The 57,671-nt window shown below is 73.5% G+C and carries 45 protein-coding genes, 1 tRNA gene and 2 pseudogenes (2 of these 48 only partly in view); 23 read left to right on the forward strand and 25 right to left on the reverse strand.

Annotated elements, in window-relative coordinates; genetic code table 11:
• Nucleotides 1-345, forward strand: partial view of a thiamine pyrophosphate-binding protein gene (locus CP980_RS21595; protein ID WP_150528860.1) — the final stretch only. 1,341 nt of this gene lie to the left of the window's left edge; 345 of the gene's 1,686 nt are visible here — the last part of the coding sequence; the start codon falls outside the window, past its left edge; it ends in the stop codon at nt 343-345.
• Nucleotides 346-376: 31 nt separating this feature from the next.
• Here CP980_RS21595 and CP980_RS21600 read toward each other — a convergent pair whose 3' ends face one another.
• Nucleotides 377-805, reverse strand: coding sequence for an ATP-binding protein (locus CP980_RS21600; protein WP_229907065.1), 429 nt, complete (start codon nt 803-805; stop codon nt 377-379).
• A gap of 151 nt (nt 806-956) precedes the next feature.
• On the opposite strand from CP980_RS21600, the gene CP980_RS21605 reads away from it, so the two are divergent.
• The 4 genes from CP980_RS21605 (at nt 957) to CP980_RS21620 (ending at nt 7,766) form a co-directional block, all read left to right on the forward strand.
• Entirely contained in the window at nt 957-1,718 is a 762-nt protein-coding gene (locus CP980_RS21605; protein ID WP_150528861.1) for a GntR family transcriptional regulator, read from the forward strand.
• A gap of 140 nt (nt 1,719-1,858) precedes the next feature.
• Complete coding sequence (locus tag CP980_RS21610; protein WP_150528862.1) at nt 1,859-5,725, forward strand: ABC transporter ATP-binding protein; 3,867 nt, start codon at nt 1,859-1,861, stop codon at nt 5,723-5,725.
• 121 nt (nt 5,726-5,846) lie between these two features.
• The gene (locus CP980_RS21615) at nt 5,847-6,248 is read left to right on the forward strand and encodes a hypothetical protein (RefSeq protein ID WP_229907066.1); all 402 of its coding nucleotides are present in this window, start codon (nt 5,847-5,849) and stop codon (nt 6,246-6,248) included.
• An 84-nt stretch (nt 6,249-6,332) separates the two neighbouring features.
• The gene (locus CP980_RS21620; protein ID WP_132755058.1) at nt 6,333-7,766 is read left to right on the forward strand and encodes a S28 family serine protease; all 1,434 of its coding nucleotides are present in this window, start codon (nt 6,333-6,335) and stop codon (nt 7,764-7,766) included.
• A 72-nt stretch (nt 7,767-7,838) separates the two neighbouring features.
• Here the strand turns inward: CP980_RS21620 and CP980_RS21625 are convergent, their stop codons facing one another.
• The gene (locus CP980_RS21625) at nt 7,839-9,758 is read right to left on the reverse strand and encodes a glycoside hydrolase family 3 protein (protein ID WP_150528863.1); all 1,920 of its coding nucleotides are present in this window, start codon (nt 9,756-9,758) and stop codon (nt 7,839-7,841) included.
• A 10-nt stretch (nt 9,759-9,768) separates the two neighbouring features.
• Nucleotides 9,769-10,725, reverse strand: a complete 957-nt coding sequence (locus CP980_RS21630; protein ID WP_150528864.1) for a LysR family transcriptional regulator — start codon at nt 10,723-10,725, stop codon at nt 9,769-9,771.
• A 111-nt stretch (nt 10,726-10,836) separates the two neighbouring features.
• Here CP980_RS21630 and CP980_RS21635 point away from each other — a divergent pair, with 111 nt between their 5' ends.
• Nucleotides 10,837-11,799 (forward strand): EamA family transporter, encoded by a 963-nt coding sequence (locus tag CP980_RS21635; protein ID WP_132755064.1) that lies wholly within the window; start codon nt 10,837-10,839, stop codon nt 11,797-11,799.
• Here the strand turns inward: CP980_RS21635 and CP980_RS21640 are convergent.
• Together CP980_RS21640 and CP980_RS21645 are read right to left on the reverse strand one after the other, a co-directional pair.
• Nucleotides 11,750-12,247, reverse strand: a pseudogene (locus CP980_RS21640) (GNAT family N-acetyltransferase); the annotation flags it as partial. The gene CP980_RS21635 and the pseudogene CP980_RS21640 overlap by 50 nt on opposite strands.
• Before the next feature lie 52 nt (nt 12,248-12,299).
• Nucleotides 12,300-12,830, reverse strand: a complete 531-nt coding sequence (locus tag CP980_RS21645) for a DUF937 domain-containing protein (protein WP_150528865.1) — start codon at nt 12,828-12,830, stop codon at nt 12,300-12,302.
• A 287-nt stretch (nt 12,831-13,117) separates the two neighbouring features.
• Here CP980_RS21645 and recD2 point away from each other — a divergent pair, with 287 nt between their 5' ends.
• A complete protein-coding gene (gene recD2 / locus CP980_RS21650; RefSeq protein ID WP_150528866.1) occupies nt 13,118-15,364 on the forward strand; it encodes an SF1B family DNA helicase RecD2 in 2,247 nt (748 codons plus the stop codon).
• 182 nt (nt 15,365-15,546) lie between these two features.
• Nucleotides 15,547-16,836 (forward strand): citrate synthase, encoded by a 1,290-nt coding sequence (locus CP980_RS21655; RefSeq protein WP_030161574.1) that lies wholly within the window; start codon nt 15,547-15,549, stop codon nt 16,834-16,836.
• A 382-nt stretch (nt 16,837-17,218) separates the two neighbouring features.
• Here the strand turns inward: CP980_RS21655 and CP980_RS21660 are convergent, their stop codons facing one another.
• The 5 genes from CP980_RS21660 to CP980_RS21680 all read right to left on the reverse strand — a co-directional run bounded on the left by CP980_RS21660 (nt 17,219) and on the right by CP980_RS21680 (nt 22,461).
• Entirely contained in the window at nt 17,219-19,522 is a 2,304-nt protein-coding gene (locus tag CP980_RS21660; protein ID WP_150528867.1) for a heavy metal translocating P-type ATPase, read from the reverse strand.
• 95 nt (nt 19,523-19,617) lie between these two features.
• A complete protein-coding gene (locus CP980_RS21665) occupies nt 19,618-19,854 on the reverse strand; it encodes a heavy-metal-associated domain-containing protein (protein ID WP_099892230.1) in 237 nt (78 codons plus the stop codon).
• 231 nt (nt 19,855-20,085) lie between these two features.
• Nucleotides 20,086-20,286 carry a helix-turn-helix transcriptional regulator gene (locus CP980_RS21670; RefSeq protein ID WP_030297784.1) on the reverse strand — a complete coding sequence of 67 codons (201 nt, stop codon included), beginning with the start codon at nt 20,284-20,286 and terminating at the stop codon, nt 20,086-20,088.
• Between the two features lie 231 nt (nt 20,287-20,517).
• Nucleotides 20,518-21,528 (reverse strand): Gfo/Idh/MocA family protein, encoded by a 1,011-nt coding sequence (locus tag CP980_RS21675; protein ID WP_132755074.1) that lies wholly within the window; start codon nt 21,526-21,528, stop codon nt 20,518-20,520.
• Between the two features lie 18 nt (nt 21,529-21,546).
• Complete coding sequence (locus CP980_RS21680; RefSeq protein ID WP_150528868.1) at nt 21,547-22,461, reverse strand: sugar phosphate isomerase/epimerase family protein; 915 nt, start codon at nt 22,459-22,461, stop codon at nt 21,547-21,549.
• Nucleotides 22,462-22,541: 80 nt separating this feature from the next.
• Here CP980_RS21680 and iolC point away from each other — a divergent pair, with 80 nt between their 5' ends.
• Genes iolC through CP980_RS21700 form a run of 4 tightly spaced genes read left to right on the forward strand, consistent with a single transcriptional unit; the run spans nt 22,542 to nt 27,714 of the window.
• Entirely contained in the window at nt 22,542-23,453 is a 912-nt protein-coding gene (gene iolC, locus CP980_RS21685) for a 5-dehydro-2-deoxygluconokinase (RefSeq protein ID WP_150530311.1), read from the forward strand.
• 26 nt (nt 23,454-23,479) lie between these two features.
• Entirely contained in the window at nt 23,480-24,337 is an 858-nt protein-coding gene (gene iolB, locus CP980_RS21690; RefSeq protein ID WP_150530312.1) for a 5-deoxy-glucuronate isomerase, read from the forward strand.
• Nucleotides 24,334-26,202 carry a 3D-(3,5/4)-trihydroxycyclohexane-1,2-dione acylhydrolase (decyclizing) gene (gene iolD, locus CP980_RS21695; RefSeq protein WP_132755078.1) on the forward strand — a complete coding sequence of 623 codons (1,869 nt, stop codon included), beginning with the start codon at nt 24,334-24,336 and terminating at the stop codon, nt 26,200-26,202. The genes iolB and iolD overlap by 4 nt, the downstream gene beginning before the upstream one ends.
• A 12-nt stretch (nt 26,203-26,214) precedes the next feature.
• Nucleotides 26,215-27,714 (forward strand): CoA-acylating methylmalonate-semialdehyde dehydrogenase, encoded by a 1,500-nt coding sequence (locus tag CP980_RS21700; RefSeq protein ID WP_099892242.1) that lies wholly within the window; start codon nt 26,215-26,217, stop codon nt 27,712-27,714.
• Nucleotides 27,715-27,810: 96 nt separating this feature from the next.
• On the opposite strand, the gene CP980_RS21705 is transcribed toward CP980_RS21700, so the two are convergent.
• The 7 genes from CP980_RS21705 to CP980_RS21735 all read right to left on the reverse strand — a co-directional run bounded on the left by CP980_RS21705 (nt 27,811) and on the right by CP980_RS21735 (nt 35,030).
• Nucleotides 27,811-28,980, reverse strand: coding sequence for a hypothetical protein (locus CP980_RS21705; RefSeq protein ID WP_150528869.1), 1,170 nt, complete (start codon nt 28,978-28,980; stop codon nt 27,811-27,813).
• Nucleotides 28,981-29,040: 60 nt separating this feature from the next.
• Entirely contained in the window at nt 29,041-30,084 is a 1,044-nt protein-coding gene (locus CP980_RS21710) for a WxL protein peptidoglycan domain-containing protein (RefSeq protein ID WP_150528870.1), read from the reverse strand.
• 105 nt (nt 30,085-30,189) lie between these two features.
• The gene (locus tag CP980_RS21715) at nt 30,190-31,482 is read right to left on the reverse strand and encodes a hypothetical protein (protein WP_132755084.1); all 1,293 of its coding nucleotides are present in this window, start codon (nt 31,480-31,482) and stop codon (nt 30,190-30,192) included.
• Nucleotides 31,483-31,910: 428 nt separating this feature from the next.
• Nucleotides 31,911-33,134: a S8 family peptidase gene (locus tag CP980_RS21720; protein WP_229907067.1), complete on the reverse strand. Its 1,224-nt coding sequence runs from the start codon at nt 33,132-33,134 to the stop codon at nt 31,911-31,913.
• 103 nt (nt 33,135-33,237) lie between these two features.
• Nucleotides 33,238-33,648 (reverse strand): GNAT family N-acetyltransferase, encoded by a 411-nt coding sequence (locus tag CP980_RS21725; RefSeq protein ID WP_123517128.1) that lies wholly within the window; start codon nt 33,646-33,648, stop codon nt 33,238-33,240.
• Nucleotides 33,649-33,728: 80 nt separating this feature from the next.
• Complete coding sequence (locus tag CP980_RS21730; RefSeq protein ID WP_150528872.1) at nt 33,729-34,427, reverse strand: 4'-phosphopantetheinyl transferase family protein; 699 nt, start codon at nt 34,425-34,427, stop codon at nt 33,729-33,731.
• A 78-nt stretch (nt 34,428-34,505) separates the two neighbouring features.
• Complete coding sequence (locus CP980_RS21735; RefSeq protein WP_150528873.1) at nt 34,506-35,030, reverse strand: hypothetical protein; 525 nt, start codon at nt 35,028-35,030, stop codon at nt 34,506-34,508.
• 280 nt (nt 35,031-35,310) lie between these two features.
• Here CP980_RS21735 and CP980_RS21740 point away from each other — a divergent pair, with 280 nt between their 5' ends.
• Nucleotides 35,311-35,787, forward strand: a complete 477-nt coding sequence (locus tag CP980_RS21740; protein WP_132755092.1) for a phospholipase — start codon at nt 35,311-35,313, stop codon at nt 35,785-35,787.
• 297 nt (nt 35,788-36,084) lie between these two features.
• Here the strand turns inward: CP980_RS21740 and CP980_RS21750 are convergent, their stop codons facing one another.
• Both CP980_RS21750 and CP980_RS21755 read right to left on the reverse strand, forming a co-directional pair.
• Nucleotides 36,085-36,831, reverse strand: a complete 747-nt coding sequence (locus CP980_RS21750) for a class I SAM-dependent methyltransferase (protein WP_132755094.1) — start codon at nt 36,829-36,831, stop codon at nt 36,085-36,087.
• A gap of 89 nt (nt 36,832-36,920) precedes the next feature.
• Nucleotides 36,921-36,993: transfer RNA gene (locus tag CP980_RS21755), tRNA-Arg, on the reverse strand.
• Nucleotides 36,994-37,325: 332 nt separating this feature from the next.
• Between CP980_RS21755 and CP980_RS21760 the strand changes: the two genes are divergently transcribed.
• The 9 genes and pseudogenes from CP980_RS21760 (at nt 37,326) to CP980_RS21800 (ending at nt 47,826) form a co-directional block, all read left to right on the forward strand.
• The gene (locus CP980_RS21760; protein ID WP_132755132.1) at nt 37,326-38,939 is read left to right on the forward strand and encodes a GTPase domain-containing protein; all 1,614 of its coding nucleotides are present in this window, start codon (nt 37,326-37,328) and stop codon (nt 38,937-38,939) included.
• Nucleotides 38,940-38,943: 4 nt separating this feature from the next.
• The gene (locus CP980_RS21765; protein ID WP_150528874.1) at nt 38,944-40,845 is read left to right on the forward strand and encodes a GTPase; all 1,902 of its coding nucleotides are present in this window, start codon (nt 38,944-38,946) and stop codon (nt 40,843-40,845) included.
• Between the two features lie 192 nt (nt 40,846-41,037).
• Entirely contained in the window at nt 41,038-41,385 is a 348-nt protein-coding gene (locus tag CP980_RS21770) for a single-stranded DNA-binding protein (protein WP_229907068.1), read from the forward strand.
• 173 nt (nt 41,386-41,558) lie between these two features.
• Nucleotides 41,559-42,761 carry a thioester domain-containing protein gene (locus tag CP980_RS21775; RefSeq protein WP_229907069.1) on the forward strand — a complete coding sequence of 401 codons (1,203 nt, stop codon included), beginning with the start codon at nt 41,559-41,561 and terminating at the stop codon, nt 42,759-42,761.
• Between the two features lie 242 nt (nt 42,762-43,003).
• A complete protein-coding gene (locus CP980_RS21780) occupies nt 43,004-44,437 on the forward strand; it encodes a bifunctional phosphatase PAP2/diacylglycerol kinase family protein (RefSeq protein ID WP_229907070.1) in 1,434 nt (477 codons plus the stop codon).
• Nucleotides 44,438-44,460: 23 nt separating this feature from the next.
• A pseudogene (locus CP980_RS21785) lies at nt 44,461-44,846 on the forward strand (barstar family protein).
• A gap of 135 nt (nt 44,847-44,981) precedes the next feature.
• Nucleotides 44,982-46,646 carry an energy-dependent translational throttle protein EttA gene (ettA, locus tag CP980_RS21790; RefSeq protein ID WP_099892266.1) on the forward strand — a complete coding sequence of 555 codons (1,665 nt, stop codon included), beginning with the start codon at nt 44,982-44,984 and terminating at the stop codon, nt 46,644-46,646.
• A gap of 5 nt (nt 46,647-46,651) precedes the next feature.
• Nucleotides 46,652-47,113 carry an acyl-CoA thioesterase gene (locus CP980_RS21795; RefSeq protein ID WP_099892267.1) on the forward strand — a complete coding sequence of 154 codons (462 nt, stop codon included), beginning with the start codon at nt 46,652-46,654 and terminating at the stop codon, nt 47,111-47,113.
• A complete protein-coding gene (locus CP980_RS21800) occupies nt 47,110-47,826 on the forward strand; it encodes a DUF8010 domain-containing protein (protein WP_150528876.1) in 717 nt (238 codons plus the stop codon). The genes CP980_RS21795 and CP980_RS21800 overlap by 4 nt, the downstream gene beginning before the upstream one ends.
• Before the next feature lie 57 nt (nt 47,827-47,883).
• On the opposite strand, the gene CP980_RS21805 is transcribed toward CP980_RS21800, so the two are convergent.
• Nucleotides 47,884-48,288: a globin gene (locus CP980_RS21805; RefSeq protein ID WP_099892271.1), complete on the reverse strand. Its 405-nt coding sequence runs from the start codon at nt 48,286-48,288 to the stop codon at nt 47,884-47,886.
• A gap of 115 nt (nt 48,289-48,403) precedes the next feature.
• On the opposite strand from CP980_RS21805, the gene CP980_RS21810 reads away from it, so the two are divergent.
• The gene (locus CP980_RS21810; RefSeq protein ID WP_150528877.1) at nt 48,404-49,426 is read left to right on the forward strand and encodes a methyltransferase domain-containing protein; all 1,023 of its coding nucleotides are present in this window, start codon (nt 48,404-48,406) and stop codon (nt 49,424-49,426) included.
• A gap of 20 nt (nt 49,427-49,446) precedes the next feature.
• Here CP980_RS21810 and CP980_RS21815 read toward each other — a convergent pair whose 3' ends face one another.
• The 5 genes from CP980_RS21815 to CP980_RS21835 all read right to left on the reverse strand — a co-directional run.
• Entirely contained in the window at nt 49,447-50,532 is a 1,086-nt protein-coding gene (locus CP980_RS21815) for an FHA domain-containing protein (RefSeq protein WP_167535865.1), read from the reverse strand.
• Between the two features lie 63 nt (nt 50,533-50,595).
• A complete protein-coding gene (locus tag CP980_RS21820; protein WP_150528879.1) occupies nt 50,596-51,921 on the reverse strand; it encodes a vWA domain-containing protein in 1,326 nt (441 codons plus the stop codon).
• Nucleotides 51,922-51,964: 43 nt separating this feature from the next.
• Entirely contained in the window at nt 51,965-53,449 is a 1,485-nt protein-coding gene (locus CP980_RS35950; protein WP_373312894.1) for a PP2C family protein-serine/threonine phosphatase, read from the reverse strand.
• 111 nt (nt 53,450-53,560) lie between these two features.
• Nucleotides 53,561-56,437 (reverse strand): serine/threonine-protein kinase, encoded by a 2,877-nt coding sequence (locus tag CP980_RS21830; RefSeq protein WP_150528880.1) that lies wholly within the window; start codon nt 56,435-56,437, stop codon nt 53,561-53,563.
• Nucleotides 56,434-57,671 carry the 3' portion of a hypothetical protein gene (locus tag CP980_RS21835; RefSeq protein ID WP_150530314.1) on the reverse strand. Its footprint extends 31 nt past the window's final position, so the window shows 1,238 of its 1,269 coding nt (coding positions 32-1,269); its start codon lies beyond the right edge, outside the window — the gene reads right to left on this strand; its stop codon occupies nt 56,434-56,436. Before CP980_RS21835 ends, CP980_RS21830 begins: the two co-directional genes overlap by 4 nt.

Here is a 57,671-nt window from a genome sequence, read left to right on the forward strand (position 1 = left end):
GGCACCCCGGTCCTCGCGGTCTCCGGCGACGGCGGCGCGATGTACTCGATCGCGGACCTGGCGACGGCCAGGCAGCACGACCTGGACGTGACCTGGCTGATCGTGGACGACGGCGGCTACGGCATCCTGCGCGAGTACATGGCGGACTCCTTCGAGGGCCGCACGACGGCCACCGAACTCGCCCGCCCGGACTTCGTCGCCCTGGCCGAATCCTTCGGCGTCCCGGCGTCGACGACGACCCCGGAATCCCTCCGCGAGGACCTGAAGAAGTCCCTCGCCACCCCGGGTCCCACCGTCCTGGTGCTCCCGGCCACCCTGAAGATGTTCGCCCCGACCCACCTCTAGGCAGGCTGCGGCCCCAAGCGACCTGCCCTGTTCACGCCGTGCCGCCGCCCCCGGGAAACTCGGCCCAGACCGCCTTGCCGATTCCGCAGGCGCGCCGCTCCACGCCCCAGCGGGCGGCCACGGCGGCCACGATGACGAGGCCGCGTCCGCCCTCGTCGTCGGGCTGGTGCGCCGCAGGGTCCAACTCCGCCCAAGGGCCGGCGTCGGCGACCTCGATCCGCAGGGCCGTGCCGTCCCACTGCGCTTTCACGCCGATCTCGCGGCCGCGGGGGGCGCGAGCGTGCCGCACGGCGTTGGTGACGAGCTCCGACAGCGCCAGCTCGGCCGCCTCCACGGTCTGTGGGGCGATGCCCCAGGACCGCGCCTGGGCGCGCAGGAAGGCGCGCGCCCAGCCGGGCGTTCGCGGGGTCCGGGGCAGGAGCCAGAAGTTCTCGCGCTGCTGTGAAAGGTGTGGATCCACGGCCGCCTCACATCTCTAGAGATGCCTCGATTGAAGCGGCTGTGGCAGCCGGGGTCAATCCTTCTCTAGAGATGTGTCCGGGGGTGATTCGCGGCGCCCGACCTCTGCCGGATTCCGCACATACGATGTCTAGAGATGATCAGGAGGATCCATGCCGAGTCACAGCTCCGGGCGCCAGCCCAAGTACCAGCGGATCGCCGCAGAGCTGAAGGCGGCCATCCAGGCCGGCACGTACGGGCCCGGCGACCGCCTGCCCGGCGAAAACGACCTGATGGCCGCTCATGGCGTCGCCCGCATGACCGCGCGTCAAGCGCTTGGTGTGCTCCAGACAGAGGGGCTTGCCGAGGCGCGCAAAGGGGCCGTGGTCTTCGTGCGCGAATTTCGGCTGATCCGGCGCCGCGGAATCCAGCGGCTGGCTGCCGAGGTCTGGGGCCGAGGGAGGTCCATCTGGGCCGCCGACACGGAGGACCGTGAGCTCGTCGTCGAGTTCCTCTCGGTGGGTGAGGAGCCCGCTCCCCAGGCGGTCGCCGCAGTCCTCGAACTCGCCGAGGGTGACCGTGTCTGTGCCCGTCGCCGAAGGTTCTTGCTTGACGGCTCGCCCGTCCTGCTGGCGACTTCCTATCTTGACGCCGCCCTCGCCTCGGGCACCGCAATCGCGGAGCCAGACTCCGGCCCCGGTGGCATCTACGCGCGCCTTGCGGACCTCGGCCGCAAGCCGGTGCGGTTCCGTGAGGAGGTCCGCTCCCGGATGCCCACCCCGGAGGAGGCCGACCGACTCGATCTCAAGTCCGGGACTCCGGTCGTCCTGGTCTCCCGTACCGCCTTCACCACCGACGGCCGCGCGGTCGAGGTCAACGAGATGACCCTCGACGCCTCCGCCTACGTTCTGGAGTACGAGTTCGACGCCCAGTAGCGGGAGTGCATGAGCGGTCACCCGGAGGGGTGAAGTGTGCGCGCGGGGGTCCGTACGCCGGTGCGATTGTTGCGGTGGGATGAAATCCGCCGGTCGGGGCGTTGGAGGAGCGGCAGGACTGGACGAACGGGGAGGACCACGTGGCGGCGGCAACGGCGGCAGCGGGCGGGAAACGGGGCTGGGCCAGGCGGCTCACCGCCTATACCTGGCGGTACAAGACCAATGTGCTGCTGGCCCTCGGGTCCTCGCTGGGCGGCATGGCCGTCATGGCCCTCGTACCCCTGGTCACCAAGGTCATCATCGACGACGTCATCGGCGACCACAGCAAGCCCATGGGCGTCTGGGCCGGGCTCCTCATAGGCGCCGCGGTCCTCGTGTACGTCATGACCTACATACGCAGGTACTACGGCGGCCGCCTCGCGCTCGACGTCCAGCACGACCTGCGCACCGACATGTACGACACCATCGCCCGCCTCGACGGGCGCCGCCAGGACGAGCTGTCCACCGGCCAGGTCGTCGGGCGCGCCACCAGCGACCTCCAGCTGATCCAGGGCCTGCTCTTCATGCTGCCCATGACCATCGGGAACTTCCTCCTCTTCGGGATATCCCTCGGGATCATGCTGGCGCTGTCCCCGCAGCTGACCCTCGTCGCGCTGCTCATGGCCCCCGCCCTCTGGTTCATCGCCAAGCGCAGCCGTAAGAAGCTCTTCCCCGCCACCTGGTGGGCCCAGGGCCAGGCCGCCGCCGTCGCCACCGTCGTCGACGGGGCCGTGACCGGCGTCCGCGTCGTCAAGGGCTTCGGCCAGGAGGAGCAGGAGACCGGCAAGCTGCGCGAAGCCGGGCGCAGGCTCTTCGCCGGACGGATGCGGACCATCCGGCTCAACTCCCGCTACACCCCGGCCCTGCAGGCCGTACCCGCCCTCGGGCAGGTCGCCATGCTGGCCCTCGGCGGCTGGATGGCCACCCAGGGGCACATCACCCTGGGTACGTTCGTCGCCTTCTCCACCTACCTCGCGCAGCTCGTCGGACCCGTCCGCATGCTCGCCATGGTCCTCACCGTCGGCCAGCAGGCCCGCGCCGGCGTCGAGCGCGTCTTCGAGCTCATCGACACCGAGCCCGTCATCGAAGAGGGCACGCGGGAACTGCCCGCCGACGCCCCCGCCACCGTCGAGTTCGACGGGGTCGGCTTCGGGTACGACCCCGAGCGGCCCGTCCTCGACGGGTTCTCGCTCTCCATCGCCGAAGGCGAGACCGTCGCCGTCGTCGGGGCCTCCGGCTCCGGCAAGTCCACCGTCTCCCTCCTCCTGCCGCGCTTCTACGACGCCGACCGCGGCACCGTCCGCGTCGGCGGGCACGACGTGCGCGAGCTGACGTACGACTCGCTGCGCTCCGCCATCGGGCTCGTACCGGAGGACTCGTTCCTCTTCTCCGACACCATCCGCGCCAACATCGCCTACGGGCAGCCCGACGCGACCGAGGCGCAGATCGAGGCGGCCGCCCGCGCCGCCCAGGCCGAAGGGTTCATCCAGGCGCTGCCCGCCGGGTACGACACCAAGGTCGGCGAGCAGGGGCTCACCCTCTCCGGCGGCCAGCGCCAGCGCCTCGCGCTCGCCCGCGCCATCCTCACCGACCCCCGGCTGCTGCTCCTCGACGACGCCACCTCGGCGGTCGACGCCCGTGTCGAGCACGAGATCCACGAGGCGCTGCGCACCGTCATGGCCGGCCGCACCACCCTCCTGATCGCCCACCGCCGCTCCACGCTCGCGCTGGCGGACCGGATCGCCGTACTCGACCGCGGGCGGCTCGCCGACATCGGCACGCACGAGGAACTGGAGCGCCGCTCTCCCCTCTACCGGCGCCTGCTCACCGATCCGGACGCGCTCGGCGCCGGTTCGCCGCGCACCCCCGAGGCGCCCGCGATGGCCGAGTTCGAGCGGGACATCGAAGGCAGGCTCGAACGGGACATCGAGCTCGAAGCCGAGATCGACTCCGAGCCGGTCAACGCCAAGCGGCGGGTCGTGGACGGGGTGACCCCCGAACTCTGGCGCCGCCAGGAGGAGCAGGAGGAAGAGGACGCGGAGGAGGCGGAGCCGGCCGCCGGGACCGCCGCCGCGACCGGCGCCGTCGCCGGCATGCTCCCCCCGGCTTCGCCGGGGGGACCCCCGGCCACGCCCGAGCTGCTCGCCCAGGTGGCCGCGCTGCCGCCCGCCGACGACGAGCCCGCCGTGGACGAGGACCGCGCCGCGGCCGCCGAGAAGAGCTACAACCTGCGCCGCCTGCTCAGCGGCTTCTGGGCGCCCCTCGCCGTCAGCCTCGCCCTCGTCGCCGTCGACGCCGGCTCCGGGCTGCTGCTCCCGATCCTGATCCGGCACGGCATCGACAAGGGCGTCGAGCAGGCCGCCCTCGGCGCCGTCTGGGTGGCCGCCGTCCTCGCGCTCGGCGTCGTCCTCGCGCAGTGGGCCGCCCAGTTCGCCGAGACCCGGATGACCGGGCGCACCGGCGAGCGCGTCCTGTACGCCCTGCGCGTCAAGATCTTCGCCCAGCTCCAGCGCCTCGGCCTCGACTACTACGAGCGCGAGCTGACCGGCAAGATCATGACCCGGATGACCACCGACGTGGACGCCCTCTCCAGCTTCCTGCAGACCGGGCTCGTCACCGCCGTCGTCTCCGTCTTCACCTTCTTCGGCATCCTGATCGCCCTGCTCGTCCTCGACGTCGAGCTCGCGCTGATCGTCTTCGCCACCCTCCCCGTGCTGGTCCTCGGCACGGTCGTGTTCCGCCGCAAGTCGGTCGCCGCGTACGAGCTCGCCCGCGACCGGGTCAGCCTGGTCAACGCCGACCTCCAGGAGTCCGTCTCCGGCCTGCGCATCGTCCAGGCCTTCGGCCGCCAGCGGGCCGGCGCCGCCCGGTTCGCGGCGCGCAGCGACTCGTACCGCCAGGCCCGGGTGCGCGGCCAGTGGCTGATATCCGTCTACTTCCCCTTCGTGCAGCTGCTGTCCTCCGGGGCCGCGGCCGCCGTGCTGATCGTCGGCGCGGGCCGGGTCGAGGCGGGGACCCTCACCACCGGCGCGCTGGTGGCGTACCTGCTCTACATCGACCTGTTCTTCGCCCCCGTCCAGCAGCTCTCCCAGGTCTTCGACGGCTACCAGCAGGCCACCGTCTCGCTCGGCCGGATCCAGGGGCTGCTGCGCGAGCCCACCAGCACCCCCCGCCCGGCCGACCCGCGCGCGGTCGGGGAGCTGCGCGGCGAGATCGCCTTCGAGGACGTGCGGTTCGCCTACGGCACGGCCGAGGAGCGCGGGGAGAAGGGTGACGCGCTGGCCGGAATCAGCCTGCGGATACCCGCCGGGCAGACCGTCGCCTTCGTCGGGGAGACCGGCGCCGGCAAGTCCACGCTGGTCAAGCTCGTGGCCCGGTTCTACGATCCGACCTCGGGCCGGGTCACCGCCGACGGCGCCGATCTGCGCGAGCTCGACCTGACGCAGTACCGCCACCGGCTCGGGGTCGTCCCCCAGGAGCCGTACCTCTTCCCGGGGACGGTCCGCGACGCCATCGCGTACGGGCGGCCCGGGGCGGGCGACGCCGAGGTGGAGGCGGCCGCCCGCGCGGTCGGCGCCCACGACATGATCGCCACCCTCGACGGCGGCTACCTGCACGCCGTCGCCGAGCGCGGCCGCAACCTCTCGGCCGGCCAGCGCCAGCTGATCGCGCTGGCCCGTGCCGAACTCGTCGACCCGGACGTACTGCTGCTCGACGAGGCCACCGCCGCGCTCGACCTGGCCACCGAGGCGCAGGTCAACCAGGCCACCGACCGGCTCGCCGGCAAGCGCACCACCCTCGTGGTCGCGCACCGGCTGACCACGGCCGCGCGCGCCGACCGCGTCGTGGTCATGGACCGCGGCCGGGTCGTGGAGGACGGCACCCACGCCGAACTCGTGGCCCGCGGCGGCCGCTACGCCGAACTGTGGCGCACCTTCGTCGGCGAGGACGAACGCGCCGCCGCCTGAGGCCGCCCGCGGGCCCGGCCCCGCCGCCCCGCAGCCCCCCGGATCTTGCTGTGAGCAACCTTCCGGGGGGTCCGCGCGTCGTACGTGCGTACGTGTCGCGTACGACCGATCGGGGGACAGGGTGGAGCACGGACGGAAGGGGCGCGGCCGGGGAGCCGCGCCGGTACGGGTGTTCGTGGCCGGGCTGATGCTGTGCGCGGGCGGGCTGCTCGCGGCGCCGGCGGCGCACGCGGCGACCGGCGGCTGCGCGGGCGCCCTGGTCAGGACGCTGCCGTTGCCGACGGGCGAGGTGCGCGTCTACAAGAGCCGTACGCAGGCCTGCGTGGTGACCGTCGCCCACGATCCGGGCCGGCGCCGGGCGATGGCGGTGAGCCTCCAGCCGCGCGGCGGGGTCCCGGTCCGCGATGCCGGGCAATTCACCCGATATGCCGGACCTGTCACCGTCGGTGCGATCAGCCGCTGCGTGTATGTAAAGGGGAGCATCGAGGCCGGATCCGTCGATTCCGGCTGGATTCTGTGCTGAACGAGCGGCCCAACTAGGTCTGGTCAGCTGCGCGTTGACCCCGCTAGGTTCACGGGCGACCGAAGTGAACTCAGGGGAGGGTGAATGCGCAAGACGCTCGGCTGGCTGCTGTCGCTCGTGATGCTGATCGGCATCACGGGCACAGCCGGCTTCACGGCCCAGGCGGCCACCGCCGCGGGGCCGTCCGCCGCGACGGACATCAAGGACGAGATCCTCGCCATCGCGGGGATGAGTCTGATCGAGGAGAAGGAGTACCCCGGGTACCGCTTCTTCGTACTGAACTACGAGCAGCCGGTCGACCACCGGAACCCGTCGAAGGGCACCTTCAAGCAGCGCTTCACCCTGCTGCACAAGGACGTCTCCCGGCCCACGGTCTTCTACACCTCCGGCTACAACGTCAACACCAGCCCCCGCCGCAGTGAGCCGACGACGATCGTCGACGGCAACCAGGTGTCGCTGGAGTACCGGTTCTTCACGCCCTCCCGGCCCGACCCGGCCAACTGGGCGAACCTGGACATCTGGCAGGCCGCCAGCGACCAGCACCGCCTCTTCACCGCCCTCAAGAAGGTCTACAAGAAGAACTGGCTGGCCACGGGCGGCAGCAAGGGCGGTATGACGGCGACGTACTACGAGCGCTACTACCCGCGCGACATGGACGGCGTCGTCGCGTACGTCGCGCCGAACGACGTCGTCAACAAGGAGGACTCGGCGTACGACCGGTTCTTCGCCAAGGTCGGCACCAAGGAGTGCCGCGACAAGCTGAACGCGGTGCAGCGCGAGGCGCTGGTGCGCCGTGAGCCGCTGGAAGCCAAGTACGCGGCCGCCGCCGCGGAGAACGGCTGGACCTTCACCACCGTCGGCAGCCTGGACAAGGCCTACGAGGCCGTCGTGCTCGACTACGTGTGGGCGTTCTGGCAGTACAGCCTGCTCGCCGACTGCGCCACCATCCCGGCCGCGGCGACCGCGAGCGACCAGGAGATCTGGGACTCGGTCGACACCATCTCCGGCTTCTCGGCCTACGCCGACCAGGGCCTGGAGACGTACACGCCGTACTACTACCAGGCGGGCACGCAGCTCGGCTCGCCCGACATCAAGCAGCCGCACCTGAAGGGCCTGAGCCGCTACGGCTACCAGCCGCCGCGCAACTTCGTGCCCCGTGACATCCCGATGACCTTCCAGCCCGGGGTCATGGCCGACGTCGACAACTGGGTGAGGAACAACGCCAACCAGATGCTGTTCGTGTACGGGCAGAACGACCCGTGGGGTGCCGAACCGTTCCACCTCGGCTACACCGTGCGTGACAGCTACGTGATGATCGCGCCGGGCGCCAACCACGGGGCCAGCGTCTCCAAGCTCCTGGACGGCGAGAAGGCACTGGCCACGCAGAAGATCCTGCAGTGGGCCGGGGTCGCCCCCGCCGCCGCGCTCGCCGACGCGGGCCGGGCGACGCCGCTGGCGAAGCCCGACGCGGTGCTCGACCAGCAGCAGATGGAGCGCGAGCCGCAGCTGCGGCCGTAGCTCCCCGGTAGGGCCCGAGGGGCCACGGGAGAGGTAGTACGGCCGGTACCCGGTTACGCGCACCGGGTAAGGCTAGTCGTACGACAGCCCGTGGCCCAGCGGGTAGCGGCCCGGCACCGGGACCGGGAGCCGGCCCGCGGGCCGTACCGCCCCGGTCACCACCCGGGCCGCCGCCCGCATCTCCACGTCCGTCCAGGTGTACGTCGCCAGCTCCGCCGCGCACGCGGGCAGCCGGGCGGGGTCGTACGGGTTGCGGATCGCCACCAGGACCACCGGCACCCCGGTGGCCAGCAGTTCCTCGACCAGCGTGCGCTGGGGATCGTCCCCCTCGGCGACGTTGTACGTGCACACCAGCACCGCCGCGTTGCCGGGAGCGGCGGCCACCGCCCGGGCGGGCGCCACGGCCGTGGCCCGGCAGCCCAGGGCCGTCAGCTCCCGGGCCAGTACCGCGGTAGGGGGGCCCGTCGTACCGCTGGGGGAGGCGGGGTCGGCCCCGGTGACCAGCACCCGGGGCGCCGCCGCGGGGTCCAGGGGCAGCAGTTTCACGGGATTGGCGAGCAGGGTCGTCGTACCCGCCGCGATCTCGTCCGCGGCCGTCAGGTGCGCAGGGATCCCCACCAGCGCGTCCGTCCGCCCGGCGGCCGTGTGCGCCGCGTCGAACAGCCCCCGGCGGGCCTTCAGTTCCAGGATCCGCAGGACCGATTCCTCGATCCGGGCCCGCGTCAGCTCGCCCGCCTCGACGGCGGCGAGCACGCTGCGGTGGGCCAGGCCCAGGTCCGGCGGGTTCAGCAGCTGGTCGCAGCCCGCCTTCAGGGCCAGGACCGGGACCCGGTCGTCCCCGTACTTCTGGCGTACACCGGCCATGTCGAGCGCGTCGGTGACCACCACCCCCCGAAATCCCAGGCGTTCGCGCAGGATGCCCGTCACGATCGGCCGGGAGAGGGTCGCCGGGTCCCCCGAGGGGTCGAGTGCGGGGAAGACGATGTGCGCCGTCATCACGGCGTCCACGCCCGCCTCCACCGCCGCCCGGAACGGCGGCTCGTCCAGCTCCTCCCACTGCGCCCGGCTGTGCCGCATCACCGGCAGCCCGACGTGGCTGTCGGTCTCGGTGTCCCCGTGCCCGGGGAAGTGCTTGGCGGTGGCGGCCACGCCGGCCCCCTGGTAGCCGCGGACCTGGGCGGCGACCAGGGCGGCGACCGCCTGGGGGTCGGAGCCGAAGGACCGTACCCCGATCACCGGATTGGCAGGGTTGACGTTCACGTCGGCCACCGGGGCGTAGTCCTGCCGGATGCCCATCGCGGCCAGCTCGGCCCCCGCGATGCGTGCGGCGCGGCGGGCCTCGGCGGTGGCCGCGGAATCGGAGCCGGCGTTGGAGCCGGTGTCGGAGCCGGTGGTGGTACCACCCGTACCACCACCCGCGCCGTGCCGTGCCCCCAGCGCCATCGCCCCCGGCAGCAGCGTCGCCGGCTTGCCGATGCGCGCCACGGCGCCGTGCTCCTGGTCGGTGGAGAGCAGCAGCGGGATACCGGAACCGGCGCTCGCCGCCGCACGTTGGAGGGCTGCCGACAGTTCGGCGATCTGCTGCGGGTCGCGGGTGTTGTGCGCCCAGGAGAAGTAGATGATCCCGCCCAGGTGGTAGCGGGAGACCAGCTCCGCGGCGGTGCGCACCCCGAACAGCTTCTCGTTCTGCTCCGCGTCCGCCGGATCCGGATCAGTCGCCGAATGGCCGTACGCGCGCGACACGAAGAGCTGCCCGACCTTCTCCGCCAGGCTCATCCCGGCCACCAGGCGGCGCAGCGCCGCCCGGTCGGGCGCCCGGCCCGGCGGCCGGTCGCCGGGGCGCCCGTCATCGGGCCGGCCCTCCCCGGGGCGCGGCCCCCCGTCCCCGCCGCCCGGGTTGCGGCCCGCGGCGTACGAGGCCACCCCGGCGGCCGAGACGGCGGCCAGGGCGGCCGCGGTGAGCAGTGACCTGCGGGACGCGTGGTACGACACGCGCCGGACCCTACTGCCGGGCCGCGTCCGCGCCGCCGGGGACACTCGGGAGGTCCCCCGGACGGGGTGACACGTACGCCCAGTGCTCCTGCAGGGTCCGTACCGCCTCGGTGATCGCCGGCCGGCGGGCCGCCCCCGTCCGCCACAGGGCGTACAACCTGCGTACGGGGCCCGGCTCCAGCGGTACGGCCACCGCGCCCGGTGGCAGCGCCCCGGTGCCCAGCCGGGGGACGACGGCCACTCCCAGCCCGGCCGCGACCAGCGCGACGATGGTGTGGTTCTCCTCGGCCACGTGCGCGATGTCGGGCACGAACCCGGCGGTGCGCAGCGTCCGCACCAGCCAGTCGTGGCAGACCCGGCCGGGCGGCTGGCAGACCCAGCGCTCGCCGCCGAGGTCCGCCCGGCGGATGACCGCCCGCCGCGTGAACGGGTGGTCCTCGGGTACCACCAGGTCGCAGCGGTCGTCCCCGATGACCGCCTGCTCGACTCCCTCCGGGGCCGGCAGCGGGGCGATGTCCCAGTCGTGGGCCACCGCCAGGTCGGTGACCCCGCGGGCCACCAGGTCCACCGACAGGTGGGGGTCGACCTCGGTCAGGCGCACGTCCAGCGCGGGATGCCGGCGCGCGAGATCGGCGAGCGCCCCCGGCATAAGACCGCGCGCCGCCGAGGCGAAGGCAGCCACCGTCAGCAGCCCGCTCGGCTGCCCGCGCCGCTCCTCCAGGGTGGTCTCGGCGCGCTCCACGATCGCCAGCAACTCCTGGGCCGTCTCGGCGAGGTGCCGGGCCTCCTCGGTGAGCGCGACCCCGCGCCCGCGCCGCTCCAGCAGCGTGGTCCGGGTCTCCCGCTCCAGTTTGGCGATCTGCTGGGACACCGCGGAGGGGGTGTAGCCGAGGGCGGCCGCCGCGCCCGCGACCGAGCCGTGGACGGAGACGGCGTGCAGGGCGCGCAGCCGGGAGAGGTCGAGCATGCGGCCCATCGTAGGCACCGCCGGTCCGCGAGGCACCCGTAAGCGATACTTCATCCATCCCGGAAGACATCCGCGCTGGTGCTACATGGTTGCTGCGCCGATGCTCGAAGCATGCGTCCCGTTCACACCGCACTCGCCGTACTCGTCGCCGCCGTCTGGGGCTTCAACTTCGTCGTCATCGAGATCGGCCTCGGCCACTTCCCGCCGCTGCTCCTGTCCGCCCTGCGGTTCCTGGTCGCGGCCCTGCCCGCCGTGTTCTTCGTCGGGCGGCCCAAGACCGCCTGGAAGTGGATCATCGCGGTCGGAGTGGCCCTCGGCGTCGCCAAGTTCGGCCTCCTGTTCACCGGCATGGCCGCCGGGATGCCGGCCGGCCTGTCCTCGCTCGTGCTCCAGGTGCAGTCCGTCTTCACCGCCGTCCTCGCCTCCCTCGTCCTGCGCGAGCGGCCCGGGCCGGTCCGCGTCGCGGGCATGGCCGTCGCGCTCGCCGGGATCGCGGTCGCCGCCGTGGACGGGGGGACGTCCGGGCCCGTCCTCGGCTTCACCCTGGTCGTCGCGGCCGCCGCCTGCTGGGGCGTGTCCAACGTGCTGACCCGCAAGGCGTCCCCGCCCGACGCGCTGAACTTCATGGTCTGGGTGTGCACGGTCCCGGTGCTTCCGCTGTTCGCGCTCTCGCTGCTGCTGGAGGGGCCCGAGCGGGACCTGGCCGCGCTGCGCGGGCTGGACTGGTCCGGGGCCGCGGTCATCGCGTACGTCGCCTGGGTGTCCACCGTGTTCGGCTTCGGCGCCTGGAACCACCTGCTCAAGCGCTACCCGGCCTCGTCGGTCGCGCCGTTCTCGCTGCTGGTGCCGGTGTTCGGGATGTCCTCGGCCGCGCTGGTCCTGGGCGAGGGGATCTCGGGGCTGCGGTGGGTGGCGGCGCTGCTGCTGGTCGGCGGGGTGGGCATGACCTCGCTGGCCCCGGCCCGCGCGGGCACCCGTACGAAGGAGGCGGAGGGCGCCGGCGCCACGGGCGCCGCCGCGGCGGTCAGTGCGGGGAGCCCTCCTGCAGCGGCAGCCGCCAGTCCTGCCCCGTGAGGCTGACTCCGTACGAGCGGTGCGGGCGCTCGGCCACCAGGGTGAAACCGGCGCGCTCGTAGAGGGAACGGGCCGAGGCCAGCACGTCGTTGGTCCACAGCACCAGCTCGCGGTAGCCCACGGAGCGGGCGAACGCGACGACGGCGTCGACGAGCAGGGACCCGATGCCGTGGCCCCGGCCCCGCGGCTCCACGAGCAGCAGCCGCAGCCGCGCCGTGCCGGGCGAGCCGTCCTCGCGCACGCACATCACCGAGCCGACCGGGCGGCCGTCCAGCTCGGCGATCCAGACCCGCTCCAGGTACGGGTCGTGGTCCTCGGCGAAGTCGGCGACGATCCGGGCCACCAGGCCCTCGAAGTCCGCGTTCCAGCCGTACTCGGCGGCGTAGAGCGCGCCGTGCCGCTGCACGATCCAGCCCAGCTCCCCGGGCTCGGGATCCCGCAGCCTTACCGGTGCGGCGGAGTTGTCAGCAGGGGGCTCCATGGCGCCCCAGGGTAGCGGGCTACCTCTTTCCGCCGCCCAGGATCTGGCCGAGCAGGTCTCCCAGTCCGCCGCCCTCGGCCGGGGCTGCGGCGGGGGCTCCTGCGGCGGACCCGGGGGCTCCGGCGGCCGTGCCCTTGCCGGCCGCCGCGCGCTTGGCGAAGACCGCCAGCACCACCGGGATCAGCATCTCGATGACGCGGGAGACGGTGGCCGCCGGGATACCGGTCTTCTTGGACACCGCCGCGGCCACCGGCTTGCTCACCTTCGCCAGCACCCCGGCCATCAGGCCCCCGCCGAGCAGCCCGCCCCCGAGCGTGGCCACGCCCCGCAGCGGGGGTTCGGACACCTCGGCGAAGGCCTGGCGCACCTCGTTCCCGTCGTCGTCATCGGCGTCGGCCTTCTGCCGGAGGTCGCCGGTCATGGCCCCGACCGTGGTCGCGACGGTCTCGCGGGCGCCGGCCGCGTCGGTGCCGAGCAGGCCGGCGATCTCGCTCAGCCGGTCCGGGCCCAGTTCGCCGAGGACGTCATCCTGGAATGAAGATTCGCTCATGCCCGAAACGCTACTTCTGGGGTGATTGGGTGGCACCTCGGACGGACGCCGGAGCCCCCTCAGGTAATGGAAACGTAAAGTTCCGATTCCGTGTGCAACCCCGGAGCGGGGCAGCGGGTCGTATGGTGCGTCGGCACTTCCGGGGAGGGATCTGGGGGGATCGGGAAGTCCGGCGAGGGAGGGGTAACCGTGAGGGGGTCCGGCCGCGAGGCCGGGCCCCCTTCTGGGTTCACCCCGGTCGTCCACAGGGCTGACGGGTTGTCGGCGCCGGGCGGTAGCTTCGTGCCATGGCAACCAACGGGGCGGTGCAACTGGCGGTGGTCGAGGGGGTGCTCGAACGCATCACCTACGCCAACGAGGAGAGCGGTTACACGGTCGCCCGCGTCGACACCGGCCGCGGCAGCGGGGACCTGCTCACGGTCGTCGGCTCCCTGCTCGGGGCCCAGCCCGGCGAATCGCTGCGCATGGAGGGCCGCTGGGGATCCCACCCCCAGTACGGCAAGCAGTTCACGGTGGAGAACTACCGCACGGTGCTCCCCGCGACCATCCAGGGCATCCGCCGCTATCTCGGCTCCGGCCTGATCAAGGGCATCGGCCCGAAGATCGCCGACCGGATCGTGGAGCACTTCGGCACCGACACCCTCGACGTGATCGAGGAGGCGCCGAAGCGGCTGATCGAGGTGCCCGGCCTCGGCCCCAAGCGGACCAAGCTGATCGGCGCCGCCTGGGAGGAGCAGAAGGCGATCAAGGAGGTCATGGTCTTCCTCCAGGGCGTCGGCGTCTCCACCTCCATCGCCGTCCGCATCTACAAGAAGTACGCCGACGCCTCCATCTCCGTGGTCAAGAACCAGCCGTACCGCCTCGCCGCCGACGTGTGGGGCATCGGCTTCCTGACCGCCGACCGCATCGCCCAGGCCGTCGGCATCCCGCACGACAGCCCCGAGCGGGTCAAGGCCGGGCTCCAGTACGCCCTGTCGCAGTCCACCGACCAGGGGCACTGCTTCCTGCCCGAGGAGCGGCTCATCGCCGACGGGGTCAAGCTGCTCCAGGTGGACACCGGGCTGGTCATCGAATGCCTGGCCGATCTCGCCGCCGATCCGGAGGGGGTCGTACGGGAGTCCGTGCCCGATCCGCAGGGCGGGCCGGACCCGCTGACCGCCGTGTACCTGGTCCCCTTCCACCGGGCCGAGCTGTCGCTGGTCGGGCAGGTGCGCAGGCTCCTGCACGCCGAGGACGACCGGATGCCGGGGTTCCAGGACGTGGACTGGGACAGGGCCTTCGGCTGGCTGGCCGGGCGCACCGGGGCCAAGCTGGCTCCCGAGCAGCGGGACGCGGTCACCCTGGCGCTGACCCGCCGGGTGGCCGTCCTGACCGGCGGGCCGGGGTGCGGGAAGTCCTTCACCGTCCGCTCGATCGTGGAGCTGGCCCGGGCCAAGAAGGCCAAGGTCGTGCTCGCCGCGCCCACCGGCCGGGCCGCGAAACGGCTCGCGGAGCTCACCGGGGCCGAGGCCTCCACCGTGCACCGGCTGCTGGAGCTCAAGCCGGGCGGGGACGCGGCGTACGACCGGGAGCGCCCGCTGGACGCGGACCTGGTCGTCGTGGACGAGGCCTCGATGCTGGACCTGCTGCTGGCGAACAAGCTGGTCAAGGCCGTGGCACCCGGTGCGCACCTGCTGCTGGTGGGGGACGTGGACCAGCTGCCCTCGGTCGGCGCCGGGGAGGTGCTGCGGGACCTGCTGGCCGAGGGCGGTCCCGTACCGGCGGTCCGGCTGACCCGGATCTTCCGCCAGGCCCAGCAGTCGGGCGTGGTCACCAACGCCCACCGGATCAACACGGGCGCACCGCCGATCACCGACGGGCTGCCGGACTTCTTCCTCTTCCCGGAGGAGGACACCGAGGAGGCCGGGCGGCTCGCCGTGGACGTGGCGGCCCGGCGGATTCCGGCCAGGTTCGGGCTGGACCCGCGGCGCGACATCCAGGTGCTGGCGCCCATGCACCGCGGCCCGGCCGGCGCCGGGAACCTCAACGCGCTGCTCCAGCAGGCGATCACGCCGGCCCGGCCGGACCTGCCGGAGAAGCGGTTCGGCGGCCGGGTCTTCCGCGTCGGCGACAAGGTCACCCAGATCCGGAACAACTACGAGAAGGGCGCCAACGGCGTCTTCAACGGCACGGTCGGCGTGGTGACCGCCCTCGACGTGGACGAACAGCGGCTGACGGTGCGGACGGAGGAGGACGAGGAGGTGGGGTACGAGTTCGCCGAGCTGGACGAGCTGGCGCACGCGTACGCCGTCACCATCCACCGCTCCCAGGGGAGTGAATATCCGGCCGTGGTGATCCCCGTCACCACCGGGGCCTGGATGATGCTCCAGCGCAACTTGCTCTATACGGCGGTGACCAGGGCGAAGAAACTGGTCGTGCTGGTCGGGTCCCGCAAAGCGCTCGGCCAGGCCGTGCGTACCGTTTCCGCAGGTAGGAGGTTCACGGCGGTCGCGCCCAGGCTGTCCGGCCGGATACCGGTGGGAAACATCACCTAAATGATCGATCATTTGGGGTTCACGCACCGGTGCGGAGGGGGCAGGATGAGCTGGTTGAAGGCACTCAGTGCCGTCAAATAGACCAAAGGCCGACCCCGAGTGCACTCTCCTGCGCCAAATGGGGGAAGGTAGAGGCAGTCAGGGCACCTCGAAGAAGAGGCACTACGTCGGTGAGGGATGACGTGAGCGACAACTCTGTAGTACTCCGGTACGCGGACGGTGAATACACCTACCCGGTGGTCGAAAGCACCGTCGGTGACCAGGGCTTCGACATCTCGAAGCTGAGGGCCCAGACCGGGCTCGTCACCTTGGACAGCGGCTACGGCAACACCGCCGCCTACAAGTCCGCGATCACCTACCTCGACGGTGAGCAGGGCATCCTGCGTTACCGCGGTTACCCGATCGAGCAGCTGGCCGAGCGCTCGACCTTCATCGAGGTCGCGTACCTGCTGATCAACGGTGAGCTGCCGACCGTCGACCAGCTCGCGTCTTTCCGCAACGAGATCACCCAGCACACGCTGCTGCACGAGGACGTGAAGCGGTTCTACGACGGCTTCCCGCGTGACGCGCACCCGATGGCGATGCTGTCCTCCGTGGTCAGCGCGCTGTCCACGTTCTACCAGGACAGCCACAACCCCTTCGACGAGAAGCAGCGCCACCTCTCGACGATCCGCCTGCTGGCCAAGCTCCCGACGATCGCGGCCTACGCGTACAAGAAGTCGGTCGGCCACCCGGTCGTCTACCCGCGCAACGACCTCGGCTACGTCGAGAACTTCCTGCGCATGACGTTCTCCGTGCCGGCCCAGGAGTACGACCTGGACCCGGTCGTGGTCTCGGCGCTCGACAAGCTGCTCATCCTGCACGCGGACCACGAGCAGAACTGCTCGACCTCCACCGTGCGCCTGGTCGGCTCCTCGCAGGCGAACATGTTCGCCTCGATCTCCGCCGGCATCTCGGCCCTGTGGGGCCCGCTGCACGGTGGCGCCAACCAGTCCGTCCTCGAGATGCTGGAAGGCATCAAGAACGACGGCGGCGACGTCGACGCCTTCATCCGCAAGGTGAAGAACAAGGAGGACGGCGTCCGCCTCATGGGCTTCGGACACCGCGTCTACAAGAGCTTCGACCCCCGGGCGAAGATCATCAAGGCGGCGGCGCACGACGTCCTCTCCTCGCTCGGCAAGAGCGACGAGCTGCTCGACATCGCGCTCAAGCTGGAAGAGCACGCGCTGGCCGACGAATACTTCGTCTCGCGCAACCTCTACCCCAACGTGGACTTCTACACCGGCCTGATCTACCGGGCCATGGGCTTCCCGACCGAGATGTTCACCGTGCTCTTCGCGCTCGGCCGCCTTCCCGGCTGGATCGCCCAGTGGCACGAGATGATCAAGGAGCCGGGTTCCCGCATCGGCCGCCCGCGCCAGATCTACACCGGCGAGGTCCTGCGCGACTTCGTCCCGGTCGAGGCCCGCTGACCCGAGGTACCTCGAAGTTTGCGAAAAGCGCCCCGCCGTCGATCCCCCCACGGGTCGACGGTCGGGGCGCTTTCCTTTCCCCGGAACGGATTCCCCCCACGGGACCCGAGCCGGGGTGTCGGCGAGGAGCGCACGCGCGGTGCGCTCCGATGGGGTGTCTGCCGGGACCCGTACGGGTCGGGAGGGCCGCTCAAAGCACCCCGTTGAGCACGCGTCCCGGCCGGCTGATGCCCGGACGTCCCCCAAGACCTCCGTGAACGTCCCCCAAGACGTTCTTGGCATCGCCCCATTAGACCCACTGCGGCAGCGGATGGTTACGTTGCAATCACTGTGATCTGCGTCTCCCGTGAAGGAAGTGTGCGCAGAGTGGGGAGAAGATCCTTTAGCGGAAGGTTCGCAACCGGAGGCTGTTGCTCACCACGAAAACGGAGGAGAACGCCATCGCTGCCCCCGCAATCATCGGGTTGAGCAGGCCCGCGGCCGCGAGCGGCAAGGCCGCCACGTTGTAGCCGAAGGCCCAGAACAGGTTGCCCTTGATGGTCGCCAGGGTCCGGCGGGAGAGCCGGATCGCGTCCGCCGCCACCCGCAGGTCCCCCCGTACCAGTGTCAGGTCGCCCGCCTCGATCGCGGCGTCGGTGCCGGTGCCCATGGCCAGTCCCAGGTCCGCCTGGGCCAGGGCGGCCGCGTCGTTGACCCCGTCGCCCACCATGGCGACCGTACGGCCCTGCGCCTGGAGGCGGCGCACGACGTCCACCTTGTCCTGCGGGAGGACCTCGGCGATCACCTCGTCGATGCCGACCGCGCGGGCCACCGTCTCGGCCACCGCCTTGTTGTCTCCGGTCAGCAGCACCGGGGTCAGGCCCAGCGCCCGCAGTCGCGACACCGCCTCGGCGCTGCTCTCCTTGACGGCGTCGGCCACGGTCAGGACCCCGCGGGCCGCCCCGTCCCAGGCCACCAGGACGGCGGTGCTGCCGGCCGCCTCGGCGGCCGCCTTGGAGGCCGCGAGGCCGGCGGGCAGGGGGATCGACCGGTCGGCCAGCAGCTGCTCGCGGCCGACGAGGACGGCGTGTCCGTCGACCGTGCCCTGGACGCCGAGACCGGCGAGGGCCTGGAAGGACTCCGGGGCCGGCAGGGCGCCCGCCCTCTCGGCGGCCCCGATGGCGACCGCCCGGGCGATCGGGTGCTCCGAGGCGTGCTCCAGCGCGCCCGCGAGGCGCAGCAGTTCCCGCTCGTCCACGCCCTCGGCGGGGTGCACGCCCGCCAGGGTCATCCGGCCGGTGGTGACCGTACCGGTCTTGTCGAGCACGACCGTGTCCACGCGGCGGGTGGACTCCAGCACCTCGGGGCCCTTGATCAGGATGCCGAGCTGCGCGCCCCGCCCGGTGCCCACCATCAGTGCGGTCGGCGTGGCCAGCCCCAGGGCGCAGGGGCAGGCGATGATCAGGACGGCCACGGCGGCGGTGAAGGCGGCGGTGGCGTTGTCGGTGATCAGCAGCCAGGTGACCCAGGTGCCCAGCGCCAGTACCAGGACGACCGGTACGAACACCCCGGAGATCCGGTCGGCGAGGCGCTGCACCTCGGCCTTGCCGTTCTGCGCCTCCTCGACGAGCCGGGCCATCCGGGCGAGCTGGGTGTCGGAGCCGATCCGGGTGGCCTCGACGACGAGGCGGCCCGAGGTGTTGACGGTGGCGCCGGTGACGGAGTCGCCCACCGCGACGTCCACCGGCACGGACTCGCCGGTCAGCATCGAGGCGTCCACGGCCGAAGAGCCCTCGACGACGGTGCCGTCGGTGGCGATCTTCTCGCCCGGGCGGACGAGGAACCGGTCGCCGACCGCGAGCTGGGCCACCGGGATCCGCACCTCGGCGCCGCCGCGCAGGACGGCGACGTCCTTCGCGCCCAGTTCCAGCAGGGCCTTGAGGGCCGCGCCCGCCTTCCGCTTGGAGCGGGCCTCCAGGTAGCGGCCGAGCAGGATGAAGCTGACGACCCCGGCGGCGACCTCCAGGTAGATCGAGGAGGAGCCGTCCGAACGGGAGGCGGTCAGGTCGAAGCCGTGCCGCATGCCCGGCATCCCGGCGTGCCCGAAGAACAGGGCCCACAGCGACCAGGCGAAGGCGGCGAGCGTGCCGACCGAGACCAGGGTGTCCATGGTGGCGGCGCCGTGCCGGGCGTTGGTCCAGGCGGCCCTGTGGAACGGGAGGGCGCCCCAGACGACCACGGGGGCGGCCAGGGTCAGCGAGAGCCACTGCCAGTTGTCGAACTGGAGGGCCGGGACCATCGACAGCAGCACGACCGGGAGGGCGAGCGCGGCGGAGACCAGCAGCCGCTGGCGCAGTGCGGCCAGTTCGGGGTCGCGCGGGGCACGGGGGCGCGCCGCCTCCGCTCCGGGCTCCGGCCCGGGCTCCGGCCCGGGCTCCGGCCCGGGCTCCGGCGGCGGGGGCTCCTCGGCGGTGTACCCGGTCTTGACGACGGTGGCGATCAGGTCGGCGACCTGGACGCCGTCCCCGTACGAGACGCGGGCCTTCTCGGTGGCGTAGTTCACCGTGGCGGTGACCCCGTCCATCCGGTTCAGCTTCTTCTCGACGCGGGCGGCGCAGGAGGCGCAGGTCATTCCGCCGATGGTCAGCTCGACCTCGGCGGCTCCGGCCGCCGCTATGGGTCCGTCGTGCACGGTGCTGCTGCTCATGTCCGGCTCCAGGGGGAGGGCCGGGTCGTACGGAACCAGTATGAGCTGGCCGGCACGGCCCGGCGGGGTACTGCGGAGGAGGAGGTGCGCGGTGCTCAGCCGGCCTGGCCGGCGAACTCGTACCCGGCCTCGTCCACGGCGGCGCGTACGTCCTCCTCGGCGAGCGGGGCGGCGGAGACCACGGTGACCTCGCCGGTCGCGGCGACGGCCTTGACCGAGCTGACGCCGGGCAGGGCGGAGAGCTCGCTGGTCACCGCGCCCTCGCAGTGACCGCAGGTCATGCCGGTCACCCGGTAGACGGTGGTGGTCTGGGTGTCCGTCTCGGCGCTCATGTCGTTCTCCTCTTCAAGGGCGTGTCCGGTCGCCGGGGGAGACGGCGGCGCGGGTGTTGTCACCCACCGTCCTCCCGACACTCGAAGACTATACCCCTAGGGGGTATCAAGGCGAGCGCCGGGGAGCGGTGTCCTGAGCGGCGGCCGGGTCAGCGGGGGTGGGGAGCGGCGAGCATCGGGCGGCAGGCCCGGAGGCCGGGGCCGGGGCCTGCCGCCGGGGCCGGGTGGGGGTCAGTCCTCGCGGCGGCCCCGGTTGCCGGGGCGGCGGGCCACCCAGGTGCGGATCGTGTCGGCGTACCAGTAGGGCTTGCCGCCTTCCACGTGGTCGGGAGCGGGGAGCAGCCCGTGCTTGCGGTACGAGCGCACCGTGTCCGGCTGGACCCGGATATGGGCGGCGATCTCCTTGTACGACCACAGCTGTCGGTCGCTCATCCACGACACCTCCTTGTCCACGGGGCGGGGCCGGCCGGGAGGGCCGTCGGGGGAGCCGCCGCGTGGACAGTGACGATCACTCGCGTTGTGCCCGGAGAACGACAGAGGGTGAAGGCGGGAGAGGGCTTGTCGACCGGCTGTGACGAAATACCCGCGTAACGGGGATATGCGTGACACAAGGGCGACGTGTGTGACACATGCGGCACAACAGGGTGGAGCGGGAAAGGGGGTTCAGCGGTAGAGGGCCGGCCGTTCCGCCAGCTCCACCGGGGTCCGTACGCCGCTGTGGGCGGCGGCGAGCCCCGCCGCGGAGACGGCGGCCGCCGCGTAGCCGTCCCAGGCGTCGGGCCCGTCCACCCGGCCCTGCGCGGCCGCGGCCACCCAGCGCCGCAGCTGGCGGTCGTAGGCGTCGGCGAAGCGCACGGTGAAGTCCTGCGGGATCTCGCCGTAGCTGTGGCCCGCGGACCGCACCAGCATCGCCCGGCCCTCACCGATCTGGGCGCTGCCGGACTCGCCGACCGCCTCGCAGCGGACCTCGTAGCCGAAGCCGCAGTTGACGAAGATCTCCACGTCGACGATCGCGCCGCCCGCGGTCTCCAGCAGCACCAGCCGGGGATCGCGCAAGCCCTCGGGGGCCGCCGAGCTGGGCGCCGGGGAGAGCACGGAGACCGCCGTGACCTCCTGGCCGAGCAGCCAGCGCGCCGCGTCGACCTCGTGCACGACGGAGTCGGTGATCAGCATGTCGCTCGTGAAGAAGGGCGGCGAGGAGGCGTTGCGGTGCCGGCAGTGCAGGAACAGCGGCCGCCCGATGCCGCCCGCGTCCAGCAGCTCCTTCAGCCGCTCGTACTCGGCGTCGAAGCGCCGCATGAACCCCACCTGCACCAGGCGCCTGCCCAGCCGCTGCTCCGCCTCCATCACCCGCAGCGCCCCCGCCGGATCCGGGGTCAGCGGCTTCTCGCACAGCACCGGCAGCTCCCGCCCCAGGGCGTGCAGGATCGCCTCCTCGTGGGCGGGCCCCGGGGAGGCGATCAGCACGGCCTGGACTCCGGGAGCCGCTATCGCCGCAGCCGGGTCCGTGTGCGCGCTCGCCCCGTCCAGACCCGCCGCGACCGCCTTGACCCGGTCACCGTCCGGATCCGCCACGGCCACCACCCGGGCCCCGCCCACCGTCCGCCCGATCCGGCGGACATGGTCGGCGCCCATCTTCCCCGTCCCGATGACGGCGATGCCCAGCGTGCTCATCTCTTGTTCCCTCCGGGGTCAGCGGGCGCCGCAGGAGCGCAGGTAGGCGCGGGTACGGCGGGCGATCGGCAGCGGCCGGTCGGGCGGGCACGGGTACATGTCCTGCTCGACGATGGCGAAGAGGTCCACGCCGAGCCGCTGGGCGGCCGCGAGGACGGGCTCCAGCGCGGGCACCCCCGACGGAGGCTCGCACATCACCCCGCGGGCCACGGCCGGCCCGAAGGGCAACTGCTCCGACAGGACTTCGGCGAGGACCCGCGGGTCGACCTGCTTGAGGTGGAGGTAGCCGATCCGCTCGGCGAAGGTCTCGATGGCCCGGACGCTGTCGCCGCCGCAGTAGGCGTAGTGCCCGGTGTCCAGGCACAGGGAGACCAGGTCCGGGTCGGTGGCGTCCAGGAAGCGGGCCACGCTCGAAGGGGTGTCGATGTGGGTGTCGGCGTGCGGGTGGACGACGATCCGCAGCCCGTACCGCTCCCGCACCTCGCGGCCCAGGCGCTCGGTCTGCGTGGTCAGTTCACGCCATTGCCCGGCGGTGAGGGTGCGGTCCTCCAGCACCTTGCCGGTCTTGTCGTCCCGCCAGAACGACGGGATGACCACGAGGTGGCCCGCGCCCACGGCCTGGGTGAGCGCCGCGATCCGCGACACGTGCTCCCAGGTGTCCGCCCAGACGGCGGGCCCGTGATGGAGTCCTGTGAAGACGGTGCCGGCGCTGACGCGCAGACCCCGTCGCGCGGTCTCGTCGGTGAGGCGGGCGGGGTCGGTGGGCAGGTAGCCGTACGGGCCGAGCTCGATCCACTCGTACCCGGCGCCGGAGACCTCGTCGAGGAACCGCTCCCACGGCGTCTGCAGCGGATCATCGGGGAACCAGACACCCCAGGAGTCCGGAGCCGAACCGATGCGGATACGGGTCAACGCGGGCGGGGAGGACGTCATGACGGCCACCTTAGGGGGCGAGACGAGTGGGAGGACTGCCTGTGACGACCGCGGACGATGTCACGTTCGACCTGATCACCATGGGGCGGATCGGGGTGGATCTCTACCCGCTGAGAACGGGTGTACCGCTGGCGGAAGCGGACGCGTTCGGGAAGTTCCTGGGCGGCTCGCCCACCAACGTGGCCGTCGCGGCGGCCCGGCTCGGCCGGCGGGTGGCGGTGATCACCCGCACCGGAGCCGACCCCTTCGGCGCCTACCTCCGCGCCGAGCTGCGCGGATTCGGGGTGGACGACCGGTGGGTGGGGGAGGTCGCGCGGTACCCGACCCCGCTCACGTTCTGCGAGATCTTCCCGCCCGACGACTTCCCGCTCTACTTCTACCGGCTGCCGAAGGCTCCTGACCTGGAGATCGAGCCCGGGGAGCTCGACCTGGAGGCGGTACGGGCCGCACGGGTGTTCTGGATGACGGGTACGGGACTGAGCGCGGAGCCGAGCCGGTCCGCCACCCTCGCCGCCCTGGAGGCGCGCTCGAAGTCCGGTCTCACCGTCTTCGACCTCGACTGGAGGCCGACGCTGTGGGAGGAGGAGCCCGACGAGGCCTACGCACGGGCGCTGGGCCTCGCCACGGTGGCGGTCGGGAACGCGCAGGAGTGCGCGATCGCGACCGGGGAGAGCGAACCGCGGGCCGCGGCGCGGGCCCTGCTCGCGGCCGGGGTGGAGCTGGCGGTGGTGAAACGGGGACCGGAAGGGGTCCTGGCCATGGGACGGGACGGGACGGTGGTGGAGGCCGTCCCGGTGCCGGTCGAGGTGGTGAACGGGCTCGGGGCCGGCGACGCGTTCGGGGGCGCGCTGTGCCACGGACTGCTGGCGGGCTGGGAGCTGGAGCGCGTGCTCCGCTTCGCCAACGCGGCGGGGGCGATCGTGGCTTCGCGGCTGGCGTGCTCGGTGGCGATGCCGTACGCCAAGGAAGTGGAGGAGGTGCTGGGATCGTGACGGGCCGACTGGTCGCCTCGTACGAAATGGAGTTCGCGGCGCTGCGGGTGCTGGAGCTCGCACCGGGCCAGACGTACGCGCACACCTGCGGGGAGCGCGAGTGGATCGTGCTCCCGCTGTCCGGAGGCTGCGAGGTCCGCTGCGCGCAGGGGACGGCCCACGCGGAGGGGACGGGTCCCGCGGGCGCCGGGCCGCCGGTGTTCGAACTGCACGGACGGGACGGCGTGTTCGGCGGCGTGAGCGACTTCGCCTACCTGCCCCGGGACGGGCAGGCCGCGATCGGGTCCGCCGCCGGAGGGCGGTTCGCGCTCGTCGGGGCGCGGTGCGAGAACGTGCTGCCCGCCCGCTACGGGCCGGCCACGGGCGTCCCCGTCGAGATCCGCGGCGCCGGCCACTGCTCGCGCCAGGTCAACAACTTCGCCGCGGCCGACGTCTTCGACTGCGACCGGCTCATCGCCGTCGAGGTGCTCACCCCCGGCGGGAACTGGTCCTCCTACCCGCCCCACAAGCACGACGAGTTCCACCCCGGCCACGAGTCCCGCCTCGAAGAGGTCTACTACTTCGAGATCGCCCCGCACGGAGAGACGCCCGGCCTCGGCTACCAGCGTGTCAGCCCGTCCCCCGCCGGGAAGACCGACATCCTCACCGAGGTGAGGACCGGGGACGCGGTGCTCATCCCGGACGGCTGGCACGGGCCGTCCATCGCCGCCCCGGGGCACGACATGTACTACCTCAACGTCATGGCCGGACCCCCCGGCCAGCCCCGCGAGTGGCTGATCCGGGACCACCCCGACCACGCCTGGATCCGGGACACCTGGACCGCACAGGGCGCCGACCCCCGGCTGCCCTTCCACCGACACCGAGCGGAGGACGAGACACCGTGAGGCTCACCGTCGCCCAGGCCCTCGTACGGTTCCTGGCCGCCCAGTACACCGAGCGCGACGGCCACCGCGAGCGGCTGATCGCCGCCACCTGGGGGATCTTCGGACACGGGAACGTCGCCGGCCTCGGGCAGGCCCTCCTGGAGAGCGGACCGGCCGCGATGCCCTTCCTCCAGGGACGCAACGAGCAGGCCATGGTGCACGCCGCCGTCGGGTACGCCCGCCGGCGCGGGCGGCTCTCGGCCCACGCCGTCACCACCTCGATCGGCCCCGGCGCCACCAACCTCGTCACCGGGGCCGCCCTCGCCACCATCAACCGGATTCCCGTACTCCTGCTGCCCGGCGACACGTTCGCCACCCGGCCCGCCGATCCCGTCCTCCAGCAGCTGGAGGTGGCCTACGCGGGCGACGTCTCCGTCAACGACACGCTGCGCCCCGTCTCCCGCCACTTCGACCGGATCACCCGCCCCGAGGCCCTGGTCCCGGCCGCCCTGCAGGCGATGCGGGTGCTCACCGACCCCGTGCAGACCGGCGCGGTGACGCTGGCGCTGCCGCAGGACGTCCAGGCAGAGGCGTACGACTGGCCGCCCGGGTTCTTCGCCGAGCGCGTGTGGGCCGTACGCCGGCCCCGGCCCGACCTGGACGAGCTCGCCCGGGCCGCGGCGGCCGTACGGGACTCCGCCCGGCCGCTGATCATCGCCGGCGGCGGGATCCGGCACAGCGCCGCCCAGAGCGCGCTGGCCGAGTTCGCCGGGGCGACCGGGATCCCGGTCGCCTCCACGCAGGCGGGCAAGGGGGCGCTCCCGTACGACCACCCCGCCGATGTCGGCGGCATCGGGCACACCGGCACCGCCACCGCCGACGAGCTGGCCCGCGGCGCCGACCTGGTCATCGCCGCCGGGACCCGGCTGACGGACTTCACCACCGCCTCCGGCACCCTGTTCCAGAACCCCGCCGTCCGCTTCCTCGGGCTCAACCTCGACCCGTACGACGCCCACAAGCTCGCCGGCCGGCCGGTGGTCTGCGATGCGCGGGCCGGCCTCGAAGAGCTCCGGGCCGCGGTCGCCGGGTACCGCGTGGACCCCGGGTACGAGAGGGCGTACAAAGCGGGGAAGAGCGCCTGGGAGCTCCTCGTCGACCGGGCCTACGCGGCCCCCGACGAGGACGCCGCCCCGACGCAGGCGCAGGTGCTCGGACTGCTCGACGCGCTCGTCGGCCCCGAGGACGTCCTGATCAACGCGGCCGGCTCGCTCCCCGGGGACCTGCACAAACTGTGGCGGACCCGCTCGGCGGACCAGTACCACGTGGAGTACGGGTACTCCTGCATGGGATACGAGATCCCGGCCGCGATCGGGGTCGCGCTCGCCGCCCCCGGCCGCCCGGTGTGGGCGCTGGTCGGCGACGGGACGTACCTGATGAACCCGACGGAGCTGGTCACCGCCGTGCAGGAAGGCCTCCCGGTCAAGGTGGTGATCCTCGACAACCACGGCTACGCCTCCATCGGCGGCCTCTCCGGGGCGGTGGGCGCGGAGGGCTTCGCCACCGCCTACCGCTTCCGGGCGGCGGACGGTTCGTACACCGGCGCTCCGCTGCCGCTGGACCTCGCGGCCAACGCCGCCTCCCTCGGGATGGCCGTGATCCGCACCCGCACCATCGGTGACCTGCGGAAAGCCCTCGCCGAAGCGCGTGCGGCGGACCGTCCCACATGTGTCTACGCACAGACCCGAACACCCGACACTGTGTCGGGCCCGCCCCCGGCACAGGCGTGGTGGGATGTTCCTGTGGCCGAGACCGCGACACGGAAAGCCGCGGCCGCGGCCCGCGAAGAGTACGACCGGCAAGCCGCGCAGCGACGTCGCCATCTGTGAAGGAGCAAGGCAATGAAGACCGTCAACCACTGGATCGGTGGCAAGACCGTCGAGGGCGCGTCGGGCAACTACGGCCCGGTCACCGACCCGGCCACCGGCGAGGTCACCACGCAGGTCGCGCTCGCGTCCGCCGATGAGGTCGACGCGGCCGTACGGGTCGCCCAGGAGGCCTTCCAGAGCTGGGGCCAGTCCTCGCTGGCCGCCCGCACCAAGGTGCTCTTCGCCTACCGCGCCCTGCTGGACGCCAACCGCGACGCGATCGCCGAGCTGATCACCGCCGAGCACGGCAAGGTCCACTCGGACGCGCTGGGCGAGGTGGCGCGCGGCCTGGAGATCGTCGAACTGGCCTGCGGGATCACCACGCAGCTCAAGGGCGAGCTGTCGACCTCCGTCTCCAACCGGGTCGACGTCTCCTCGATCCGCCAGCCACTGGGCGTGGTCGCCGGCATCACCCCGTTCAACTTCCCGGCGATGGTGCCGATGTGGATGTTCCCGCTGGCCGTGGCCTGCGGAAACACCTTCATCCTCAAGCCGAGCGAGAAGGACCCCTCCGCCGCCAACAAGCTGGCCGAGCTGGCCTCCGAGGCCGGTCTGCCGGCCGGTGTGCTCAACGTCGTCCACGGTGACAAGGTCGCCGTCGACGCGCTGCTCGCCCACCCGGGCATCGCGGCCGTCTCCTTCGTCGGCTCGACGCCGATCGCCCGCCACATCCACACCACCGCCTCCGCGAACGGCAAGCGCGTCCAGGCGCTGGGCGGCGCCAAGAACCACATGCTGGTGCTGCCGGACGCCGACCTGGACGCGGCCGCCGACGCGGCGGTCTCGGCCGCGTACGGTTCGGCCGGCGAGCGCTGCATGGCCATCTCGGCGGTCGTCGCGGTCGGGTCGATCGGCGACGCGCTGGTGGAGAAGATCCGGGAGCGCGCCGAGAAGATCAAGATCGGCCCCGGCAACGACCCGGCCTCCGAGATGGGCCCGCTGATCACGGCGGCCCACCGCGACAAGGTCGCCTCGTACGTCAAGGGCGCGGCCGACCAGGGCGCGGACGTGGTCCTGGACGGCACGGGGTACACGGTCGGCGGCTTCGAGAACGGCCACTGGATCGGCCTCTCGCTGCTGGACAACGTCAAGACCGACTCCGACGCCTACCGCGACGAGATCTTCGGGCCGGTGCTGTGCGTGCTGCGCGCCGAGACCTACGAGGAGGGCGTGGCGCTGATCAACGCCTCGCCGTTCGGCAACGGCACGGCGATCTTCACCCGTGACGGCGGCGCGGCCCGCCGCTTCCAGCTGGAGATCGAGGCGGGCATGGTCGGCGTCAACGTGCCGATCCCGGTGCCGGTGGGCTACCACTCCTTCGGCGGCTGGAAGGACTCGCTCTTCGGCGACCACCACATCTACGGCAACGACGGCATCCACTTCTACACCCGCGGCAAGGTCGTCACGACCCGCTGGCCGGACCCGTCCGAGGCCCCGGCGGGCGTGGACCTGGGCTTCCCCCGCAACCACTGACCGACTGGCCGACTGACCGACTGGCCGACTCACCGACTGACCGGCCCCACGACCGGCTCGCCTCCCGCACCCCTCACGCGGGAGGCGAGCTCGTTCTCAGAACAGGGACCAGACGTCGTCGGCCGCCGCCGGGCTCCAGACCGCGTCCCCGTGGCCGTACCCCGGGACCACCGTGAAGGTCACGCGGTCGTTGCCGGCCCCGCGGATCAGCTCCGCGCCGCGCGGCTGGTCGCCGCGGCCCAGCGCGGTGTTGACCCACACCACCTCCGTCCGCACGCGCTCCCAGGCGATCCGGTACGTCACCCCGTCGCCCGCCCATATCGCGGCCAGGTCCCGCATCAGGGCGTTCGGCACCAGCCCGCTGCCGAGCGCGGCGGTGGCCGCGTGCCAGGTGGCGAGCGGGGTGTGGGCCAGGGTGAACCGGTCCTCGCCCGGGGCGGCGCCGAAGGCGTACTCGCCCGCGCCGTGGCCCTGGGTGTAGATCCAGTTCGCCGGGCCCGGCAGGGCGGCCGTGCGGATCAGCGCGAAGTGGGCAAGTCCCGCGCGGGTGAAGCGGAGCGCCGGGTTCGCGGGCCACGGGACCGGGGAGGGCGCCGTGGGGTCGGTGACGGCCCCGGCGATCAGCGCCGCCAGCCCCGGGTCGGTCGCGTACGTGCCCTGCGCGAGCAGGCCCGTGTACGCGTCCCGGGTCGCGGCCGCCCGTAGCGCCGCTTCGCCGGTGTACGGTCCGGTGGTGTCCAGGGCCACCACCCGGCGCAGCCGCGGCGAGGCGTCGTACGAAGCCGCGTCGAGGGCCAGGGCGGCCCCGGCCGAGTGGCCGACGTACTGGTACGGCAGCCCCAGTACGGGATCCAGCGCGCGCACCACTTCGGCCAGGTCCCGGCGGTGCGCCGCGAGCCCGTGACCGGCGGTGATCCCGGCGGCCGTGGCGCCGTCCTCGCGCGGGGTGACGCCGACCACCAACAGGTCCCGGTGGCGCAGGTGATGGGCGAGGTTGTGGTCCCGCGGACCGCCCGGGGTGAAGAAGCCGGCGGCGAAGTTCAGGCCGCCGCCCGGCAGCAGGTACGCGACCCCGCGCGGCGGCCGCCGGGTATCCGCGACCACGTCCACCGCGGGGCCGCCGCCGGGCGGCCGCAGGGTCAGGCGGGTCCAGCCGGAGCCGTCGAGGCGCGTGGCGCTGCCCGCGCCGCTTCCGTTGCTGCTGCCCAGCGCGCGCTCGATGCGGGGCAGCAGCGCCGCGCCGCTCTCGGTGTGCCGAAGTTCCATCGGTGCTCTCCCCGTTGCCGGTGACGACCGCACGCCGTCACCGGGGGACACTGTCGCCCGTCAGCGCGTGGCGGCCAAGTCCGGTGCGGGCTCGGCCGCTTCCGCGGAGGAGCGGCGGCGGCGCCGCAGGACCAGGAAGGTGAGGGCGGCGCCCGCCAGCGCCAGCAGCGCGCCGAGGGCGGGCCACGGCACGGCGACGAACTCCGCCTCCGACGCCGAGGCGAGGTCCGGATGGGCCGTCGCCCCGGCCGAGATCCGCACGGTCACCCAGTCCGACTGCGGTGCGTCCGGCCAGGGTTCGGTCAGCTCGATCCGCTGGCCGGGCAGCAGCACCAGCTTCAGCTCGCGGGCCGGCCGGTCCAGCACCGTACGGCCGAACAGCCCCTGGGCGGACACCGCCACCTTGGGCTCGACGACCACGTTGCCGCGGTTCACCAGCGCGTACGAGACGGTGGCGCGGGCGTTCTGGATCCACGGCAGCAGCGGCGCCGACCGGCTGACCCTCACGTCCTCCACGCTCAGTCCCGGAGTCACCGGCCCCGGCACCCGGAAGTACAGACGCGAGCCGACCTGCCGTTTCACCCCGACCTGGACCTTGCCCTCCTGCTGGATGCCCTCCACGGCGGTGTTGAGGGCGACGATCCCGCCGACGTGGTCGCCGGGCGTCGCGTCCTGGGGAACCTTCACCGTGAACGGGATGTCCTTGCGGCCCTTGGGCGGCACGGTCACCGTGGTCGCCGTCTCGGGCGCCAGCGCGATCCACGCGCCCACGTCCTTGGGCTTCCGGTCCACCGGCAGCAGGGCGAAGGCGCCGCCGGCCGGGGTGTTCACGGCGTCGGTGGCGAAGATCTGGAAGGTCAGCTCCCGGTCGGAGGAGTTCAGGACGGTCACGCTGTCGCTCACCGTGGTCCCGGCCGCGCCCTGGTGGAAGAAGTAGGCCCGGTCGGTCATCGCCGCGCCGGCCGGGGGCGTCGGGAACACCCCCCAGGTGCCGTTGTCCGCGGCTGTCGCCTGCGCGGCCGGCACCAGGAGCAGGCCCGCGACCAGCAGCAACAGGGTGAGGAGCGGACCGTACGGTGCGGGGCGGGGGCGGGGGCGGCGCATGGGCGGTTCTCCAGTCGGCGCGGTGGGCGGGGCGGGGGCGGAAGGAGAAGGGGTGGTGCGGCGCCGTGGCGCCGCACCACCCTGGGTCGCGCTGCTCCTGCCGGGTCAGGCGATCGAGAAGGTGACGACCGTCTGGTAGGTGTCCGCGAACATGAACGGCGGGAGCTGGATCATCCCGGCGCCGCCGACGGCGAACTCACCGCCGGTCAGCTCGTCCCCGCCGGCCGCCTGCGAGGCCACCTTCATCGGGGTCTCGGAGATCGCGCCGGGCGTGCCCGCGGTGCAGGTGCTCGGGCTGTCCGGGTTGGTCACGGTGCAGGACGGCTGGATGCCGATCTGCGCCTTCGCCATCGAGTGGCCGGTCGCCTGGTTCAGGAACGGCGTACGGGTCGCCGTCACGTCCCAGCCGAGGGTGCCGCCGCGGAAGTCCTGGACGGTGGCGGCGTTGAACACGCCGACCACCGACTGGGCCTTGCCGTTGATGGTGACCGAGGGGAAGGCGACGGCCGGCTGGCCGTCCTTCGGGCCGAGCGCCAGCGGGCCGGGGAGGACCTCGATGTCGACCGGGTTCTTCACGCCCGCCTGGTCCTCCAGGTACACGAAGGACTTGTACGGGGTGACCGAGCCGTCGATCTTGATGGCGTCGGCCTTCTTGGTGACCGTGATGTTGCAGGTGGCGGCGCCGCTCGCGTCCGCCGTACCGGTGCCGGTGTCACCGGTCGCCGCGCCCGCGAGGAGGGCGGAACAGGTGACGGGGCCGGCCGGGAAGTTGGCGCCGCTGACCGCTACGGCCGTGCCGGCCTTGCCGCTGTTGGGCGTCAGCTTGGTGGTGACCGGGTCCTTGGGCAGCGCCTCGACGGCGACCGAGCCGAGGGTGGCGCTCGGGCGGGGTGCCGGGGTGCAGGTCGTGGTGAAGACGGAACCGCTCAGGTCCGCGTCGGTGACCGCCAGGTCGAGCTTGACGTCGACCGTGGTGCCCTCGGTGCCGTCCGGGATCTTGATGGTCCCGGAGAAGGACTTCGGGTCGAGCGGGGTGCCGGCGACGACGCTGACGGTCTCGGGCGGGCTGGTGACGACCTGGGTGGTCGTGCCCACCTTGAGGGTGATCTTGGTGGTGTTCACCGTCGTGACGGAGAAGCCGGGGATCAGCGGGCTCGCACCCGGGTCGATCGTGATCGGTACGACGTCGCCGGCCTTGGCCGTGTCCGGCACCGTGATCGTGTAGTTCTGGCTGCCCGAACCGTCGGGCTGCGGCGCCGGGGCATCGCAGTTCTCGAAGACGGGGGTGGTCACGGTCGCCGCCTGGGCCGTGCCGGTCAGGCCCACCACGCCGCCCGTCAGCGCGAGGGACAGGGCGCCCGCCCCGGCCAGAATTCTTCGTCGGAACGTTGTACTCACTGGGTCGCGACTCCTTCGTCAGACGAACCCCTCCCCCCACCCGCTGTGTGGGGGAGGCCGAGCCGGTGCGGTGGCCGACATTGACGCGTCGCGGTGATGAGAAGTCAATGACTTGCTTTCGCCCGAAGCACACAGAAATTGATGTCCCATCAGACCGGGTCGTCAGGGGTGCGGGGCGGGTGGGATGGATGGGATGCGGGTGGGGGCCGGGATGGGCCCTGACCTGGGGATCCGGCGGGGCCGTCGACATGGGAGCCGGGGTGGGCGTCGAGGCGGGGCCGAGGTGGCGGCGGCCAGGCGGCGGCCGGGCCGTACGGAGCCTTTCGGATCACGCCGGCCGGGCCCGCCGGCCGGCCGGCCCGTTCCGGAAGACACCCCGAGGGGGTGTCCGCCAAGTGCCGCCCGCCCCGCGGTCCGGGCGGACGGCGCTACTTTGCGGACACCCCCTGGCCGGCCGACGGGTGGTGGAGCAGGAGGTTGGCCGTGCCGGCCGGGACACCCGTGAGGCGGTCCCGTACGGCGTCCCGCACCATCACGGCGGAGACCTCGGCGGGGGTCTGCGCCGCCGAGCCCGCCGCGACGCCCTCCGCCAGGATCAGCGCGGCGACGCCCGCCGCGTGCGGGGCCGCCATGGAGGTCCCGGAGGCGCGGGCGAGGGTGGTCGCCGAGCCCTTCCAGGCCGAGGTGACGGACACGCCCGGCGCGACGAGGTCCACGCAGCTGCCGTAGCTGGAGAACGGGGCCCACCGGTCGGCGGCGTCGGCCGCGCCGATCGTGAGGGCCGAGGGGGCTGCGGCGGGGGAGCCGGTGCAGGCGTTGGCGGCGGAGTTGCCCGCGGCGACGGTGAAGGTGATCCCGGCGGCGACCGCCCGGGCCACCGCCGCGTCGAGGGCGTAGCTGCGGGTGCCGCCCATGCTCATGTTGGCGACGGCGGGGGTGCCGGGGGCCTTGGCGGCGTCCTTCACCATCCACTCCAGACCGCCCAGGATGGAGGTCAGGGACGCCGAGCCCTTGCAGTTCGCGACCTTGACGCCGACGAGCGAGACCCCCTTCGCCACCCCGTACGTCGCCCCGCCCAGGGTCCCCGCGACGTGCGTGCCGTGGCCGTTGCAGTCGCTGGAGGTCTCCATGAAGACCCCGTTGTAGCCGACCCGGGCCCGGCCCCCGAACTCCTGGTGGCTCGTGTAGATACCGGTGTCCACGACGTACGCCGTGACGCCCCGCGCGGTGGTGGAGTACCCGTACGAGCCGTCCAGCGGGAGCGCGGACTGGTCGATCCGGTCCAGGGACCAGGGCGCGGGGCTCTGCGCGTCGTCGATCCGGAACTCGGCGTCCGGCTCCACCGAGGCCACCCGGGGGTCGGCGGCCAGGGCCTTGGCGCGGGCGGCGGTGGTCCGGACGGCGAAGCCGCTGAGGACGGTGTCGTAGACCTCCCCGACCTCGTCACCGGAGCCGGCGGCCTCGGCGGCGAGGGCGTGGGTCGGGGCGCGGGAGGTGGTGTCCTTGAGGACGACGACGTACGGGGCGGTGGCATTGGCGGCCGGGGCGGAGGTCGTGGTGTCGGCGGCGTACGCGGGCGCGGGGTGCGGCGGCAGGGCGGTGGCCGCCGCCAGCAGGGCGGCGGCCGGGAGCAGCGCGGTGAATGCGGTCATGCGCCCGATGCTCGGCGAGCCGCGCCCCACCCGCGCGGAGGGTGCGCCGACTGGCCCCACGACACGCCGCCGAACGGGTCCCCGCCCGACCCGCCGGATACCGCTAGGCCAGGGGCCAGCCGCGCATCGCGAAGACGCCCTCGTCGCGGGAGCCGGCGGAGGTGTACGTGGCCAGGGCCGCCTCGTTGTCGGTGTCGACCCCCACCCACATGCCGTAGCAGCCGCGCGCCTTGGCCTCGTCGGCGAGGGCCTCGGTCAGGGCGCGGCCGATACCGCGCCGCCGGTAGCCCTCGTCGACGGAGAGCTCGTACAGGCACATCTCCGTGCCCTTGTCGGGGTGGCTCATCTCGACCCCGGAGACCATGCCGGCGGGGATGTCGTCCACGTAGGCGATGAGCATCAGGTGTCCCGGAGCGGAGAGGAAGCGCTCGGACCAGTCGAGCCGGGCGGGGCCGTCGAAGAGCCCCTCCGCGGCCTGTAGTTCGGCGACGGTACGGGCGGGGCGGATGTCCATGGCGGTCACGATAATGGCCGCGCGACGAGCGGAGACCTTGATTTCGGCCCGGCGTGGCGGGTGGCGCCGCGGACGGGCCGCTACCTGCGCACGGCCAGGGCCGCCGCGTACGCCGCAGGGGCCGGGAGGTCCGTGAGGTGCCAGCCGGGGACCTGGGACGGGGTGGGGCCCGAGCCCACGTAGGGCTCGGCCAGACCCAGGGCCAGGCCGGTGCCCGTGCCCTTGAAGTAGGCCTCCTTGCGCGACCACAGGCGGGCCATCGCCTCCGGCCGCTCCGCCGCGGGCAGCGCGGACAGCTCCGCGATCTCGGCCGGATGCAGGGTGTTCAGTACGTCCTCCACCGCCGCCGCGCTCGGGACCGCCTCCACGTCGATCCCGACCGGCGCCGCCGCGAACGCGAGGTACGCCAGATCTCCGCTGTGCGACAGCGAGAACTGCACCTCGCCGCCCGCCACCGCCGGCCGCCCGTGCGGGGCTTCGCAGCACGGGCAGTCCTCCCGGACCAGCACGACCTCCTGCGGGGCCGTCCCGAGGTACCCGCCGAGCAGCACCCGCAGCCCGACGTGGGAGGCGAAGTACCGGTGCCGGTCCCGGGCCCACCGCATCTGCCCGGCCCGCTCCCGTTCGCCCGCGTCCAGGATCGCCGGCGCCTCGTCGATCCGGTGGCCGCCGACCACGGCGAGAGTGGTGTCCAGGGACCACACCGCCACGGCGTCCCCCGCCGGGGCCTCGCCGAGCCGCGGGACGTCCTCGCCGAGTCGGTTCACGTACGTACTCACCCGTTGAGCCTAGACGAGCCCGATCCGGCACGGCCCGGACAGTGAGAGACGGGACGGGACCCGGCGGGGCGGCGCCGCTCAGCCCTGGCTGCGGGCATGGGTCGTGGCCGGCGGGTCGTCCTGCGGCCGGGAGCCCGGTGACGGGGTGCCGTCGGTCCAGGCGTAGACGCGCTTGCCGCGCACCGCCACCTGGTACTGGTGGACGTCCCGGCATTCGGGCCGCTCCTCGGCCCGGGTGCCGTTCGGCCACCACTTGGCGTTCAGCTTCCGGCCTCCCATGTCCTTCGGCGTGCCCGCCGTGCACTGCGGGCCGTCCAGCGGGGTCGCCCCGAGCGTGAAGCGGATCAGACGGGCCTCGCCCTTGGCGCGCGTGCGTATGCGTATGTCCGTGGCGTCCTTGGGCACCCAGGACGGCAGCGTGAAGGCCGCGTTGCCGCGCGTGGGCGCGTCGGCGGTGGTCGCGAAGTGCTTGCTCTTCTCCTCGAAGACCCGGTCGTTGATGGAGTCGGTCAGCGGATTGGGCGGGAGGTTGGGCAGCGCGAGCGCGGCGGTGGCGACGACTCCCAGGGTGGCGGCGGCGATGGCGAGGGGACGGCGGTTCATGTGATCAGTCTCGGCTGCCCGGCCGGCGCGCGCGTCCCTCCGTAGGACGAACCGGTTCTCTGCCGGAAGTCTGATACCGCGTGCTACCTGAGAGCTGCACCGCCTGCAACTGACCTCCTTCCCCCGCTCCTTGTGCGCCGCACGCCCCGCCACCCGCCCCCTGTGGGCGGCGTTATAGCGGCGTTGGGCGGGGGCGATAGGACGCCCCCCGAGGGTGGGACCCGACGCCGTACCGGAGCCACCTCCGGCCGGCCCCCACCCCCCGTCCTGGAGGAATGCCATGCGCCGTCGTCCCGTTCTCGTCCTCGCATCGGCGGCCGCCGCCGGTGTGCTCTTCGCCGCCACCCCCGCATCGGCGGCGGTCCCGGCCGACAAGCCGCAGGTCCTGAGCAGTTGGACGCAGACGAGCGCCGCCAGCTACAACGCCTGGGTCGCCGCGCGCGGAAACCAGGGCAAGTGGTCGGCGTACGGGTTCGACTGGTCGACCGACTACTGCTCCTCCTCGCCCGACAACCCCTTCGGGTTCCCCTTCCAGACCGCCTGCGCCCGCCACGACTTCGGTTACCGCAACCACAAGGCCGCAGGTGTGTTTTCCGCCAACAAGGCCAGGCTGGACGACGCCCTCTACGCAGACCTGAAGCGCGTCTGCTCGGCGTACTCGGGTGTGAAGAAGGGCTCTTGCGACAGCACTGCCTGGACCTACTACCAGGCAGTCAAGGCCTTCGGCGTCTCCCCGCAGGACGTGCCCGTCGCCTGAGCCCAACCGTGATCAACCCCTGCGCCCCTTGATCTCCGGCCCCGCCCGACGCCCCTCGGGCGGGACCGGCGCCCCCTCCACGCGCTCCCATTCTTAATCGGCGTGGCCTTCCCGAAAGCCGAACCTCAAGCTCACGGGAACGCGCGCTTCGGAGGCCGAGAAGGAGGCCGGCCTGTGGAACGGGGTCGAGGCCCGCGACCGCCACCGCCAGCCGGGCGGCGCCCTCTCCGGCGTTCAGCAGCAGCGGCCGTGCAACGCCCCGACGGACCCCCGCACGTCGGACTACGTCCAGGGCCGCTACGGCTGACCCGCCCGTGCCACGCGCAGGTCGACCACGTAATGCTCCGCGACCGTCCCCCCGGGGAAGAGCCGGAGCAGACGCTCCCGCTCCCGGGCGAGGAACTCGTCGGTCCCGGGCCGGCCGACCAGGAAGAGGGAGTGGGTCGCCAGTTTGGCGAGGTGGGCATCGACGCCGATCCGGCGGGACCACCGCAACAGCCGGGTGGTGAACTCCAAGCCGCCCTGTGACCGGGGATGTTCGTTGATGTACCAACCGGGACCGAATCGCTCCTCGATCCGATCCTGCTGGTCGGCGATCCACTCGACACCGACGTCCGGATCGTTGGACCAGACGGCCAGTGCCCCGCCGGGCCGCAGTACGCGCAGCGCCTCCGGCCCGGACCGTGCCGGATCGGTCCAGTGCCAGGACTGGGCGTACGTCAGGAGGTCGAGGGACCCGGACGCGAACGGCAGCCGGTCCCCGTCCCCTCGTACGAGCGGAACGCGCGGGTGACGCCGGCGGAACTCGGCGGCCATGCCCGCCCCGGGCTCGACGCCGACCACGGTGGCCCCGCGGTCGTACAGCGCCCGGGTGGCGATCCCGGTCCCGGCCCCCACGTCGGCGACCCGCGCCCCGGCGAGGACCACCCCGGAGGCCTCCTCCAGGACGTCGAACAGCTCCTCCGGATAGGGGGGCCGGAATTCCCCGTACCGCCCGGCCGCCGACCCGAACGACCGCGCCCGCTCAACCGATCCGTCCGCCATCCGCCCACCCTCCCGCACCACCCCGCCCCCGCACCAGGGGTGCACGAAAGCCCTCCCCGGTGGGGAGGGCTCGGGTGGGACGTGGAGAGTGCCCCCGGCAGGACTCGAACCTGCGGCCAAGTGCTTAGAAGGCACCTGCTCTATCCACTGAGCTACGGGGGCCGGAAGGTGGCCGTGGTGGCCTGGAGCCCCGGGGTGGGGGTGGGACTGTCGTCCGGACCGGGTCAAGGATAGGGCTCCGGCTGCCTTGTCCCGGTTGCTTCACCCGCGTGCCACGATGTGGAGGTTCGGTGAAGCGGTCCCGATAATCGCAGGCAGGTGCGATTCTCGCACCGCTTTTGCGCCGCGGCGCCCCTGGTGTTGTGCACTCGTTATGCCTGAGTCCCACTCGTCCGATGTGCCCGAAAGGTCCCATTAGACTCGCGATCGGCGCGTAGAGGGCGTATAAACTTCAAAAATGCTCCCGAATTGGGCATTCTTCGCATGTGGTGACCTTGGATGTTCGGCCTCAGCTGCTCGATGCCCTGTCCGCCCTGCGCGACCGGGTCGCGTCCGTGCGTCTGCCGCTGCCCCTGCCCGGCGCCCCGCGCGCCCGTCAGACCAGAGCCGAGCTGCTCGCGCAGCTCGACGACTACCTCGTACCCCGGCTGAAGGCGCCCGAGGCGCCACTGCTCGCCGTCGTCGGCGGGTCCACCGGGGCCGGTAAGTCCACTCTCGTCAACTCCCTCGTGGGACGCCAGGTGAGTGAGGCCGGCGTCCTGCGGCCCACCACCCGCATCCCCGTACTCGTCTGCCATCCGGACGACCACCACTGGTTCGCCGGCATGCGCGTCCTCCCCGACCTGATGCGGGTCTGGGCCCCGCCCGGCGAGGACGACCCCCTCCCCGGCCCCCACCGCGGCTCCTCCCGCGGATTCGGGACCACCGCCGCCACCCGCGAACTGCGCATCGAGACCGTCGCCGGCCTCCCGCGCGGGCTTGCCATCCTCGACGCCCCCGACATCGACTCCCTCGTGGTCGAGAACCGGACGCTCGCCGCGCAGCTCATCTGTGCCGCCGACGTCTGGGTCATGGTCACCACCGCCTCGCGGTACGCCGACGCCGTCCCCTGGCACCTGCTGCGCACCGCCAAGCAGTACAAGGCCACCCTCGGCATCGTCCTCGACCGAGTCCCGCACCAGGTGCTCGCCGAGGTCTCGCGCCAGTACGGGGCCCTGCTCACCCGGGCCGGACTGGGCGACGTACCGCGCTTCACGGTGCCCGAGCTGCCCGAATCGGCCGGCGGGGGCGGGCTGCTGCCCGCCAGTGCCGTGGCCCCGCTCTTCGCGTGGCTCGCCCACCACGCGCAGGACCCCGCAGCCCGGCAGTACGCCGTCGGACGGACCGCCCTCGGCGCGCTGGACTCCCTCGGGCGGCGGATGCCGGAGCTGGCCTCCGCCGTCGCCGCCCAGCACGCCGCCGCCGTACGGCTGACCTCGGCCGTCGAGGACGCGTACAAGAGGGAGGGCAAGCGGGTCCGGGGCCGCCTCGACCAGGGCGCGGTACTGGCCGGCGACGCGCTGACCCGGTGGCGCGGCTACCCCCTCGACACGAGCACCGACGAACTGCTCGACTCGCTCGCCGAGTCGCTCTCCGCACTGCTCCAGTGCGCCGTGGCCGCCGCCGACGAGCGGATCGCCCAGGCCTGGCGGCGCGAGCCGGCCGCCGGGGCGGTGCCGCTGCCCGCGCCCGACCGGGAGGCGGCGGAACGCATCGGCCTGGCCGTACGGCGCTGGCGCCGCGTACTGGAGGAACTCGCCGAAGAAGAGGTCGCCCGGCTCGACAAGCAGCCCGCGCCCGACCCCGACGGGGTCGCGGCCCTCCTCGTCGCGGCCCTCCTCGGCGGCAAGCGGGCCCGCCCGGCGGGCGAGAAGCTCGCCGAGCGGATCGGCGTCCAGGCCGCCGTACGACTGCGCGACCGGGGCGGCGAACTCGTCGCCGAACACCTGGAACAGGTGCTGCGCGCCGAACGGGACCGCCGGCTGGCCCCGCTGGAGGCGCTCGAAGTGACGCCGGAACCGCAGGCCGAGCTGATCGCCGCGCTGTCCCTACTGCAGAAGGAGAGGTGACGCGGTGACCGCCTTGACCGACCGCGACCGCACCGATGACCGCTGGGACGACGGGTTCATCGCACGTTCGCGCCGCGCGGGCGCGGGCCTGCGGGCCGGCGTCGGATTCGGAATCGGAGCCGGCATCGACGCCGCAGACGGCGAGGACGGCGGCGACGAGTCGGAGGACGGGAGCGACGACGCGCTCGTCCGCGCCGTCTCCGGCGCCGGGAGCGACGGGGGCAAGGCCCCCTCGCCGCCGCTCAGCCCCGAAGGACAGGCACTGCGCACCCGCCTCGAAGCACTGCGCCAGCTGGTCGGGCTCTCACGGACCCGCCTCGACGGCAAGACCCTCGCCGAGGCCGGCCGGGTGCTCGACGAGGCGGCCGCGCGCCGCGGGCTGTCACCGCAGCACACGGTCGTCGCGATCGCCGGAGCCACCGGAAGCGGCAAGTCCACCCTCTTCAATTCACTCGCCGGGGTGCAGATTTCCGAGACGGGGCTGCGCAGGCCAACGACCGCCGCCCCCATCGCGTGCAGCTGGTCCGACGGCGCTGCCGGGCTGCTCGACCGCCTGGAGATCCCGGGCCGGCTGCGTCGCAGGCCGCGCGAGACCTCCGAGGCCGAGGCGCTGCGCGGCATGGTCCTGGTGGACCTGCCGGACCTGGACTCCGCGGTCGGCGCCCACCGCGAGCACGTGGACCGCGTGCTCGCCCTGGTCGACGCGGTGGTGTGGGTGGTCGACCCGGAGAAGTACGCCGACGCCGTGCTGCACGAGCGGTACCTGCGGCCGCTGGCCGGGCACGCCGAGGTGACGTTCGTGGTGCTCAACCAGGTGGACCGGCTGCCCGGGGAGTCGGCCGACCTCGTCCTGGACGACCTGCGGCGCCTGCTCGACGACGACGGCATCGCCCTCGGCGAGCACGACGAGCCCGGCGCCACCGTCCTCGGCCTGTCGGCGCTCACCGGCGAGGGAGTCGGGGAACTGCGCGACCTCCTCGCCCAGTTCACCCAGGAGAAGGGCGCCGCGACCCGCCGCATCTCCGCCGATGTCGACCGGGCCGCCGGACGCCTGCGCCCGCTGTACGTGACCGAGGGCCATCCGTCGCCCGAGATCGGGGAGGCGGCGCGCGCCGAGTTCGAGGACCGGCTCGCCGAGGCGGTCGGGGCGTACGCGGCCGGGCTGGCCGCCGAGCGCGCCTGGCGGCGCAATGCCGGGAAGGCGTGCGGCACGCCGTGGCTGCGGCTGTGGCGCTGGTACGAGAGCCGGCGCGCCCCGCGCACGCTGGCCGGGCTGGCGGCCCTGGCGGTGATCGGAGGCGGCCGGGGCGCGGCGAGCGCGGAGGCGCCGGCCGAGGAAGAGGTGACGGCGCGCCAGCGCGTGGAGCAGGCCGTACGGACGGTCGCCGACGCGGCGGCCGACGGACTGCCCGACGCCTGGGCGCAAGCCGTCCGGGAGGCCGCGGTGCGCGGCGCCGATCAGCTGCCGGAGGCGCTGGACGAGATCGCGGTGACGCTCGGTTCGGCGGTCACGGTGCCGAGCGCCAGACCGCCGCGGCCGACGTGGTGGCCGGTGGCGGTGCTGGCGCAGGCGGCGATGACGCTGCTGCAGATCTACGGCGGGCTCTGGCTGGTCGGGCAGATCGTCGGGGTCCTGGAGCCGCGCCTGATGCCGCCGGTGCTGCTGATGGTGGCGGGCATCGTCGGCGGTCCCCTGGTGGAGTGGGCCTGCTCGATCGCGGCCCGGGGCCCGGCGCGGAGGTACGGGCAGGACGCGGAGCGGCGGCTGCGGCAGGCCGCGGCCGGCTGCGGGCGGGCCCGGGTCCTGGAGCCGGTGGCGGCGGAGCTGCTGCGCTACCGGGAGGTGCGCGAGCAGTACGCGACGGTCGCCGCAGGGGGGACGAAGTTGTCCACAACCCGCGAGTAATCCACAGGCGGGAGCAGGAATTCGGGGGCCGCGCCAGCATGGTCGTACCTCGTGCGGATGGTCCGTGCGGGGCGGATCGGGCGGGGCGTCCGCGTGATCCGTACGGGTACGGATGCGGGGGAGGGCTGCCGGGATGAACGACACCCTGGTGACGCTGGTCGGCCATGTGGCACGCAGATCGACTACAAGGAGATGGTGACCGGGCCGTCGGCGCGGTTCCGGTTCGCGGTGACCCCGCGCTACTTCGACCGGCGCAAGGAGACGTGGGCGGACGGGCCCACCAGCTTCTACACCGTGTGGGCGCGGCGGGCGCTCGCGCTGAACCTGGCGGGTTCCGTCGCGGTGGGGGAGCCTCTGGTGGTGCACGGGAGGCTGCGGGTGCGCGACGATCCGCCCGACGGGGAGGGCAACCGCTGGTTCTCGGCGGACATCGACGCCATCGCCATCGGGCACGACCTGAACCGGGGGACCGCGGCCTTCCGGCGGGTCGTCAAGGCCGACCCGCCACTGATGGCCACTCAGAAGGTGGCGGTGGTCTGAGTGTTCGAGACGGTTAGGATTCCCCGGTACTCACGGGCACCTGGGTCATTGGCCCGAAGGGGAAGACTGTGTCGATTGCCGTTCCCGCATCCTCCGCTCCTGATTCCGTTCCTTCTCCGGCGTCCGCGCCGTCCGCGCCGTCCGCTGCTGTCGTTTCCGAGAGACCTGTGGCTGTGGCTGCACCGGTGGCCGGGGCGGTTGCGTCCGTACGGGCCGCTGCGCGGCGGCCGTTGGCCGCGGCTCTGCTGGCCGCGGCCCTGGCCGCCGCCCCGGGCGCGCAGGCGGCCGCCGACTCCGCAACGCCCGCGCCCCGCACACCGGAGGGCGCGAGCGCCGTCCTGGACGGGCTGAAGACCTACGGGCAGGCGGTCCTGCGCGCCAAGGACGGATCGGTCCGGCAGATTCCGGCCGGGCTGTACGAGATGCGGGTCGACGGCGGCGGGATGCTCCAGACCTACGGGGTCGGCGTGACGGGCAACGCCCAGCCGCAGGCCCGGTACACGGAGAGCGGCTGGAACGGCAGCCTGCTCGCCGGTAACGGGGAGGCCGGCAGGATCCGCTGGGTCCTGGAGCACTCCTATCCGCAGCTGAACGATCTCGCCGGGCTGGCGAAGGCAGCCGGTGCGGGGGCCCTGACCGCGGAGAGCGCGGCGGCCGGGACACAGGTCGCGATCTGGCGGCTTGCCGACGGGGCGCAGGTGGAGGCCGCCGACCCGGCGGCCGAGAAGCTGGCCGACTACCTCCAGCGGTCGGCCGGCGAGCTGCCGGAGCCCCCGGCCTCGCTGGGGCTGGACCCCGGGCGCGTGTCGGGGCCGGTGGGCAGCCGTCTCGGCCCGGTCACGGTGCGGACGGGGGCGCAGAGCGTGACGGTCACCCCGGACGCGGCGGCCGCGGCGATGGGGGTGCGGGTGGTGGACGCCGAAGGGCGGCCGGTCACCACCGCGGCGAACGGGAGCAAGCTGTACTTCGAGGTGCCCGCCGGCACCCCGGACGGCTCGGCCTCGGTCACCGTCCAGGGCTCCACGAAGGTGCCGGTCGGCCGTGTCTTCACCAGCGAGGTGCCGAGCCAGGCGCAGATCGTGGCGGGATCGAGCCAGTCCGCCCTGGCGGCGACGGCGAGCGCCCTCTGGCCGCAGCCGGTGGTCGTCCAGGAGGCCGGCACCGCGGGCGACGGACCGGCCGTGACGCAGGCCGCGGCGGCGGCCGCAGCCGCGGCGTCCTCGGAGTCCAGCCCGGACGACGAACGGCTGGCGACCAGCGGCAGCTCGGCGGCCACCCCGGTCATCGCCTCGCTGGCGGTGGGCCTGGTGGTCCTCGGCGGCCTGGTCGTCCTGCTCCTGCGCAAGCGCCCCCTGGACGAAGAGGACCACGCGTAGGCCGTGGCGGTGTCCTCGTTCCCTCGGGAACGGGGCCCATGGGCGGCGGCACGTCGCCCAGGGGGACGCTCCCGCTCCGGCGGCGGCTCCGGCGGCGGGCCGGGGCCCGGCCGGGGATCCGGCATGGGCCGTACGAGGGTCGCTTCGGACGCCGGCAGGTTTCAGGGCGGGCCTGCGGGTAAGCGGGGGGAATGGGCGATCAAGAATTGACCTGGAGGGGCGCCGCCGCACGGTGGGACCGGATGCTGTTCGACGGGGTGGCCCGGCGGCACTGGCCGGCCGGCAACCGGGTGCTGCCGAGGCTCGGGCGGGCCGCCAACCACGGCGTGCTGTGGGGCGGGGCCGCCGCGGCGATCGCGGTCCTCGGTTCGACCCGGGCCAGGAAGGCGGCCCTGAGCGGAGCCGCCTCGCTGGCGCTGGCCTCGGCGACCGTGAACACCATCGGCAAGTGGTCCGTACGCCGGCCCCGGCCGCTGCTGGAAGGGGTGCCCGAGGTGCGGCGGCTCGTGACGCAGCCGACGACCACCTCGTTCCCTTCCGGGCACGCGGCGTCCGCGTTCGCGTTCACCACCGGGCTGGCGCTCGGGGCGCCGGGCTGGGGCGCGGCGCTGGCCCCGGTGGCGGTGTCGGTGGCGTTCTCCCGCGTGTACACGGGGGTCCACTACCCGTCCGACGTGGCCGCGGGCGCGGCGCTGGGCGTGGCCGCGGGTCTCGTCGTACGCCGTGTCGTGCGCGGGGTGGAGGAGGCGCGGCTCTCTCCCGGTGACGAGCGGAAGGCCATCGGGGCGCCCGCGCTGCCGGACGGGGCCGGGCTCACGGTGGTGGTGAACACCGGGTCCGGGACGGCCTCCGTGGCGGGTCTCGACGTACTGCGCGCCCGGCTGCCCAAGGCCGAGGTGATCGAGTGCGAGGGTCCGGAGCTGGCCGGGGAGCTGGCGGCGGCGGCCGCCCGGTCCACCGTGCTCGGGGTGTGCGGCGGCGACGGCACGGTCAACGCGGCCGCCACCGCCGCGCTGCGGGCCGGGGTGCCGCTGGCGGTGTTCCCCGGCGGCACGCTCAACCACTTCGCGCTGGACCTCGGCCTCGGCGGAGCCGAGGACACCTGCCGCGCCGTCGCCGCCGGCAGCGCGGTCCGGGTCAGCGCGGGCCGCTTCACACCCGGCCCGGACCCCGAGGACGGCCGCTCCGGGTACTTCCTGAACACCTTCAGCATCGGCGCCTACCCCGAGCTGCTGCGGCGCCGGCTGCGCTGGGCGCCGCGGATCGGCGGCGGCCCCGCCGCGCTGCTGGCCGCGTGGAAGGTGCTGCGCGCGGAGCGCCCCGTACGGCTCCGGCTGGCGGGGCGGCCCCGCAGCGTCTGGCTGCTCTTCGCGGGCAACGGCACCTACCACGGCACGGGTGCCACGCCCCGCCGCCGCGACAGCCTCGGCGAGGGCCTGCTCGACGTCCGCCTCGTCCACGGCGGCGGCCGGCCCGGCCCGCGCCTGTTCGCGGCCGCGCTGACGGGTCCGCTCAGCCGTTCCCCCGTCCACACGGCCACCCGCCTGCGCAGTCTGCGGATCGGCGACATCCCGCCGGGCACCCCGCTGGCGTACGACGGCGAGTGCACCCCCGCCCCGCCCTCCCTGGTCCTCGACACCCTCCCGGACGCCCTGACGGTCTACCGCCCCGCGTGACGCCCCGCCCAGGCTCGGGCGGCGTGACGACGACGTACGTGATCGAGGGCGGCCGGATCGGGACGCTGGACGACTTCTGGGCGCTGGTGGGTGAGGCCGTCAACGGCCCCGGGGGCTATTTCGGGCGGAACCTCGACAGCTTCGCCGACTGCCTCCGGGGCGGCTTCGGCACCCCGGACGAGGGCGGCTTCGTGATCGAGTGGCGCGACCACGAGCTCTCCCGCCGGGCCCTCGGCCACCCGGAGACCGCCCGCCGCCTGGAGGGCGTACTGGAGCGCTGTCACCCGAAAACCGCGTCCGGGTGGCCGAGGAGCTCGCGCGGGCCCGCGACGGCCGGGGCCCGACCCTGTTCGACGTCCTCACGGAGATCATCGACGCCCAGGCCCCGGGCGCCCTCCGCCTCCGCTGAGCCGTCACACGCCCCTGCCGAGCCGTCACACGCCCCCGCCGAGCCCCCGCGGCGACCTACCCATTCGCCCGTAGGGGTGGACGACTGGCAAGATGGGGTGTATCTGCCCACCATCGATCTGCCGGACGGTTTCTCTTGGCTGAGTACATCTACACCATGCGCAAGACGCGCAAGGCGCACGGTGACAAGGTGATCCTTGACGATGTCTTCCTGAACTTCCTGCCCGGGGCGAAGATCGGTGTGGTCGGCCCGAACGGTGCCGGTAAGTCCACCGTTCTGAAGATCATGGCGGGCATCGAGCAGCCGTCCAACGGCGACGCCTTCCTCTCGCCCGGCTACTCCGTCGGCATCCTCATGCAGGAGCCGAAGCTCGACGAGTCCAAGACGGTCCTGGAGAACGTCGAGGACGGCGTCGGCCCGATCAAGTCGAAGCTCAACCGGTTCAACGCGATCGCCGAGGAAATGGCGACGAACTACACCGACGAGCTCATGGAGGAGATGGGCAAGCTCCAGGACGACCTGGACCACGCCAACGCGTGGGACCTCGACGCCCAGCTGGAGCAGGCCATGGACGCGCTGGGCTGCCCGCCCGGCGACTGGCCCGTCACCAACCTCTCCGGTGGTGAGAAGCGCCGCGTGGCCCTCTGCAAGCTGCTGCTGGAGGCCCCCGACCTGCTCCTCCTCGACGAGCCCACCAACCACCTCGACGCCGAGTCCGTGAACTGGCTGGAGCAGCACCTGGCCCAGTACAAGGGCGCCGTCGTGGCCGTCACCCACGACCGCTACTTCCTCGACAACGTCGCCGAGTGGATCCTGGAGCTCGACCGCGGCCGCGCCCACCCCTACGAGGGCAACTACTCCACCTACCTGGAGAAGAAGGCCGAGCGCCTCAAGGTCGAGGGCAAGAAGGACGAGAAGCGCGCCAAGCGCCTCAAGGAAGAGCTGGAGTGGGTCCGCTCCAACGCCAAGGGCCGCCAGGCGAAGTCCAAGGCCCGTCTCGCTCGCTACGAGGAGATGGCGGCCGAGGCCGACAAGATGCGCAAGCTCGACTTCGAGGAGATCCAGATCCCGCCGGGCCCGCGTCTGGGCTCGATCGTGGTCGAGGTCAACAACCTCTCCAAGGCGTTCGGTGACAAGGTCCTGATCGACGACCTGTCCTTCACCCTGCCCCGCAACGGCATCGTCGGCATCATCGGCCCCAACGGCGCCGGCAAGACCACGCTGTTCAAGATGATCCAGGGCCTGGAGACGCCGGACTCCGGCGAGATCAAGGTCGGCGAGACCGTCAAGATCTCGTACGTCGACCAGGGCCGCGCCAACATCGACCCCAAGAAGTCCCTCTGGGCGGTCGTGTCGGACGAGCTGGACTACATCAACGTCGGCAACGTCGAGATGCCGTCCCGCGCGTACGTCAGCGCCTTCGGCTTCAAGGGCCCGGACCAGCAGAAGGCCGCCGGCGTGCTCTCCGGCGGTGAGCGCAACCGCCTCAACCTCGCGCTCACCCTCAAGCAGGGCGGCAACCTGCTGCTCCTCGACGAGCCCACCAACGACCTCGACGTCGAGACCCTGGGCTCCCTGGAGAACGCGCTCCTCGAATTCCCCGGTGCGGCCGTGGTCGTCTCCCACGACCGCTGGTTCCTGGACCGGGTCGCCACGCACATCCTGGCGTACGAGGGCGACTCGAAGTGGTTCTGGTTCGAGGGCAACTTCGAGTCCTACGAGAAGAACAAGATCGAGCGGCTCGGCCCGGACGCCACCCGTCCGCACCGCGCCACGTACAAGAAGCTCACCCGAGGCTGAGCAACATGGCCAGACATCACTACCGGTGCCCGCTGCGCTGGTCGGACATGGATTCCTTCGGCCACGTCAACAACGTGGTCTTTCTCCGCTACCTGGAGGAGGCGAGGATCGACTTCATGTTCCGGCTGGCGCCGGGGGAGGGCAGTGAGTCCTTCACGGGCGGGTCCGTCGTGGCCCGCCACGAGATCGACTACAAGCTGCCGCTCGTGCACCGTCACGAGCCCGTCCTGATCGAGTCCTGGGTGACGCGGATAGGCGCCGCGTCGCTGACCATCGGCTACGAGGTCAAGGACGAGGCGACGCAGGACGCACCGGAGAAGGTCTACGTGCGGGCCTCGACCGTGGTCGTGCCGTACAACCTCGCCGAGGGGCGGCCCCGCCGCATCTCGGCCGAGGAGAGGCACTTCCTGGAGAAGTACCTCGACGAGCCCGCGGGCTCGCGCGCGGAAGGCCGCATCGCCGCATGACCGAACGGCTGTGCCTCGCCGACTCCGGGGAGGCGGCGGACCTCGCCGCCTTCCTGGGCCGGCTCGTGCACTACGACCGCGCCGCCGCTGTCCGTCTTCAGGCAGCCGGCGGCGCGGTCGCCGTCTTCGGCCGGCCGGCGTCGTTCGAGGTGCTGGCCATCCGCACGGTGCGCCTGGCCGTGCCCGTCCCCCGCCCGCTGGACGTCACCGTCTCGGCCGGCGAGCTGCTGGAATCCGTGGACGAGGCCGCCGCGAGCGCCACCGTTCCCGCGCCGGTCACCGGCCCGCCGTGGACCGGGGTACTCCCGCCGCGCGGCGGCTGGCGGCAGCTGCCCGGGCTGCCGGGCCCCGAGGCGATACGGGCCGCCGTGAGCGCGTCCGTCGCCGAGTTCCGGGCCCGCGACGAAGCCCTTCCCCCGCAGCACCGCACCCGGTCCGAGCGGGACCGCATCGGCCGCGAGATCTGGTCCCGGACGCTGGGCGACACCGAGCTCCCGCTGCGCGCCGTGCACGCCGCGCAGTCCCTGGGCTTCCTGCGGCCGATCCGCTCGGCCGTGGCGAGCGGATCCGGCGCCCCCGGCGCCGCCCCCGATCCGGTGGCCCTGCTCGCCGCCGGCAGCTGGCTTCGGCTGCGCACTCCGTACGGGTCGATCGCGATGCGCCGCCCCGGCGGCACCGGGGGCCTGGGCGCCCTCCAGGTCAGGCCGCTCTAGTCCGGCCCGGCCCGGCGGCCCCGCCGCCCGCCCCTCCGCTTGCGGTTCCCGTACGGGTCATCCCGCGGTGTTGATCATCGAGGCGGCGGCGTACGTCAGGTACCGCCACAGCTGCGCTTCGAGCTCCGGGGCCAGGCCCAGCTCGTCCACCGCCACGCGCATGTGCCCGAGCCAGGCGTCGTGCGCCGCCGCGTCCACCTGGAACGGGGCGTGCCGCATCCGCAGGCGGGGGTGGCCGCGGTTCTCGCTGTACGTGTTCGGGCCGCCCCAGTACTGCATCAGGAACAGGGCGAACCGCTCCTCGGCCGGGCCGAGGTCCTCCTCCGGGTACATCGGGCGCAGCAGCGGGTCCTGGGCGACCCCCTCGTAGAAGCGCCGCACCAGACGGCGGAAGGTCTCCTCGCCGCCCACCTGCTCGTAGAACGTCTGCTCCTGCACCGTGCCCCGCGGAATCTCATTCACCTGACCATCGTCTCAGACGCCCGGACGGAGGACGGAGGTCTTAGGACCACCGTCCCGCGACCACGTTCGCCGACCACCGTTCGCCTCCCGGGCCCGGTCGCAGGAGAGTGGAGCCATGGGTGCACACGCCGCTCGCCCCGCACGTCCCGCACACGGGTCCGGCACCGCGCAGGCCGCCGGGCCGCGGGACCTGCGGGACGCCGCCCACGCCGCGCAGGTACGGGAGCTGACCGCCGCCGGGGTCCTGGAGGACCCCGCCTGGCGGGCCGCCTTCGCGGCGGTGCCCCGGCACGTCTTCGTCCCGTACTTCTTCACGGGCCGCGGAGCCGGCCACGAGCGGCTGTGGGGCGAGGATCCCGACCCTGCCCACCGCGCCCGCTGGCTGCGCGGGGTCTACGCCGACGCCCCGCTCCCCACCCGGCTGCGCGACGGCGAACTGGTCTCCTCCAGCAGCCAGCCGTCCCTGATGGCGAAGATGCTGCAGGCGCTGGAGGTCCGGGACGGGGACGACGTACTGGAGATCGGCACGGGCACCGGCTACACCGCCGCGCTGCTCAGCCACCGGCTCGGCGAGGAGCACGTCACCACGATCGACCTCGACGAGGAGATCACCGAGTCGGCGCGGGCGCACCTGGCCCGGATCGGGTACCGGCCCACCGTGGTCACCGGCGACGGGGCGCGCGGCTGCCCCTCCCGCGCCCCCTTCGACCGGATCCTGGTGACCTGCACCCTGCCGCTGGTCCCGCACGCCTGGCTCGGCCAGTGCCGCCCCGGGGCGCGGATCCTGGCCCCGCTGTCGACGGGGCTGATCGCGCTGACGGTCCGCGACGCGGACTTCGCCGAGGGCCGCTTCCTGCACACCTCGGCGTACTTCGTCCCGCTGCGCGGGGCCACGGCCTCGCCGACCGCGCCCGGGGAGGCCTCGTACGGGCTCCCGTACGAGCTGGTGGAGAACGAGCGGTTCCAGTTCATGCTCGTCCTGACGGCCGGCGCGCTGCACCCGCGCGAGGCGCTGGACCTGTGGCGCGGTGAGGGCCGGCCGGGCCGCGAGCGCTTCGGGGTCACGGTCAGCGCCGAGGGGCAGTGGTCCTGGCTCGACGACCCCCAGGGCCCGTACGTATGGCCGCTGGGGGAGTGAGGCGTAAGACCCCGGCCCCGTTACCCGCGGCGGATCGTGATCGTGGTCCAGGCGCCCACGTGGACCCGGTCGCCGTCGGCGAGGGGCACCGGGACGTAGGGCTGGATCGGTTCCTCGCCGCCGTTGATGGTGGTGCCGTTGGTGGAGTTCTGGTCCACGACCGCCCAGCTGAGGTCGGGCTGCTGGACCAGCACGGCGTGCTGGTGGGAGACGCCCGGGTCCTCCGGGGGCACCGACAGGTCGATGTCGGGGGACTCGCCCGTGGAGGCGCGGCGGCGGCCGATGGTGATCTGGCCGCCGGAGAGCGGGAGGTGCTGCTCCGGGGCGTACGCGGGCAGGTTGAGCCCGGCCGCCTCGGGGCCGCTGCGCTGCATCATCGCCATGAAGTACGAGCGGTCGGGGCCGATCGTCGCGCTCCACGCGCCGGTGCTCTGGGGCGGGAACGGCTGCTGGTGCTGCTGGGGGGCCTGCTGCTGCTGAGCCTGCTGCTGAGCCTGCTGCGGCTGGTGCTGCTGGTACTCGTGCTGCGGCTGCTGCTGGTACTCGGACTGCTGGTACTCCCGGGGCGGCGGCGGGGGCTGCTGCCGGTACTGCTGCTGAGCCTGGCCCTGTGCCTGGTGCTGCTCGTGCGCCGGAGGCGGCAGCAGCCAGTCGTCCTCGCGCTGGAGCGGCTCGGCCGGCCGGTTGACCCGGGACGGCCGGGAGCCCTGGTATTCGAAGGGGTCCTGGGAGAACGGCGCCGAGGCGGGCATCTGCGGCGGTGCGGGCGGCGGAGGAGGAGGAGGCGGCGGGGTGGCCCCGGAGCCGTTCCCGTTCCCGCCCGCGGCCCCCGCGTCCGTGCCCTGCGGCGCGAGCGGCGTGTACGAGGTCGCCGAGCGCGTCAGGAAGTTGTACCGGCACTCCTCGCAGAACGGGGCCATGGCCTCGCGCGGGGTCCGGCACTGCGGGCAGAGCTCCGCCTGGGCGGTCGGCTCACCGGCGGTGGGAGGGTAGCCGTAGCCGTAGGAGGGCGCCGCGGGCGCGCCGGAGGCGGCAGCCATGCGGTGGCCGCAGACCTCGCACCAGTCGTCGGAGGCGGACTGGTGCCCGTTCGGGCAGGTCGGCATGGCGGCTCTTCCCCCTTCAGCCTGCGTCATCGCGTCAGGTCTTCTCAGGTCTCTCAGGTGGTCTCAGGACTTCTTCACACGGACGGTCTGGATCGAACGCGTTTCGAGGGTCATCTCGTCGGCATCCGCGACCTTCGCCTTCAGCCGCACAGTACCCGCCGCCGCATCGACGACATCCACCACCTTCGCGAGCAGTTTGGCCGTGTCCGCGTTTCCGGAGGCACTGGCCAGCTGCACAGCACGGCCGAGCTTGGCCGTGGCGCCGCCGACATCGCCCAGTTTGCGCGCTTCCAGGCCCTGTTGGATAGCCTGCGCGAGTTCCGCCTGTCCCGTGTAGTGGGCGACCTGCGGATTGATGGCGGTGGAAGCGGCCAGATCGTCCGTCCACACGGCCCGTACGAGTCCCTGTGCGAGCGTGGCCGGCGGCTCGCCCGGCGCGGCGGGCAGCAGGAGCGTGGCCCGGGCGGCCAGCATCTCCTGCCCGACGGAGGCGGCTGGGACCCGGACGCACACGTGGTACTCGCGGGATTCGTCGCCCCAGGACCCGGTCGGGTAGTCGCCGGCGCGCGGGCCCGCCTCGCTGCGGCGGTCGGTCAGGTCCTGGACGGTGGGCGCGACCTGCTTGACGTACTGGATCTCCACGCCGACCGGGGTCCACAGGCGCAGTGCGACGTCCGCGACCTCCTTGCCCATGACGTTCTCCATCATGAGCGTGAAGTCCTCGCTCAGGTGCGCCGGATCGGCCACGATGTCGGCCGAGCCGAGCAGGGCGCTCGCGATGCCGGTGACCTCCTTGACCTCCCAGTCGGTCCCCACCCCGCGGGCGTCGCAGGTGAAGCGGCCGACGCAGGCCTCCAGGGTGGCGCGCAGGACGGCCGGGTCCTCGTGCTCGTTGCGGCCGTCGGTGAGCAGGATGCCGTGCCGGATGGTCGCGGCGGACCCGCGCAGCAGGCCGTCGGCGAGCCGCAGCCAGGTGCCGATGGCGGTGCCGCCGCCGGAACTCAGGGACCGCAGGGACTCCTTGGCCTGGGCGCGGGTGGCCGCGTCGGCCACGGCGAGGCGCCCCTGGCCGGGGTAGACCTCCTTGGCCACGTGCGTGCCCGCGATGACGGCGAACGAGGTGCCGTCGCGCAGGGTGTCGATCGCGGCGGCGGTGGCCTCGCGGGCGCCGCGCATCTTGTCCGGCGGGTACTCCATGGAGCCCGAGCAGTCCACCATGATCACGACGGCGGCCGAGCCCCGGTCGGCCGCCGCGCGGGTGGCGGTGGCGCCGCCCGTGGACGTGACGGTGACGATGGCGTGGACGTCCCGCCCGCCCTCGGGGAGGAACTCGTTCTGGTACACCTCCACGCTGAAGCGCGGGGCGCTCGGCTTGGCGAAGTTCGCCATCGACTGGACTCCTAGGAGAGGACGGGCGTGCGGGGCGGGCGGATCAGGGCTGAGGGCGTGCTTCCCTCTCCGCCCGTGCTTCCGTTTCCGGTTCCGCTTGCGGGACGGCGGAGGCCGCCGCGACCGGGGCCGCGGGGCCGGCCGGTGCGGCGAACGGGACCACGGCCACGGTGACGTTGTCGTGGCCGCCCCCGTCGAGGGCGTGCCCCACCAGGACCTGCGCGCTGTGCAGCGGGCGCGAGGCGGCGTCCGCGGGCAGCACCTGGGCCATCTCCTGCGCGGACTCGGCGTAGTTCCACAGGCCGTCGGTGCAGACGACCACCACGCCCGGGTGGTCCGGCTTGAAGCTGGCGGTGTGCGGTTCCAGGTCGTACGCGTCGGCCCCGAGCCAGCCGGTGATGGCGTGGGCCCGGACGTCGGCGTAGGCCTCGGCCTCGCCCATCAGCCCGGCGGCGACCATCTGGGCCGCCCAGGAGTCGTCCTCGGTGAGGCGGCGGGCCAGCGCGCCCCGGTCGTCCGGGACCCAGTACGCGCGGCTGTCGCCGACCCAGCCGATGGTCAGCACCTCGCCGCTGACGACGGCGCCGACCAGGGTGCAGGCGGGGGCGTTCTGCGCGCCCGGCACCTCCGGGGCCAGGGCGTTCACGGCGGCGGCCGCGGCCAGGATGGCGTCGTGCATGGCCTCCTGGGGGTGGGCGCCGCGCGGGAGCGCTTCGAGCAGGGCCTCGTTGGCGGCGGCGGCCGCCGCGGCCGACGCCTCGTCGGGGCGGCTGGCGGAGGAGACGCCGTCGCAGACGATGGCCACCGTGGCGGCCGATCCGTCGGGCAGCGCGGTGGCCGCCACCGCGAACGAGTCCTCGTTGCGGTGGTGGCGCAGCCCCCGGTCGCTGACGGCGGCGACGCTGCCGAGCTCCTCCTCCAGGTGGTCCCGCTCGCGGGGCTGGGCGTGCCCGCAGTGCTCGCAGTACCCGTCGGTGTCGACCCGCCCGGCCCGGCAGGCCACGCAGGTCTTCCCGCCGTCGCCGCCCGCGGGACCGCTGCCCTGCGCGCCCGCGGCGTACGGGTCCTCGTGGCCGGGACCGGCGCCGCCGTACGGGGCTTCGGCCGCGCCCCAGGGGGTGCCCTCGGGCGGGGTCGGGGTGGTGCCGGGCCGGTCGTGGCGGATCTCGCCGCCGCCGTACGCCGGCTCGGGCGCGCTGCCGTACGCCGGGGAGGGGGTCCCGTACGAGGACCCCTGCGGCGGTACGGGGGCCGCCTCGGCGGCGGGCGCGGGGGCCGGCGGCGGTGGCGGGGCGGGGGCCGGGTCCGGGATCAGGCCGGGCCGTTCCCCGGGCCCGGCGGTGGCCGGCTCCGCCGCTGCGGACGCCTGTGCGGACCAGCCGCCGGTGTCACCGACCAGCGTGGGCGCCGCTCCGGCGGCGACACTGCCCCACCCGGGCGCGGGCTCCGCGAGGACGTAGCCCCCGGTCGGGCCGGACGGCGGGGCCGGGAGCGTCGGGATCGGGAGCGTCGGATCGTCCCGGGACACGGGAGGGGAGGCGGCGGACACGGGCGAGCCGCAGACACCGCAGAAACGGTCACCCTCCTCAAGGGGCTCCGCGCAGCTGGGGCAGCCAGACGGCCGATGCATCGACATCACTCACACCCACGTCCGGGGACGGAAACGGTTTGCCCGCTCCACCAGTTCGATCCTGTCCTCGCCCCGCTGCGCCAGCCGCGCGAGCACGCGGTACGAGCGCTCCAGCCCGAAGCGCAGGCCCCGCTCGTCCAGTTGACAGCCGAGCAGCGAGGTCCGGCCGGGGTCGGAACCCCGGCTACCCGACAGTACCCAGTCCAGGGCCGAGCCCAGAACCTCGGTCGACAGCCGTTCGCGGCGGACCGCGTCCAGCCCGACCCGCTCCAGGGCCTCCACCTGCGCGGCAGCCGCCGCAAGATCCGGAAGCAGGGACTCCTCGGGAGACCGGTCGCGCAGGCGTGCCCGTACCGCCGCCACCCGTGCGGCGGTGTAGTGGATCGAGGCCTCGGGCACGGACTCCAGCGTGCGCACCGCTCCGGCCCGGTCGCCCGCGGCGAGCTGGACGCGGGCCAGCCCGAAGGCGGCGCTCACGAACCCCGGGTCGGTGATCCAGACCAGCCGGTAGTACTCGGCGGCGTTGTCCAACTGCCCCAGGATCTCCGCGCACAGGCCCAGCGCCAGCTTCGGCGCGGGCTCGCCCGGGAAGGCGTCGTAGATCGCGTCGAAGGACAGGGCCGCTATCGCATCGTCCCCGGTGGCCAGCGAGGCGATCCCGCGGGCCCACACCACCCGCCAGTCGTCCGGATGCCGGCCTTCCAGATCGGCCAGGGCGGCTCCGGCCGCGGCCAGTTCGCCGAGCTCCAGGCGGGCCCGCAGCTCGCGCAGCCGCAGCTCGGCCGAGTCGGTGGGCGCCGAGTGCAGGGCGCCCATCAGGTCGCCCGGTGCGGTGGCCAGCAGTCCGGCCAGGAAGCCCGCGTTGGGGTCGCCCGGATCCACCAGCGGCACCGGCAGGGCCAGCGCCATGTCCCGGGCGTCCGGCGCGGCCAGTCCGGCGGCCAGTTCCGCGGGGCGTACGCCGCCCGGGGCGGGCATCGGCGCCGGCGGCCGTACCGCGGCAGCCCCCGCAGGCGCCTGCCGGGGAGCGGGCACCGGGGCCTGCCACGAGGCCCCGCCGGCCCGGTGCGTCGCCGTGGTCCCGAGCGGCGCCGGGAGGGCCCCCGCCCCGGAGCCGGCGGGCGGAGCCCCGGCAGCCTGACCCGGAGCCCCGGCAGCCTGACCCGGAGCCAGGACCTGACCCGGACCCGGGACCTGACCCGGACCCGGGACCTGACCCGGACCCGGGACCGGAGCCTGACCCGGAGCCGCCGGGACCGCCGCCGACCCGGGCCGACGTCCGAGCCCGAGCCCACGCCCGAGCCGGCGCCCGCCCGCCGCGGGTGCGGTGACCGCCCGCGCGCCCAGCCGGGACACCTCGGCCCCGGCCACGTCGGCGAACAGCCGGGTGTCCGGAACCCGCAGCTCCGGCCCGAAGAGCGTGGACAGCTGCGGCCGCGGCCGGCCCGTCTGGAGCGCGACCACCTCCCGCAGCACGCCCGTCAGCTGGTCCGCCATCTCCTGCGCGGACGAGAACCGCCGCCCCGGATCCGGATCCGTAGCCCGGACCAGCAGCCGGTAGAACGACTCGTACCGCCCGAACACCTCGATGTGCTCCGGATCCGGCAGCGAATCCACGAACACGTTCGTGTAGCCCTGGAAGTCGAAGGTCAGGACGGCCAGCGTCCGCGCCACCGTGTACAGGTCGGAGGCGACCGAGGGGCCGAGCTCGGCCACCTCCGGCGCCTGGTAGCCCACCGTGCCGTAGATGGCCGACTCCTCGTCGTCCATCCGGCGCACTGCGCCCATGTCGATCAGTTTCAGCTGGTCCTGCTGCTGGATCGCGTTGTCGACCTTGAAGTCGCAGTACAGGAGGTTCCTGCTGTGCAGGTGGCCGAGCGCCTCCAGCGCCTCGATCCCGTACGCGCAGGCCTGCTCCACCGGCAGCGGATCGCGCCGGCCGTCGGGCCTGCGCCGCTCGTTCGCTATCTCCTTCAGCGATTTGCCGCCGACGTACTCCATGACGATGTACCCGTCCAGCGACCCCGTCCGCTGGTCCAGGTGCTCCACGAAGTTGTAGATCCGCACGATGTTGGAGTGCTCGATCTCCGCGAGGAACCGCCGCTCCGAGATCGCCGCGGCCATCGCGTCCTGGTCCCCGGTGTCCAGCAGGCCCTTGAGCACCACCCACCGGTCAGAGACGGCCCGGTCCACCGCCAGGTACACCCAGCCCAGGCCGCCGTGGGCCAGGCAGCCCGCCACCTCGTACTGGCCGTGCACGACCTCGCCCGCGCGCAGCTTGGGCACGAAGGAGTACGGGTGCCCGCACTTGGTGCAGAACCCCTCGGTCCGCCCCGGCCGGTCCCCGCGCGAGCGGCCCACCGGAGCCCCGCAGTCCGAACGCGAGCAGAACCGCTTGCGCTCGGGCACCTCCGGGTTCTCCAGCACCGCCGCCGAGGGATCCGGACGCGGTACCTCCGGGACGTTGACCAGCCCGGCGCCCAGCCGGCTGCGCCCCGAGGGCCCGGCCGCCGAACCCGAACTGCGCACCGACACCGAGCGGCTGGACGCGGCGCCCGGCAGGGAGCGCGAGAGCCGGCCCGACACCGAGCGGCGCGAGGAGGAGGAGCGCGAGGACCGCGAGGAGCGCGCCGAGGCCGACGTCGACCCCGAACGGCCGGACCGGCCCGAGCCGGGCGAGCCCTGCGACCCGTGGGATCCCCGCGAGTCGGGGTACCGGGCCGCGCTCGTCATCCCCGTCGGCGGCGACACCAGCTCCTCCGCGCCCGCCGCGACGGAGCCGATCGGCGCCAGACCGCAGGTGTCGCAGTACAGCTCGCCGCCGCCCATGTCCTCGTACGACCCCGGGCAGCCGGGGCGGACGCACGCGGTTCCGACCGGACTCATGCGTCCTCCTCCGTCCCCGGCCCCTCGGGCCGGTACTGCGGCTGCGGCGGTGCCAGGGACTCGGCCGTCGCCTGCTGGTAGCGCAGCACGGCCTGCTCGGCGGCCCGCAGGTCGCAGGGCGCGCTCCACAGCATCCGCCGGGCCGTGTCGTACCGCTCGATCAGGAGCGGATCCTCCGCCATGCCGTGCCGGGCCACCTTCGCCTTGTACGCGTCGAGCCGCCCGCGCAGCTCCGCCCGTACGGCCAGGGGCGCCGTCACCGCCGTCAACGATTCGCGGGCCCGGCGCAGTTCCTCCTCGGCCCGCTCCTCCAGCGAGTCCAGCAGCGGCGAGAGCCGGTGCCACTGGGCCCGGCGGCGGTACTCGGCCGCCGCGGCCAGCTCCTCCTGGAGCGCCGTCGGCGGCCCGCTCACCACGGGCACCTCCGAAGCCGCGATCTTCGCCAGCACCTCGCCGCGCGCGGTCCGCGCCTCCGCCAGGGTCCGGTCGGCCCGCGAGAGCACGTCCCGCAGGCCGATCAGCCGCTGCTCTGCGTCCTGCCGTACGGCCAGGACCGCCTCGATCTCCCGCCGTACGTCCTCCAGCGCCACCGCGGCCCGGTCGTACCGGGTGGTGTCCGGACGACCGCCGCCGGGCGCGGAACTGCCCGCCACCGGCTGCCAGAACGCCAGCGGGTCGGCGATCACCTGCTCCCGCAGTCCGGTCAGCTCGGCGGTGATCTCCTCCAGGTCGTCGCCCGAGGGGTGCTCGCCCGGGCGGACCCCCACCGAGTGGGCCAGCGAGCGCGTACGGTGCAGCTCGGCGGCCAGCAGGTCGATGCGGGCGGGCAGCGCCGACCACACCGAGTCGGCGGCCACCACCACGTCCAGCGAGCTCGCGTACAGCTCGTTCATCCGCGACACCAGCTCCGCGAGCGAGAGCCGCTCCGCCAGCGCCACGCCCTCCGCGCCGGCCCCGGCGATCAGCACCCCGGGCCCGCGCAGCCGCTCGGTCAGCTCGATCAGCTCCTCGCGCCCGGGCCAGCGGCGCCGCTCGCGGATCTCCCGGGCGGCGCCCAGCGCCCCGCTGTAGGCCTCGAAGTACGTCCACAGCCGGGTGATGGCGGCATCGGCCGCCGCCCAGCGCTCCTTGGTGACGCCGGTCAGCCCGGCCCCTTCCAGCAGCCGGCGCCCGGCGTGGTCCTGGAGGGCGAGCAGCGAGGTCTCGACGGCCTCGTGTTCCGCGCCGAGCCGTG

Origin of the sequence: Streptomyces vinaceus (genome assembly GCF_008704935.1) — a bacterium.
GTDB lineage: Bacteria > Actinomycetota > Actinomycetes > Streptomycetales > Streptomycetaceae > Streptomyces > Streptomyces vinaceus.

What these genes read in the sequence shown, in the direction of transcription:
- CP980_RS21675 (WP_132755074.1), bottom strand. Translation starts at nt 21,528, where the DNA reads ATGAGCACGCTGGGCATCGCCGTCATCGGGACGGGGAAGATGGGCGCC.
- CP980_RS21660 (WP_150528867.1), bottom strand. Translation starts at nt 19,522, where the DNA reads ATGAGCAGCAGCACCGTGCACGACGGACCCATAGCGGCGGCCGGAGCC.
- CP980_RS21620 (WP_132755058.1), top strand. Translation starts at nt 6,333, where the DNA reads ATGCGCAAGACGCTCGGCTGGCTGCTGTCGCTCGTGATGCTGATCGGC.
- CP980_RS21750 (WP_132755094.1), bottom strand. Translation starts at nt 36,831, where the DNA reads ATGGCGGACGGATCGGTTGAGCGGGCGCGGTCGTTCGGGTCGGCGGCC.
- CP980_RS21630 (WP_150528864.1), bottom strand. Translation starts at nt 10,725, where the DNA reads ATGCTCGACCTCTCCCGGCTGCGCGCCCTGCACGCCGTCTCCGTCCAC.
- CP980_RS21680 (WP_150528868.1), bottom strand. Translation starts at nt 22,461, where the DNA reads ATGACGTCCTCCCCGCCCGCGTTGACCCGTATCCGCATCGGTTCGGCT.
- CP980_RS21780 (WP_229907070.1), top strand. Translation starts at nt 43,004, where the DNA reads ATGCTGTTCGACGGGGTGGCCCGGCGGCACTGGCCGGCCGGCAACCGG.
- CP980_RS21670 (WP_030297784.1), bottom strand. Translation starts at nt 20,286, where the DNA reads ATGAGCGACCGACAGCTGTGGTCGTACAAGGAGATCGCCGCCCATATC.
- CP980_RS21645 (WP_150528865.1), bottom strand. Translation starts at nt 12,830, where the DNA reads ATGAGCGAATCTTCATTCCAGGATGACGTCCTCGGCGAACTGGGCCCG.
- CP980_RS21815 (WP_167535865.1), bottom strand. Translation starts at nt 50,532, where the DNA reads ATGCCGACCTGCCCGAACGGGCACCAGTCCGCCTCCGACGACTGGTGC.
- CP980_RS21700 (WP_099892242.1), top strand. Translation starts at nt 26,215, where the DNA reads ATGAAGACCGTCAACCACTGGATCGGTGGCAAGACCGTCGAGGGCGCG.
- CP980_RS21665 (WP_099892230.1), bottom strand. Translation starts at nt 19,854, where the DNA reads ATGAGCGCCGAGACGGACACCCAGACCACCACCGTCTACCGGGTGACC.
- CP980_RS21605 (WP_150528861.1), top strand. Translation starts at nt 957, where the DNA reads ATGCCGAGTCACAGCTCCGGGCGCCAGCCCAAGTACCAGCGGATCGCC.
- CP980_RS21800 (WP_150528876.1), top strand. Translation starts at nt 47,110, where the DNA reads ATGACCGAACGGCTGTGCCTCGCCGACTCCGGGGAGGCGGCGGACCTC.
- CP980_RS21710 (WP_150528870.1), bottom strand. Translation starts at nt 30,084, where the DNA reads ATGCGCCGCCCCCGCCCCCGCCCCGCACCGTACGGTCCGCTCCTCACC.
- recD2 (WP_150528866.1), top strand. Translation starts at nt 13,118, where the DNA reads ATGGCAACCAACGGGGCGGTGCAACTGGCGGTGGTCGAGGGGGTGCTC.
- CP980_RS21820 (WP_150528879.1), bottom strand. Translation starts at nt 51,921, where the DNA reads ATGGCGAACTTCGCCAAGCCGAGCGCCCCGCGCTTCAGCGTGGAGGTG.
- CP980_RS21720 (WP_229907067.1), bottom strand. Translation starts at nt 33,134, where the DNA reads ATGACCGCATTCACCGCGCTGCTCCCGGCCGCCGCCCTGCTGGCGGCG.
- iolB (WP_150530312.1), top strand. Translation starts at nt 23,480, where the DNA reads ATGGAGTTCGCGGCGCTGCGGGTGCTGGAGCTCGCACCGGGCCAGACG.
- CP980_RS21740 (WP_132755092.1), top strand. Translation starts at nt 35,311, where the DNA reads ATGCGCCGTCGTCCCGTTCTCGTCCTCGCATCGGCGGCCGCCGCCGGT.
- CP980_RS21635 (WP_132755064.1), top strand. Translation starts at nt 10,837, where the DNA reads ATGCGTCCCGTTCACACCGCACTCGCCGTACTCGTCGCCGCCGTCTGG.
- CP980_RS21810 (WP_150528877.1), top strand. Translation starts at nt 48,404, where the DNA reads ATGGGTGCACACGCCGCTCGCCCCGCACGTCCCGCACACGGGTCCGGC.
- CP980_RS21735 (WP_150528873.1), bottom strand. Translation starts at nt 35,030, where the DNA reads ATGAACCGCCGTCCCCTCGCCATCGCCGCCGCCACCCTGGGAGTCGTC.
- CP980_RS21770 (WP_229907068.1), top strand. Translation starts at nt 41,038, where the DNA reads ATGGTGACCGGGCCGTCGGCGCGGTTCCGGTTCGCGGTGACCCCGCGC.
- iolC (WP_150530311.1), top strand. Translation starts at nt 22,542, where the DNA reads ATGGGGCGGATCGGGGTGGATCTCTACCCGCTGAGAACGGGTGTACCG.
- CP980_RS21705 (WP_150528869.1), bottom strand. Translation starts at nt 28,980, where the DNA reads ATGGAACTTCGGCACACCGAGAGCGGCGCGGCGCTGCTGCCCCGCATC.
- CP980_RS21795 (WP_099892267.1), top strand. Translation starts at nt 46,652, where the DNA reads ATGGCCAGACATCACTACCGGTGCCCGCTGCGCTGGTCGGACATGGAT.
- CP980_RS21725 (WP_123517128.1), bottom strand. Translation starts at nt 33,648, where the DNA reads ATGGACATCCGCCCCGCCCGTACCGTCGCCGAACTACAGGCCGCGGAG.
- CP980_RS21830 (WP_150528880.1), bottom strand. Translation starts at nt 56,437, where the DNA reads ATGAGTCCGGTCGGAACCGCGTGCGTCCGCCCCGGCTGCCCGGGGTCG.